This window comes from Brakhagea baltica (assembly GCF_052161605.1).
Lineage (GTDB): Bacteria > Planctomycetota > Planctomycetia > Pirellulales > Pirellulaceae > JBKCUI01.
On sequence record NZ_CP197409.1, the window covers coordinates 1,153,433 to 1,211,103 of the forward strand.

Annotated in this window: 50 protein-coding genes and 1 tRNA gene (2 of these 51 running past the window's edge); 18 read left to right on the forward strand and 33 right to left on the reverse strand. The window is 52.1% G+C overall.

Annotated elements, in window-relative coordinates; genetic code table 11:
* The 5 genes from SH449x_RS04560 to SH449x_RS04580 form a co-directional block, all read right to left on the reverse strand.
* Positions 1–1,313 carry the start of an efflux RND transporter permease subunit gene (locus SH449x_RS04560; protein WP_482380138.1) on the reverse strand. It extends 1,765 nt beyond the left edge of the window, so the window shows 1,313 of its 3,078 coding nt (coding positions 1–1,313); its start codon is at positions 1,311–1,313; its stop codon lies off the left edge, out of view.
* Positions 1,310–2,587 carry an efflux RND transporter periplasmic adaptor subunit gene (locus tag SH449x_RS04565; protein WP_482380139.1) on the reverse strand — a complete coding sequence of 426 codons (1,278 nt, stop codon included), beginning with the start codon at positions 2,585–2,587 and terminating at the stop codon, positions 1,310–1,312. The genes SH449x_RS04560 and SH449x_RS04565 overlap by 4 nt, the downstream gene beginning before the upstream one ends.
* Positions 2,584–4,221, reverse strand: a complete 1,638-nt coding sequence (locus tag SH449x_RS04570; protein WP_482380140.1) for a TolC family protein — start codon at positions 4,219–4,221, stop codon at positions 2,584–2,586. The genes SH449x_RS04565 and SH449x_RS04570 overlap by 4 nt, the downstream gene beginning before the upstream one ends.
* A gap of 117 nt (positions 4,222–4,338) precedes the next feature.
* Positions 4,339–4,662, reverse strand: coding sequence for a transposase (locus SH449x_RS04575; protein WP_482380141.1), 324 nt, complete (start codon positions 4,660–4,662; stop codon positions 4,339–4,341).
* Position 4,663: 1 nt separating this feature from the next.
* Positions 4,664–5,353 (reverse strand): MgtC/SapB family protein, encoded by a 690-nt coding sequence (locus SH449x_RS04580; protein ID WP_482380142.1) that lies wholly within the window; start codon positions 5,351–5,353, stop codon positions 4,664–4,666.
* 669 nt (positions 5,354–6,022) lie between these two features.
* Here SH449x_RS04580 and SH449x_RS04585 point away from each other — a divergent pair.
* Positions 6,023–6,922, forward strand: coding sequence for a cation diffusion facilitator family transporter (locus SH449x_RS04585; protein WP_482380143.1), 900 nt, complete (start codon positions 6,023–6,025; stop codon positions 6,920–6,922).
* A gap of 114 nt (positions 6,923–7,036) precedes the next feature.
* Here SH449x_RS04585 and SH449x_RS04590 read toward each other — a convergent pair whose 3' ends face one another.
* The 4 genes from SH449x_RS04590 to SH449x_RS04605 form a co-directional block, all read right to left on the reverse strand.
* Complete coding sequence (locus SH449x_RS04590; protein ID WP_482380144.1) at positions 7,037–7,546, reverse strand: GNAT family N-acetyltransferase; 510 nt, start codon at positions 7,544–7,546, stop codon at positions 7,037–7,039.
* Entirely contained in the window at positions 7,543–7,824 is a 282-nt protein-coding gene (locus tag SH449x_RS04595) for a type II toxin-antitoxin system TacA family antitoxin (protein WP_482380145.1), read from the reverse strand. Before SH449x_RS04595 ends, SH449x_RS04590 begins: the two co-directional genes overlap by 4 nt.
* A 290-nt stretch (positions 7,825–8,114) precedes the next feature.
* A complete protein-coding gene (locus tag SH449x_RS04600) occupies positions 8,115–10,028 on the reverse strand; it encodes a sensor histidine kinase (protein WP_482380146.1) in 1,914 nt (637 codons plus the stop codon).
* Positions 10,025–11,389: a sigma-54-dependent transcriptional regulator gene (locus SH449x_RS04605; protein ID WP_482380147.1), complete on the reverse strand. Its 1,365-nt coding sequence runs from the start codon at positions 11,387–11,389 to the stop codon at positions 10,025–10,027. The genes SH449x_RS04600 and SH449x_RS04605 overlap by 4 nt, the downstream gene beginning before the upstream one ends.
* Before the next feature lie 191 nt (positions 11,390–11,580).
* Between SH449x_RS04605 and SH449x_RS04610 the strand changes: the two genes are divergently transcribed.
* Complete coding sequence (locus tag SH449x_RS04610) at positions 11,581–12,858, forward strand: efflux RND transporter periplasmic adaptor subunit (RefSeq protein ID WP_482380148.1); 1,278 nt, start codon at positions 11,581–11,583, stop codon at positions 12,856–12,858.
* Between the two features lie 14 nt (positions 12,859–12,872).
* On the opposite strand, the gene SH449x_RS04615 is transcribed toward SH449x_RS04610, so the two are convergent.
* The gene (locus SH449x_RS04615; RefSeq protein ID WP_482380149.1) at positions 12,873–13,703 is read right to left on the reverse strand and encodes an SDR family NAD(P)-dependent oxidoreductase; all 831 of its coding nucleotides are present in this window, start codon (positions 13,701–13,703) and stop codon (positions 12,873–12,875) included.
* A gap of 49 nt (positions 13,704–13,752) precedes the next feature.
* On the opposite strand from SH449x_RS04615, the gene SH449x_RS04620 reads away from it, so the two are divergent.
* Positions 13,753–14,808, forward strand: coding sequence for a transaldolase family protein (locus SH449x_RS04620; RefSeq protein ID WP_482380150.1), 1,056 nt, complete (start codon positions 13,753–13,755; stop codon positions 14,806–14,808).
* Positions 14,809–14,867: 59 nt separating this feature from the next.
* On the opposite strand, the gene SH449x_RS04625 is transcribed toward SH449x_RS04620, so the two are convergent.
* Positions 14,868–16,277, reverse strand: a complete 1,410-nt coding sequence (locus SH449x_RS04625) for a hypothetical protein (RefSeq protein WP_482380151.1) — start codon at positions 16,275–16,277, stop codon at positions 14,868–14,870.
* A gap of 351 nt (positions 16,278–16,628) precedes the next feature.
* Here SH449x_RS04625 and SH449x_RS04630 point away from each other — a divergent pair, with 351 nt between their 5' ends.
* The 8 genes from SH449x_RS04630 to SH449x_RS04665 all read left to right on the forward strand — a co-directional run bounded on the left by SH449x_RS04630 (position 16,629) and on the right by SH449x_RS04665 (position 26,397).
* Complete coding sequence (locus SH449x_RS04630) at positions 16,629–18,218, forward strand: hypothetical protein (RefSeq protein WP_482380152.1); 1,590 nt, start codon at positions 16,629–16,631, stop codon at positions 18,216–18,218.
* A gap of 713 nt (positions 18,219–18,931) precedes the next feature.
* Entirely contained in the window at positions 18,932–20,812 is a 1,881-nt protein-coding gene (locus tag SH449x_RS04635; RefSeq protein ID WP_482380153.1) for a 2-oxoacid:acceptor oxidoreductase subunit alpha, read from the forward strand.
* Positions 20,813–20,897: 85 nt separating this feature from the next.
* The gene (locus tag SH449x_RS04640; protein ID WP_482380154.1) at positions 20,898–21,917 is read left to right on the forward strand and encodes a 2-oxoacid:ferredoxin oxidoreductase subunit beta; all 1,020 of its coding nucleotides are present in this window, start codon (positions 20,898–20,900) and stop codon (positions 21,915–21,917) included.
* Positions 21,899–23,083: a hypothetical protein gene (locus tag SH449x_RS04645; protein WP_482380155.1), complete on the forward strand. Its 1,185-nt coding sequence runs from the start codon at positions 21,899–21,901 to the stop codon at positions 23,081–23,083. The genes SH449x_RS04640 and SH449x_RS04645 overlap by 19 nt, the downstream gene beginning before the upstream one ends.
* A 148-nt stretch (positions 23,084–23,231) precedes the next feature.
* A complete protein-coding gene (gene gcvT / locus SH449x_RS04650; protein WP_482380156.1) occupies positions 23,232–24,347 on the forward strand; it encodes a glycine cleavage system aminomethyltransferase GcvT in 1,116 nt (371 codons plus the stop codon).
* A gap of 4 nt (positions 24,348–24,351) precedes the next feature.
* Positions 24,352–24,735 carry a glycine cleavage system protein GcvH gene (gene gcvH, locus SH449x_RS04655; protein WP_482380157.1) on the forward strand — a complete coding sequence of 128 codons (384 nt, stop codon included), beginning with the start codon at positions 24,352–24,354 and terminating at the stop codon, positions 24,733–24,735.
* A gap of 66 nt (positions 24,736–24,801) precedes the next feature.
* Positions 24,802–25,638, forward strand: a complete 837-nt coding sequence (locus SH449x_RS04660) for a lipoyl protein ligase domain-containing protein (RefSeq protein WP_482380158.1) — start codon at positions 24,802–24,804, stop codon at positions 25,636–25,638.
* 72 nt (positions 25,639–25,710) lie between these two features.
* Complete coding sequence (locus SH449x_RS04665) at positions 25,711–26,397, forward strand: FHA domain-containing protein (RefSeq protein WP_482380159.1); 687 nt, start codon at positions 25,711–25,713, stop codon at positions 26,395–26,397.
* A gap of 145 nt (positions 26,398–26,542) precedes the next feature.
* Here SH449x_RS04665 and SH449x_RS04670 read toward each other — a convergent pair whose 3' ends face one another.
* On the reverse strand, positions 26,543–27,571 hold the full coding sequence (locus SH449x_RS04670) for a YheT family hydrolase (protein WP_482380160.1): 1,029 nt from the start codon (positions 27,569–27,571) through the stop codon (positions 26,543–26,545).
* A 170-nt stretch (positions 27,572–27,741) separates the two neighbouring features.
* Here SH449x_RS04670 and guaA point away from each other — a divergent pair, with 170 nt between their 5' ends.
* The 3 genes from guaA to SH449x_RS04685 all read left to right on the forward strand — a co-directional run bounded on the left by guaA (position 27,742) and on the right by SH449x_RS04685 (position 32,083).
* Positions 27,742–29,304 carry a glutamine-hydrolyzing GMP synthase gene (gene guaA, locus SH449x_RS04675; protein ID WP_482380161.1) on the forward strand — a complete coding sequence of 521 codons (1,563 nt, stop codon included), beginning with the start codon at positions 27,742–27,744 and terminating at the stop codon, positions 29,302–29,304.
* 9 nt (positions 29,305–29,313) lie between these two features.
* On the forward strand, positions 29,314–30,987 hold the full coding sequence (gene ettA / locus SH449x_RS04680) for an energy-dependent translational throttle protein EttA (RefSeq protein WP_482380162.1): 1,674 nt from the start codon (positions 29,314–29,316) through the stop codon (positions 30,985–30,987).
* A gap of 205 nt (positions 30,988–31,192) precedes the next feature.
* Positions 31,193–32,083, forward strand: coding sequence for an NAD(P)-dependent methylenetetrahydromethanopterin dehydrogenase (locus tag SH449x_RS04685; protein WP_482380163.1), 891 nt, complete (start codon positions 31,193–31,195; stop codon positions 32,081–32,083).
* A gap of 43 nt (positions 32,084–32,126) precedes the next feature.
* Here SH449x_RS04685 and SH449x_RS04690 read toward each other — a convergent pair whose 3' ends face one another.
* A complete protein-coding gene (locus SH449x_RS04690) occupies positions 32,127–32,996 on the reverse strand; it encodes a hypothetical protein (protein WP_482380164.1) in 870 nt (289 codons plus the stop codon).
* Between the two features lie 2 nt (positions 32,997–32,998).
* Entirely contained in the window at positions 32,999–34,291 is a 1,293-nt protein-coding gene (locus SH449x_RS04695) for a hypothetical protein (protein ID WP_482380165.1), read from the reverse strand.
* A gap of 338 nt (positions 34,292–34,629) precedes the next feature.
* Between SH449x_RS04695 and SH449x_RS04700 the strand changes: the two genes are divergently transcribed.
* On the forward strand, positions 34,630–35,826 hold the full coding sequence (locus SH449x_RS04700; RefSeq protein ID WP_482380166.1) for a glycosyltransferase: 1,197 nt from the start codon (positions 34,630–34,632) through the stop codon (positions 35,824–35,826).
* Here SH449x_RS04700 and SH449x_RS04705 read toward each other — a convergent pair.
* The 4 genes from SH449x_RS04705 to SH449x_RS04720 all read right to left on the reverse strand — a co-directional run bounded on the left by SH449x_RS04705 (position 35,802) and on the right by SH449x_RS04720 (position 41,284).
* Positions 35,802–36,992, reverse strand: a complete 1,191-nt coding sequence (locus SH449x_RS04705; protein ID WP_482380167.1) for a hypothetical protein — start codon at positions 36,990–36,992, stop codon at positions 35,802–35,804. The two genes, SH449x_RS04700 and SH449x_RS04705, sit on opposite strands and share 25 nt — an antisense overlap.
* 112 nt (positions 36,993–37,104) lie before the next feature.
* Positions 37,105–38,874, reverse strand: coding sequence for an SMP-30/gluconolactonase/LRE family protein (locus tag SH449x_RS04710; RefSeq protein WP_482380168.1), 1,770 nt, complete (start codon positions 38,872–38,874; stop codon positions 37,105–37,107).
* A 91-nt stretch (positions 38,875–38,965) separates the two neighbouring features.
* Positions 38,966–40,327, reverse strand: a complete 1,362-nt coding sequence (locus SH449x_RS04715) for an MFS transporter (RefSeq protein ID WP_482380169.1) — start codon at positions 40,325–40,327, stop codon at positions 38,966–38,968.
* A 171-nt stretch (positions 40,328–40,498) separates the two neighbouring features.
* The gene (locus tag SH449x_RS04720; protein WP_482380170.1) at positions 40,499–41,284 is read right to left on the reverse strand and encodes an ATP-grasp domain-containing protein; all 786 of its coding nucleotides are present in this window, start codon (positions 41,282–41,284) and stop codon (positions 40,499–40,501) included.
* A gap of 283 nt (positions 41,285–41,567) precedes the next feature.
* Between SH449x_RS04720 and bamJ the strand changes: the two genes are divergently transcribed.
* Positions 41,568–42,335, forward strand: coding sequence for a BamJ family beta-barrel-assembly machinery protein (gene bamJ, locus SH449x_RS04725; protein WP_482380171.1), 768 nt, complete (start codon positions 41,568–41,570; stop codon positions 42,333–42,335).
* Positions 42,336–43,498: 1,163 nt separating this feature from the next.
* Here bamJ and SH449x_RS04730 read toward each other — a convergent pair.
* Complete coding sequence (locus tag SH449x_RS04730; protein ID WP_482380172.1) at positions 43,499–43,705, reverse strand: hypothetical protein; 207 nt, start codon at positions 43,703–43,705, stop codon at positions 43,499–43,501.
* A gap of 95 nt (positions 43,706–43,800) precedes the next feature.
* Complete coding sequence (locus tag SH449x_RS04735; RefSeq protein WP_482380173.1) at positions 43,801–46,644, reverse strand: hypothetical protein; 2,844 nt, start codon at positions 46,642–46,644, stop codon at positions 43,801–43,803.
* 74 nt (positions 46,645–46,718) lie between these two features.
* On the opposite strand from SH449x_RS04735, the gene SH449x_RS04740 reads away from it, so the two are divergent.
* The gene (locus tag SH449x_RS04740; RefSeq protein ID WP_482380174.1) at positions 46,719–47,618 is read left to right on the forward strand and encodes a hypothetical protein; all 900 of its coding nucleotides are present in this window, start codon (positions 46,719–46,721) and stop codon (positions 47,616–47,618) included.
* A 30-nt stretch (positions 47,619–47,648) separates the two neighbouring features.
* On the opposite strand, the gene SH449x_RS04745 is transcribed toward SH449x_RS04740, so the two are convergent.
* From SH449x_RS04745 to SH449x_RS04800, 12 genes are all read right to left on the reverse strand, one after another.
* Positions 47,649–48,182 (reverse strand): hypothetical protein, encoded by a 534-nt coding sequence (locus SH449x_RS04745; RefSeq protein WP_482380175.1) that lies wholly within the window; start codon positions 48,180–48,182, stop codon positions 47,649–47,651.
* Between the two features lie 139 nt (positions 48,183–48,321).
* Positions 48,322–48,756: a hypothetical protein gene (locus tag SH449x_RS04750; RefSeq protein ID WP_482380176.1), complete on the reverse strand. Its 435-nt coding sequence runs from the start codon at positions 48,754–48,756 to the stop codon at positions 48,322–48,324.
* A 91-nt stretch (positions 48,757–48,847) separates the two neighbouring features.
* Complete coding sequence (locus tag SH449x_RS04755; RefSeq protein WP_482380177.1) at positions 48,848–49,444, reverse strand: hypothetical protein; 597 nt, start codon at positions 49,442–49,444, stop codon at positions 48,848–48,850.
* A gap of 63 nt (positions 49,445–49,507) precedes the next feature.
* On the reverse strand, positions 49,508–50,128 hold the full coding sequence (locus SH449x_RS04760; protein WP_482380178.1) for a hypothetical protein: 621 nt from the start codon (positions 50,126–50,128) through the stop codon (positions 49,508–49,510).
* Positions 50,125–50,328, reverse strand: a complete 204-nt coding sequence (locus SH449x_RS04765) for a hypothetical protein (protein WP_482380179.1) — start codon at positions 50,326–50,328, stop codon at positions 50,125–50,127. The genes SH449x_RS04760 and SH449x_RS04765 overlap by 4 nt, the downstream gene beginning before the upstream one ends.
* Positions 50,329–50,582: 254 nt before the next feature.
* The gene (locus SH449x_RS04770) at positions 50,583–51,395 is read right to left on the reverse strand and encodes a hypothetical protein (RefSeq protein WP_482380180.1); all 813 of its coding nucleotides are present in this window, start codon (positions 51,393–51,395) and stop codon (positions 50,583–50,585) included.
* Positions 51,396–51,501: 106 nt separating this feature from the next.
* A complete protein-coding gene (locus SH449x_RS04775; protein ID WP_482380181.1) occupies positions 51,502–51,810 on the reverse strand; it encodes a hypothetical protein in 309 nt (102 codons plus the stop codon).
* Positions 51,811–51,986: 176 nt separating this feature from the next.
* Complete coding sequence (locus SH449x_RS04780) at positions 51,987–52,526, reverse strand: RNA polymerase sigma factor (protein WP_482380182.1); 540 nt, start codon at positions 52,524–52,526, stop codon at positions 51,987–51,989.
* Positions 52,513–52,962, reverse strand: coding sequence for a hypothetical protein (locus SH449x_RS04785; protein WP_482380183.1), 450 nt, complete (start codon positions 52,960–52,962; stop codon positions 52,513–52,515). The genes SH449x_RS04780 and SH449x_RS04785 overlap by 14 nt, the downstream gene beginning before the upstream one ends.
* 145 nt (positions 52,963–53,107) lie before the next feature.
* Entirely contained in the window at positions 53,108–54,349 is a 1,242-nt protein-coding gene (locus tag SH449x_RS04790) for a tyrosine-type recombinase/integrase (RefSeq protein ID WP_482380184.1), read from the reverse strand.
* Positions 54,346–55,569, reverse strand: a complete 1,224-nt coding sequence (locus tag SH449x_RS04795) for a tyrosine-type recombinase/integrase (protein WP_482380185.1) — start codon at positions 55,567–55,569, stop codon at positions 54,346–54,348. Before SH449x_RS04795 ends, SH449x_RS04790 begins: the two co-directional genes overlap by 4 nt.
* 121 nt (positions 55,570–55,690) lie before the next feature.
* Positions 55,691–55,764: transfer RNA gene (locus tag SH449x_RS04800), tRNA-Met, on the reverse strand.
* Between the two features lie 318 nt (positions 55,765–56,082).
* Between SH449x_RS04800 and SH449x_RS04805 the strand changes: the two genes are divergently transcribed.
* The gene (locus SH449x_RS04805; RefSeq protein ID WP_482380186.1) at positions 56,083–57,357 is read left to right on the forward strand and encodes a hypothetical protein; all 1,275 of its coding nucleotides are present in this window, start codon (positions 56,083–56,085) and stop codon (positions 57,355–57,357) included.
* A gap of 47 nt (positions 57,358–57,404) precedes the next feature.
* Here the strand turns inward: SH449x_RS04805 and SH449x_RS04810 are convergent, their stop codons facing one another.
* Positions 57,405–57,671 carry the 3' end of a threonine synthase gene (locus tag SH449x_RS04810; RefSeq protein WP_482380187.1) on the reverse strand. The gene runs 843 nt beyond the window's last position, so only the last 267 of its 1,110 coding nucleotides appear in the window; its start codon lies off the right edge, out of view — the gene reads right to left on this strand; it ends in the stop codon at positions 57,405–57,407.

Here is a 57,671-nt window from a genome sequence, read left to right on the forward strand (position 1 = left end):
GGACGCTGCATATCCAATGCCCCTTGTCGAACGATTTCGTACACCGAAGTCTCGCCTCGTTCTCGAGCACGCCCCAGTCGACGGGCGAGCGTGTCGGTCATGATCACTGCACCGTCAACCAAAATGCCAAAGTCGATGGCACCAATGGATAGCAACCCTATCGGGATGTCGACAAAGTACATCAGGACGAGCGCGAACAGCAGGGAGAACGGAATCGTCAGGGCTACTAAAAGAGCGAGCGACGGTCTACCCAAGAAGAAAATCAAAACCAAAACCACCAGCGTAATCCCCAGCGAAACGCTATGTATCACTGTGTGCAAAGTCGTTTCGATCAAAGTGGAGCGATCGTAGTACGATCGTATCTGAACACCGTCGGGTAATCCTGTCGCATTGAGTTCCGCTACGGCTTCTTGGACTCCAGCTAAAACAACCGAGGGGTTCTCCCCTTTTCGCATCAATACGATGCCTGCCACACCATCGTCGATTTGGTCCTTGCTAAAAATCCCTGCTGGATTGCTGTAGCTGACTTGTACTTGAGCAAAGTCTTTCAGGTAGATCGGGGTACCATTTACCGTCCGAACGAAGATACGCTGAATATCCTCGAGCGTTTCAATCTGCCCTCGTCCGCGAACGACCAAGGACATATCTCCTTGGCGAACAACACTGCCACCACCAGCGGAGTTGTTTCCTTCAATCGCATCCTGAATCTCTTTGAGCGTAAGGTTGTAGCGTCGCAATTGGAACGGATCGAACGTGATCGCGAACACTTTTTCCTTGCCACCAAAATTGGATACTTCGGCAACGCCGGGAACTTGCATCAATCGACGTATAACGACCCAGTCATTGATTGTCCGCAATTCGAGTGTATCGTAGCGACCGTCGGTTGCTAATTCGTATCGAAAGACTTCGCCATAAGCGGTGGCCAAGGGACCTAACTCCGCTTCGACTCCTTCTGGCAACTCCAGTGCAGCTAGACGTTCTTGAACCCGTTGTCTGGCCCAATACGATTCCGTACCGTCCTTGAATCCCATTTGAACTACGGAGAGTCCGAATATTGTCCGAGACCGAACGACGGCGACATTCGGGACTCCCAACATTGCATTCTCAATCGGAATCGTAACAAGACGTTCGACTTCTTCCGGTGCGCGTCCAGGAAAAACAGATATCACCTGAACCATCTGCTCTGAAATATCGGGATAGGCGTCGACTAGTTGACGCTGGTTGACCCACACGCCAACAGCTGCTAGGCCACCCACCAATAACAATACGACCCAACGCAAACGGAGGGATGCTTCAACTAGACTCGCTATCATCGTTGAGGCTCCCCGTTTTGAGTTGCCGCATTTTGCAGATTTCGCATGGCAACCGTCGCTGCGGGTTGCAGGAGCATAGCACCCTTGGAAATGATGACAGCACCAGGCGCGAGACCGGAGAGTATTTCGACTTGGCCATTTCGATTGTCACCGATCTCGACGAGAGTCACCTGCCAAGCCTCGCTGGAATCAGGCGACTGAACTAGCACATAATCATCCGCTCCAAGGTGAATCAAACTCTCGGCGGGTATCAACAATGCGTCTCGAGGGTCGGTTCCCAATCCAATCTCCGCGAACATACCAGGCCGCAAAAGATCGTTAGGGTCATCTACGAAGAACAATACGCGAAGGGAACGTCGTTCTGGGGACAACACACCGCTGATGCTGCGAACTTTCCCAGAAAATATCCGATCTCTCATGCCTATAAATCGCGCTTCGCAGGACTGTCCGATTCGAACGCGAGATTTGAATTCTTCGGGAACATCGGCAATCACTAAGTCGACCTCGGCGGAAACCTCCTCGGTCAGCATCCGAGGGTCAAGCCCGTTGAGCTCTAACTGGCGAATGAACACGGCCGCGTTACGCTCGGCTTTACGAAGCTCAATTTGCGCGGCGCGAATCGCCTGCCGAGCAGTTATCTCTCGTTCGAGCAGTTCTGCTCTTGCTAGTTCGTAGTCTGCCCGGGAATCAGTGCCCGCGGCAACGAGACGCTCTGCCCGTTCCACAACACGACGCTGAGCGTCAATTTGCGTTTTCGACAATTCTTCGATCAATCCGAGTTGCTGTTGAAAGAATTCGACATCAAGCTCGTTCGCTCCCCAATCGAAGAACATGCTCAGCACTTCGGGGTTGTTGAATTGCCATTGAACAGAGCGATCCTCTCCGACAGGACGCAAGCTCGCGACGATCGATCCCGTGACTCTCAGTAAGGGAGTCGTTGTCGTCTGTTTTGCTACACGCGTCGTTGCCAGCTTCGTTGCTAAAGCACTCGCTGGATCAATGCGTATCATTCCTGCTTCCAAAGGTTCAACGGCCCTGTTGATGGCAGGTGCTTCAAGTGAATTTCGCGAGGGGGATTCCGGAGTTTTAATCAAGTAAAACAGCACTAGTCCACCGACACCCAGGGCGGCAACAAATTGAGTGGTAAAGGACCAACGCTCCCAAACGGTTGCTTGGGTCGTTCCACTGTTTTGTTCGTTGCTCATTGGTGGCATCGAAGCTGTTTTTTCTGCGACTACTGGTTCGTTCTGGGATTCTATAGGGTCGCTCGTCATGGTGATACTTGTTCTCCCAGCGTGGCATAGTAGCGAATGATGGCCCGTCCTAGGTTAGCACGACTCTCAATGTATAGTCGGTAAGTTTCACGATAGTTCCGTTGTGCATCCAAGACATCGATGAGTGGGCGTCCTCCAGCATCGTAGGCTTTGTTCAAGCTATCTCGGACTTCGATCGCCAGCTTGAGTTGCTCTTCAGCAACTAGTCGAGAGTTTCTTAGAGCGGTACGTAAGTCCGAGGTTGCCTGTACGATCTCGGCTCGTAGCGCAGCTTCGCCCGCCTGTAATTCGTAGCTGCTTTGCGTTAAAACCGATGCCGCTCGGACTCGATTTCCCTGGTTGCGATTATGAACAGGTAGCGACATACCGAGGCCGAAACCGAAAGAATTAGCGTCCGGAAATCCAATCGCCTTTTCTTGGAACTGACGCGTATAGCCTATTCTTGCAGCCATCTCGGGGAACGCATTTCGGTATTCCACCCAGGTCTCGGCTCTGGCTTGTTGAATAGCGGAACGCAGCGCGTTGATGTCAGGTCTCTGCGTCAACGCAATCTCCATTGCCTCTTCGACAGGCAAAGGATCCAATGTGTCGATATCATCCAAGGTTCCTGCTATGTCGAAATCGGGATCTGCTGTAGTACTACCAAGCAACGAACGGAGGTTCGCGATCGCGGCTACCAAATCATTATCCGCATCGCTCAGCTCTTGCTCTGCTCGCAAACGATCCAGCCGAACTCGCTGGAGCTCCACTGGTGGTCGTCCTCCTGCGGAAACCGATCGCTCAGTCAATTCTTCCACGCGGGTGAGGTTCTCAACATCCCGCATCGACAGTCGCTTGATGGCCTTTGCTTCTAGTACGTCATAGTACGCCTCTGCCGCCTCCAACACACGTTGCCTCACCAGGTCAGCGTACTCGAACTGAGTGACGCGAACTTGTAATCGAGCAGCTTGCATTTCGGCGGCTCGTTTTCCAAAAAGAAACCAATCGATCGGTTGCTCTAGGCCTATATCGAGTTGCGGAGGGCCACCTTCACGTTCATCAGCAATGAACGGACGAGTCAGCGGGAGAAGCGTTTGGTCGATATTGAATTCCGGGTTTGGCTTAAGCGAAGCGGTCAAGGCATCCGCGCTGGACTGGTTGATCAGTTCTAAACCTGCGCGAATGACAGGATCGGAAATCAAGCATTGATTGATGATTTGATTTAGCGTTGCTCCTGAACTAGATTCTGAATCCGAATCGTCGTCTGCAATCTCATCGCGAGGAAGGTCATCAAATTGTTCGGCAACTCGAACAGCAACACTATAGGACGGAGTGATCAGAGATACCTCATCGCCGACCTCCAGGTATTCGTCTCTCGCGGATGCCAGTGAAACAGTCGGCTGTGAGTAAGTGGCTGGTTTAAAGACCGAGACATCCTCAAGAGCAGTTCGATCGCTCGGGCTTGAAACCCCTTCGGTGATTTTGCCATTCTTGGGGGCGGGGGCCGTGAACTGCGAATTTTTGGGGGCTTCGGAAACATGTCTCGCAACCCTCTTTGGAATCCAACCTCTGGCAGCCGAGGACTGCGTACAACCGGGGATGCCGACTGCTGCAGTTACAGCGAGGCCCATGAAAAAATAATGGAATTTACTCATAGGATTTCTCAAGATACTGTTCGTTCGTTACAACGCCATCCAGCGCTATCGGCCGTTCGACTTTCCCTTACGGTATCGATCATGCAGGTCTGTTTAAAAAGTGGAGTGGCAGGGGTTCTAATCATTATTCGTTGGTGAATTCGATGATTCGTTAAAGTGTGACGATTGTTTCGATTTCGACAGGGCACGTTCAACTTCTTCCCATAGCCCCTGATTCTTAAATAAGTCGTGATAGTAGCGAACCGTGGATGGATTGGGGAACGTCGCCGGAAGTAGCCGCCATTGGCACCCCGAAACTTGCTGAAACCGAATCGCATTGACCACTTCTCTCAGATCGATCTCCCGTCTTCTGCCACCTGGTTTTGGTTGTGGCATAAATCGCTCGATCGCTTCCCATTGGGCATCCGTCAGGTCTGTTGGTAACGGCTCTCTCTGACTCATATCACGCTGCCGATCTCTGCCAACTGACAGCTTTGACTTCGGGTTCGATGCATAACCTGGCTACAATCTCCTCTAATAGCCGATCGTTGCGTTCGAGCGAAAAAATGTCAGCAATCACTACGGTGAGATCCCCTTCTGCGTCTTCGTGCGAAAGCCCTTGCAGTATCATCCGCTCTTGTCCATTGATGTGCCGCAGAAGAATTTGCCTTACGTGAGCGTCCTGATTTGCGTCTGCTTCGACCCGTAAGCGATAGACCATCTCAATATCATTGGAAGCCTTTACGCGAGAATCGATCCAGCGTGTGAAGGGTCGTAACCCGAGGTGTACTGCAAGCACACCTACCGTCCCGACAACCGCGTGAGCTGGAAAGCCCGCACCAGCCAGCGATCCGACCGCTCCACTGCACCAAATCGTAGCGGCTGTATTGAGTCCACGAACGTTCAATCCTTCTCGTAGAATCACACCTCCCCCAAGGAAGCCTAATCCACTCACGACCTGGGCAGCGATGCGCGTAGGGCTCGCATCTTGATCAATCAATGTTGATAGTCCCACGAACAGAGCCGCACCGAGAGCAACCAAGGCGTTGGTTCTTAGTCCAGCAGTGTGTTGTCGCCACTGGCGCTCGACACCGATCAGCATCCCAAGCAGCAAGGCTGCTGTCGTATTCAAGGCAAAAAGACCGAAGCTCATATTCACTCTCTCTGTTGATCATCATTGATTGCTTAGCGTTATACTCAAATTACAACCATTTACCAAAACGCCGGATATATGAAACGTTGATTCCGTGAGTTGCCAAACAGCTCGTCAGCAGTGTGACAATCAGCCATGGGAAATAGGTCCATGGGAGTGGTACCAATAGGGACCATGAGACGCACACTTAAAAGGAGCCATGGGGCGAGAACAATGACGACAACCAAAACCATCGAATTCGACCAAGGCAACAAACGTGCCACTGCGGAATTCCGTGGCGATTTCGTCCGTAAAGTCACCAGATTTAAAAGTCCACGGGGAGTGAATAAGGGCTTGGAGGGCACTTAGGGGAGGTGGCAAACCATTCCGATAAGATTGCGCCTTTGTAGAGAAATACCATTCATCTGTCGCGACCTAATGGCTATTTCCTTCGTCGGGAAAGCGAGTGGGCAAATTACCTTGTCGACGATGGACTATCCAGGCATTTTGCCTGGACACTCGAGCGTGGTCATATTCTTCGGCGTACAGATGTCGATACGGGGAGCGTTCTGGCAGGGTTGGCTTATGGTTCTAAAGCAAGAGCGGAAGATTGGCATGCCATCAAGATCGACGTTTCGGCTTGTTCATGGTTGCCTATCGGAAATGGGGCAACGTAGATAAACTGCACGAATGGCAAAAGAGGTATTACAACAGAACACGTTGATCGGACTAGTGGCTAGCTTGGTGCTGGCCATGATCAAGCTGATCGCTGGAATCGCCGGACGATCCAGCGCATTGGTTGCCGATGCAGTGGAGTCTGTCGCGGATACCATTGGTTCGATACTCGTGTGGCATGCTTTGCGAGTTGCAGCGAGACCTCCGGATTTGCGTCACCCCTATGGATACGGTCGCGCCGAAGCGGTGGCTGCTCTGACGGTAGGTGGGATGCTAGTCGCGGCCGCTTTATTCATCCTCATTAAAGCATTTCTTGAGATAATCGTTCCTCACGAACCACCGGCTGCTTGGACCTTGATCGTTCTCGTAGCTGTGATAGCAGTGAAAGAAGTTTTGTTTCGCCTTGTGATGCGAGGCGCTAAACGACATGATTCTGATGCAGCAAGAGCAGACGCATGGCATCACCGAGCCGATGCCATTACATCGGCAGCCGCATTTGTGGGTGTTTCGATCGCGGTTTGGGGACCGCAATGGACAGGAATCGACGCTTTGGTGCTGGCCGATGAAGCCGCAGCGATTCTTGCAAGTGGCATTATTCTGATTACTGCCGTTGGATTGATTCGTCCCGCGTTGATCGAATTGCTCGATGCAACCTCAGAAGAACTTTCTGACAACATCAATCGGATTGCAACGGGAATAGAGGGTGTTCGGTTAGTCGAGAAAGTCTACGTTCGCAAAAGTGGTTCAGGCTACCATGTCGATATGCACCTCCATGTCGATCCAGAGTCATCCATCCGCGTTGCCCACGCGCTAGCTGGCAAGGTTAAATCGGTGCTAATGAAAGAGATTCCAAGTGTCGTGGGGGTTTTGATCCACATCGAGCCTGCGGATGACGATTCTGTCTCAGAGAACTGAGAATTCTCGAAGGTATCATGCTGGTTGAGGCTTGGTAACAGAATCGGGAATTACGCGAAAGGAATTGGAACGACTTAGATGGAAGTAGAGTCTGCGCAAACGCCGGTTGACCTACTAAGAGTCTATTTTCAGCTTTCGCACCTCGTGCATCGGTAAGAAAAGGTGCTTGTCGTCGTCAAGCAGTGAGCGAAATCCGAATTTCAAGTAAAATGTGCTTACATTATCATCGATCGCTTCAACCTCAATTGCGAGTATCCCCACCTTCTCAGATATCTGTGACGACCTTCGCAGAGCATCGATTAACAGAAATGCTCCCAGTCCTTTGCCTTGGTAACTTTGATCAACTGCTAGCCGACCGAGCAAAATTACCGGGATATCTAACTGCGGCATCCCCGTAGACTCTGGATGGGGCAGAGCATCAAAAAGCACCCGGTGCGTTGACAGTGCGTAGTACCCGAGCACGCGATTCTCATTTGCAAGAGTAGCTACGAACGTTCTTGATAAATCACGACGGTCATACTGACCAGCTCGCTCCTTGAGCCAACCATCAAGTACCGAGTTTCCACAGCAGAAGCTCGATCGGTCGTGGGCTTTGTTGAGCCGATGAATAAACCAGCTGGTCATTCACCAACCTGCTTCTTATAACGCTTGGCGGCCCTTAAAAGAGCTTCGTTCGGCCTGCTCGACTCGTCTTTTAGCATGGCTGCAAAGATCTCTCGATCCCTCTCGCTGAGCCGGGTCATCTGCTGCTCATTCAAAACCTGCCGAGCTGCCTGAATAAGAGTCGAGGTTGCAAAATCACTTACCGATTGCCCCAACTGAGCGGCTGCATCTTCAATAGTCTTCTTTAGATCACTGCTCAGACGAAAATTGATTCGAGCATCGAGGTTACTGGTCGACATAATTGTGAATCCTACATAGTTGGGGGAGTATGGCGATTGGCAAATAAAATCCTGAGGCAACTCGCCAAAATTGCCTATTAAGGTGGTACCTTATAATCTGCCGCTCGCCCCCCTCCTACACACACAATCGCAGACACAATTGTACGTCAATTCGCCACTTTCGTCAAATTTAAAATACATCCGACTCCTACGTTCAACTGATGATAATTTAGAAAGGGCAGGCCGGAGGCTGATTCCTAAGGATCAAGTAAGCACACCGAATAGCGGGATCCCCAACTCTGGCCTGAAAGTCATGGGACTGCGAGTCTGATCGCAAACCTGGCCCCTCGGCCGCTCTCTGGCTGGTCGCAATAGATTTCGCCCCCGTGTGCGAGCATGATTTCGCGACAAAGATAGAGACCGATTCCTGTGCCTCGAATCTTCCTGTCCTGCGATTCCTGTTGATTCTCGACGCGGAAAAACTTCTCGAAGATACGCTTTTCGTACTCAGCTGGAACCCCTGGTCCTTGATCGGAGATAATAACCTCGATGCCGCGTCGAGGTTCGGTGCTAGTATTTGCAATAAGCGAGGAATAGCTCTTTTGTATTGGGGCAGCTTTGATCTCGATGGTAACGACGCCACTTTCTGGTGAATACTTGATCGCATTCTCTAAGACATTAGCCAAGACTCGTGACAAGCGAACTTGATCACCCCATATATTCAAAGGATTGGGCAGCCCCGGTTCCTCCTCCCTTTGAAGGCGGATACTCGCGTCGTCCAAACGTGTTCGCAGACTGCTGACCGCACTGTCAATCAGTACGCGTAGATCAATCAGTGCAAGATTTAGTCGCAATTGCCCGGCCTCGACGCGTGTCACATCCAATAACTCTTCGATCGTCAGACCTAATTCCTGGCACCCGGCGACGGAGGCATCGAGAAGCTGCTGAAGCCTCGGCGACAGCTGAGGAATTTCCTCTGCAAGCATCAGCAGACTCATGCGGAGCGAAGTCAGTGGTGAATTCAGCTCGTGCGAAGCGACTCCAATCAATTCGCTCCGGACTTCGTCTAGTTTCGCAAATTCGGTAACATCATCCAGAACGGCCACTGCTCCATACTTATCATGCTGGAAGTTCGGTATGGCCACGGCGGTGAGAGTAAAACGACGCAAGCGACCGTCCCATTCAAAGTTCAACGTCTGACTAAAGTCAAAACCTCGTTCCGGAACAATGGTCCCGGTCAACGCTGCTCTCACGATACTCTTTTGATCATCCGAAAAAGGTAGCTCGCTTAGAGACTTGGACGATTCAACGCGTTTAGCCCTCAAGATCTTCTTTGCGGGAGGGTTCATTGCGACAATCGATTCATCGGGAGCAAAAACAAACACAGCGTCTGGCAATGCGTTGAGCGTTGCTTCTAAAGTTGTTTTCGCAGCTAACAAATCTCCAAGACTAGATCTGCGATACTCTGCGAGAGCTTCGGCCATTCGATTGAAGCCAGATGCTAGTTGCCCTAATTCGTTTTTACCAAAGTGGTCAACACGCAAGTCGTAATTACCTCTACGAACCTCATCTACAGACCGCGTCAGCGCCCGAACAGGTCCAAGCACTGAGCGAGCTAACCAAACAGCAACCCCTATTCCTAACAGCACGGTCAACACGGATACGATTGCAACTAGTCTAATGCCATGTCCTGATTCATCACGAGCTTGAACCCCAGCTTGCTGCATCGATCTAAAGTTGGCCTCGCGCAATAGTTCGCACGCAGAAACGGCTCTTCTCAGAAGAGGATTGATTCGGCGATGGTATGTCTCCAATCCATCTAGGGAGCTTTGTCGCGACAGAAGCTCGTCTCCTGCTGCTCGGTAGGCCTTTATCTCCTCGTAAAGTTCGGAAGCTAAACGTTGCTCTTCTTGGTCACTTCCCTGTAGGCGAGTGAGTAACCTTGCGTAGCTAGCGTCCCCCCGATTTCTTTCGGTTTCCAAGTTTTCACGTGCGCGTTGATCCGCGCCGCTGAGAAATAGCAATAACGCATCATCCTCGCGTTCCAGAGAACTGTGGAGCTCAGCGCTCAAGTCCACGATTTCCTGGCTCTCACGAAGGGTGGCATTGACGACTAGATTCATTCTGCGAAAAGCAAGACCGCTCCAAAGACTGCTGCCAATGGTGGCTGCCACCAGCAAGGAGCCCGCAAGTAAAAAACGTGTTTGAAGGTTTTGAGCGATCATGTCAGCCCGTACTTTTTCCGTTTTCTTTGCAGTGTCGTTACGTCAATCCCCAAAATGCGAGCGGCCGACTCAAAGGACTCTGCGTCTGCGACTATTCTGGCGATGTGCTCACGCTCGATTTGTTCGAGAGAGATTTTTGCTCCAAGAGTGATGCCATGGGCACCCCCTCCATTGGGTCCCGATGACAAACTATTGGTTACACCTAAGTCGGCTGGCTCAATCACAGTACCTGGACATAAAATAACAGCGCGTTCTACGGCGTTACTTAATTCTCTAAGATTACCACGCCACGCATGCGATTCGATGGCAGACTTACTAGCGGCGGAGAACTCCAAGTTGCTCCTGCCCTGTCGTCGCTTAAAAAAATGCAGAAAATGATACGCTAGGGGCAAAGCATCCTCTAGTCTCTCACGCAGGGGGGGAACAGTCAGGGTGATTACGTTCAGCCTGAAAAACAGATCTTCTCGAAAGCGTCCGCTGTGTACGTCGTCTTCCAAACTGCGGTTTGTGGCCGCGATCAACCTCACATCGGATTTCCGTTCCGTGGCTTCGCCAACGCGTTCATAGGTCCGATCGTTTAGAAAGCGAAGCAATCGAGCTTGTGCATCAGGTGTCAAATCCCCCACTTCGTCCAGAAAGAGCGTCCCTCCCTCCGCTTCCTGTACCTTTCCGACAGAATCTGCAACCGCACCGGTGAAGGAACCTTTCTTGTGTCCGAAAAGGACGCTGGACATTAGTTCGCTGGACAACAGAGGGCAATGGACCGTAACAAAAGATCCCTCGGGTCGGCGACTCTGACGACGAATCCAGCGAGCCAAAACATTCTTGCCCGTGCCACTCTCGCCTCGCAACAAGATGACCGCATCGGATGCTGCTGCACGCAGGGCCGTTTGGAGAAATGTGGAATAGGTGGGACAGCAAGTTTCAAAGCTACTTTCCTCTTCGGATTCCTCGAGCCGGTCTTGAAGTTCATTGACTCGTCTGCGGAGAAGATTCGAGGTCACCACCCGTCGCGCTGCACCGCGCACTTGTTCGGGCGTGAAGGGTTTGGGCAGATAATCCACAGCCCCCAGTTTCATCGCCTCGACTGCCGACTCATAGGTGGCATAAGCAGTCACCACAATGATACCTACGTTTGGCTGTCTTCTGAGAATCTCAGGAATCATAGACAGCCCTGAGTCAGCCCCAAGCCATAGATCTAGGACGACGAGATCGAAACCGGACCGTTCGAGCAGTTCCAAAGCCCCCTGTTTGGTTCCCACGCAGTGAACGCGGGCCGTCTCTGCCTCCAAGCACAGACGGATCGACTGTCGTATCGCGGGATCATCATCGATGATCAAAGCTGTCCATTTTGCGTCCATTGTTGTTATTTTCAACTAGTTTTGGCATGTCTGAAAGGCAACGACTTCTTTGAAAATTTCCTCTTCGGGGCATCTAGGCAAGGTTTCGGAATTGCGTCCCCGAGCGGTCTGATAACAATAGAGCGATCGTCGCGATTGTGTTCCACCGCAGTTCTGACTCGAATCCCCTCCCGCTTGCTTTCTAAAGTTCCATGATCGACCTTGCGACCGGGCTTGAATCCCGAAGACCAGTTTCCCTCGCTGCTAGCCTCGCCGCTGTTGCACTTCTTTTCTTCTTGGGTTGTGACAAGTCTGCAGACAACCCGGTAGCAAGCCAACCCGTTGAGGCCGTGGTCTACGGCGAATTGCTCCGGGTGGATTTGGTGCCCTGGGCGACCACCACCAGGAGTCAGGGAAGTTTGGTCGCTGACGAGACAACGACTCTGAGTGCGAAAATTGCTGGAAGGGTCGAGAGTATCTATGTTGATATTGGCGATTCTGTAGAACCAAGCCAGGTTCTTGTTCAGCTCGATCCTACGGACTTTAGGCTGCTCGCGGAGCAATCCGATGCGCAGCTTCAGCAGGCCAGGGCAGCGGTCGGACTGGGAATGTCGGACCCTGTTGAACAACTAGATCCTGAGAATTCCCCCCCAGTTCAGGAAGCTAAGGCACTTTTGGACGAATCGATTCAATCGCTAACTCGATTGGTCATTCTCGCAACGGGTGACGCTATTACCAAGTCGGATCTCGAGCTTGCGGAGTCGGCTGAGCGAGTTGCTCGTGCACGCTATCAATCATCCCTAAACGCAGTTCGTGAAAAGATTGCGATGATTTCGGTGCAAGCTGCTCAGCGAGATCTCGCTTACGAACAACTCCGTGAAACCAAAATCACCAGCCCTTTTGAAGGAGTCGTGCAAGCCAGGATGGTGGCACCAGGAACGTTTGTCCAAGCCGGGCAATCGCTTTTAGCAATCGTCCGAAACAAGCAACTTCGCTTTCGCACAAGCGTTCCCGAGAGGTATGCTCACATGTTAAAATTGGGACAGCGACTTACTATCAATTTTGATCTCAGCAGACAAGTTCGGGAAGGAGTGGTTTCTCGCATCAACCCTAACCTAGATCCTACCAATCGGTCGCTTGGATACGAGGTCGATCTCGATAACTCTGACGGTTCCTTGCGGAGCGGTTTATTCGGGGAGGCAGTCATCGAGCTCGATCCCACAACAACAACGATTGCTGTTCCTCAGAGGTCAATCCTGCGTTTTGCAGGGGTAGACAAAGTTTGGAAGGTCAACGAGCAAGGGGAGGTATCCGAAAGAGTCGTTCTCTTAGGGGCCAAACGGGGCGATTTGGTTGAAATTAGAAATGGTTTGAGTGAGGGAGAAACGATACTGCTAGATGCGTCGCTCGGGACAAAAGGGAGGTGGGCCGGTGAAGTCGAGCGAATTGCAGACGAACGACTCGGAGAGAGCCAGCAGACCGAACCGTAAACGGGAGCCCGAGATCAGAGATTTTCTTGAACATAGGTTGGATGTGCGATGGAATCCGTCCCGCCTCCCGCATAAATGCTTCTCCCGCCATCCACGGGCAAGCAGACTCCGGTAATAAACTTTTGTTGGGTGAGGAAAAACGCTGCTTCCGCCACGTCTTCCGCTGTACCGAGCCGTTTGAGCAGGCAGTCTTGAGCAATTTTAAAAGCATGCTCATCGGAGATGGATTGATCCAGCATTACCGGCCCAGGCAAGACGGCGTTGACTCGAATGTTCGGGTTCCGACTCGCCAGTTCTACTGCAAGCGAGCGTACAATCGTTTCTATCGCACCTTTACCTACAAAATAGGGTGCAAAGTTTAGGTAGGGCCTGACTACAGCCCAGTCTCCAATCAGGATGATCGAGCCCCCCTGCGGTTGCTTGACCATGGCCAAACCTGCTTTTTGGCTACAGAGAAAGGTCCCGAGCGAATTGATTTCGAATTGCGTTCGCACATCATTGGGGGTGATCTCCTCCAGCGGCTTCCAATCCCAGACAGCGGCCGAGTTAACCAATACATCGAGCCGTCCAAAACGTCCGAGAATCCTCTGGACCGCTGTCGCGGCGAAATTAGTTTCGGCCAAGTCACCTTGGATGAGCAGCGTCTCCACACCCAGATCCGTTAACTCCTCCGCGAAAGCTTTGGCTTTATCGAGGGAACGGTTTGCATGAACCACGATGTTATAACCGGCCGCCGCAAACCGTCGTGCAATTTGCTGCCCAACACGCGCAGCACCGCTGCCAGTTACCCAAGCGACGGGAACTCCTGTAGAATGAAGTGGGCTATCGTATTCTGGCTTTTGCATTCAATCTATCAACCCGGTGCCGCAGGCGCTCCTTTTAGAGGTTTATTACGTGTCAAATCAATCTATCACATCCCTGATCCAATCGGGAACGAAGCTCTATCTCGATTCCATCGATCCTGCTCTCGTCGAGCAAAACCTCGAATGGGGGGCGGTTGGGGCGACCAGCAATCCCATCATCGTCTCTGCACTGGTGCGTTCAGGACGGTTTGACGATTCTATTGATAACTTTATAGCCATGGGGCAAGACGACGAGACCATATGCTGGAACGTGACGGATTCGCTGGTTCGAGAAGCCCAAGACAAATTTCTCAGCGTATGGGAGCGGACATCGGGCAATGCCGGTTGGGTGAGCTTTGAGCTTGACCCTTTACTGGAGGATCCCGCGTTAGGCCTGACTCACGATGAGCGAGTCGAACGATACGTAGAGCTCGGCGAGCACTGGTCGCGCGGACACAAGAACCGAATGATCAAAGTGCCAGCGACACCGGCCGGTTTAGATGCATTGGAGTCGCTCGCTGCTCATGGCGTTGCATTGAACGTCACATTGATCTTCACCAAACGGCAATATGACTTGGCGCGCGATGCCGTGTGGCGTGGGGCGGCTAAACGCTCTAATCTGGATGGATTTAAGAGTGTTTACAGCATCTTCGTTTCCCGGATTGATCAATACACGGCCGAGAAGCATCCAAATCTTTCCAGCGAAGCCCAGGGGGAATATGGCATTCTCAATGCCAAGAGGTTGTGGCAAAACAACCGCAGTTTTTGGAAATCTCATCCAACTCCACTGGAGCAAGAAATCATTTTCGCCAGCACCGGGACAAAGAATCCTGCGGACGTTCCGTGGAAATACGTTGCGTCACTGGCGGGATCAGATATTCAAACCAATCCTCCTGAAACCAACGCCGCTGTCGCAGCTTCGGGGCAACAGTTTGTTTCACAGATAGAGTCGATGATCCCCGAGAGTGTCCAGGCGGAACTGGATGCAACCATCGATGTGGCGGATTTAGAGCGTGTTCTGATGGAGCAAGGAGTCGCAAAATTCGTTGCTCCGCAGAAACAATTGTTGGAAACAATCAAGCAAAAGCGGCGTTTGAGTGTCGGGTAGTTCGGCCAAACCCGCGCACTAATAAGAGCAATAGCCCCTCGAAAGTTAACCTCGAGTGATTAGCGGTCGGAATTGCGGGGGCCACGACCTCGATGTCGATCTCGGTCTCGACCATGCGAATTCCGTTGGTGATTGTCCATGTTCGATTGGAGGATTCCATCTAATGCTTCAATCCATGATGGAACTTTGATGAATTTCTTTTCCGATTCGTCAGCTTCCATTCGCGCGGAGTCATCCGAGTTTGGTCTTGTACGCCCAGAGGACTTTCTACCTCTCCGCGGATTTCGGCCTCGACGAGGTCCCTCCTCGCTTCGTTCGGCATCTATGCTGTCGCTCACCTCGACAAACAACTCGTCATCTTCGAACGAGTCAACATCTTCCGCGTCTTTGAGGCCTGCACCGAATCCCACCTCTTCTAAGCGTGGCGCTCTCGTGGGTCTCGGGTTTCGTCGTGCAGGTCTATCTCCTGCATCGTTTGAATCAGAAGTTCGATCGTGTCTGTCTTGCCTTCTCGCTTGGCCTCGAGGTTCTACGACGGACTCATCGGAAATCGAATCCCGGACCGGTTTGCTGCGTTCTGGGCGATCACTTCCGGTCGGGGTGCGCTCGCTTCGGTCACGACGAGGTTGGTCACGTCGTCCCCTGCTTTCTCGCGTGGGCGATGATGCAACCTCTACGGATTCAACATCGATACCGGTTTCCGAGTCGTCTGATCGACCTCGGCGAGGAGCGCGGCGTGGGGCTCGCCTTTCAACCGGTCCGTCTGCGTCATCTGCGTCATCTGCGTCAGGCAGGGAGACTTGAGCGGCTGGCTTTGGCAGGCGTTCCGTGCGATTCCCGCGAGCAGGTTTTGCGGGGGCATCGGAATCGATATCGGCGATCGGCTCCCTCCTGCCGCTACTCTTTTCCCGACTGCGGTCCCGACTATCCTCGGTTTTACGCTCGTTTCGATTTCGTTTCCTGTCACCAAACGATACGATGGGTTCGTCGGTGGTTGACGAAAAATCATCAGCTTTCGTCGTGGAGGCAGCACGTTCTACTGACTCCTTGACGGGTTCGGGACGTCCTTTGCCTTCGTCCCAAAAGCTGGGTTTGCGGCTCTTTTTCGAGCCTCGCGAATGCGCATCTTGTTTGGGTTCGAATTCAATCTCGTCGCCGGCGATTCTCTGCGTAGGAGTGGATCCAGTGGGTTCCGAATCGCTGTTCGAATCAACAGTCGATGAGGTCTGAATGCCGAAAAACGACGTAACTGCGTCCCAGCCAGAGCGCAGTTTCGATGGCTCCTTTGCGACCGATTTCGCCACTTCCATTGCGGGGGTAGCGGATTCTTCCTGGCTGGCAAACTCTTTGGTCTCCGCCAGTTTGGGCTCAGAAGTTTTTCTGGGAGCCGTGTCCGCCCCTTTCTTGGACTGGGGCGAAAGAGAGGGAGTACCTAGTAAATTTGCCAAACTGTTCCAATGATCCGACATATATGCAGTTCGATTAGGCTGTTTTTCTGAACAACGCAGTGAAAGTAGAATGTTTAATATCGCGGCAGCCCGACTATCTGCCCTTCGCTGAACGGTTGTACGCTGTTCATCGGCAAAAGGCGTTGTCTGATAGTGTGCTTCCCTACAAAATCTCCCCAAGTTTAACAGCAAGCCGCAGCTTTGAGGATAACATCTTCCCATCTGCCGACTGAATTCCTCAGGAAAACCGAAGCTTCTTTCGGTTTTGAGGCCAAGAAAGTTGACAGCGGGGGGGGCGAGGCCGTAATCTGGATAAGAGTGTCGGAATAACCTGGCTTGGTCGGGTCCTCTTTTCTTTTGATGGGTGATGCCGTGCATTGGAAATCTTTCACAAACCGTTTGCTACTTGGACTTGTCATTGCATCGGGCACTGTAGTCGCGAATCCGATTTGCCGTGAAGCTTCTGCGCAGAATTATGTGGAGTTGGCTCCTGCGATTTCGCAACAAGAAGCGGGACGGTTGGCAAAAGAGAGATCTAGAGCATTTCGAGGCGAGGCTGACTTAAAGCCCATTCTGGAATCCTATTCGAAGTACCTGATTCCACGCCTGACACAGGGAAGCATCCCCAATCAGGGGGCAATCAACATGATCCGCACCGCTGTTTTGCAGGATATTGATGCCGCTTCCAAGAACCAGAACGTTGGTAAAGAATTCAATGCAGAACTCAGGAAGATGCTTCAGCCCATCGTTGAGAATAAACCATTGGTAGGACTGAGATCTGAGGATGTCAATCTCAAGCAGGGGGAGGAGTACTACCCTGCGAGCCGCATCAACGCGATGATCATGCTTCTCGCGATGAATGAATCCCCGGCAGTAGGCTTAAAGCCGCCCGTTCCTGAAAAGGGCATGCAGCAGTTGATAAACAACCTCCTGAAAGAGCCAAAACTAGACGCCATAACCTATCTTGCTCTTCAAGGTGTCCAGAAGCAGGTGCGGGTTGATGTTGCGGTAGCCAAGGGAGCGGAGGCCTCTGCGCCGGCACGGCATGTCACGGAAGCGGGAAGAGCCGCGTTTGTTCAGTCCATAACGAATCTACTGGATGCCCCGCAGCCCGTTTTTCGTACTGCCCCTGCCCAGGAAAAGCTACGGGAACAATGCTTGGTAACGTTGACGATGATCGCGTCAACTTCGGTTGCCGAGGCTCCGTCGGGAGTGAAGGCGGCCGAGCAAATCCTCAAGCAGGTCACGGAAATACTGAACGACGAGACAACCTCGGAATGGATCAAGGAGACTGCGTGCAGGTCCCTCGGCGTAGTCAGTTTTGAGCAGCAATCCGAGGAGCAGGTCGAAAAGCTTTACAAAGCATTTGCCAAGTATGGGATCAAATCCATCAAGGATTGGAGAGTTCGAGTTGCTAGTTCTACTGGCTTGAGCAGTGGCGGCATGGGAGCCGGTGGGGGGTACCCTGGAGGCGGAATGGGTGGCATGGGAGGAGGACCTGGAAGCGGCTATGGTGGTGGACCGGGAGGTGGAGAGAGCGGTGGTGGTTATCCCGGCGGTATGGGAGGTGGGGCGGGAGCCTCGCAACCTCGACAATCGCAGCCAGTGGAGGTCAAGAACGCTCGCCGTTTGGCTCACCAACGATTCGAAGCCTTGCACCTAGCAGCAAACGGAAAATCCCGCAAATGGCCCGCCAATCATCCGATGCTAAAAGTTCAAGATAAGGAACTGGGATTAGCGGCTATGCTGAAGGGTAACCAAACGCAGGCACCACTACTGGCCGAATTGATTGAAAAAATCGAATTATGCCAGGAAAAACTTGGGGACGAGAAGCTGATGTCGCTTGCCGAGCTGACCGGCAGTATTCGCAAACCGATAGCGGAACTGCGGGTGGCGTTTGAACTTTTTTCCGGTGAGCGAGAAAAAGAAGACCTTGGGGCAGGCATCGAGCTAGACGAGTAGGGCTCTGAGCTGCCCAAACCAAATATTGGATGTTTAGCTAGGTCGAGCAGTTTTTCAATTAACCTAAGTGTTCCGTTTGCAGGAATCCGTTCCGGTGGGGCACGCCCAGAGGCATTGCGATGGGCGTGGCATTGCTGTTTCTCCTCCAACCCCAAGCCCCACCCGGTTCTACCAAAACTCCAGCCAATCCGAACACTCGAGCAGTAATGCTAGGAAGGCACGCGTTAAATCACGCCCTTCGAAGATTCAGGGCCCTCCCACCCAAAAATCAGGGATGCGTCTCTCCGTTCTCCCCCCATTGGTTCACCAATGTTTCGTCATGGCAACGGGAGCCGACAATCAAAACGGCTAATACCGCAGGCTTATAAGCCTGTATTAGGGCTGCTGCGACCTTGATTCGACTGGATAATTAGAGAAGTTGCGTCGGATACGCACTTTTTGAGATACTCAAGGTTGATGTGTTTTGTAAAAATACCCCAAAGCGATTTAATCGAATAATTCGATATTACCGCTACAGTTTCTCAAGCGGGGATCCGAAACATTTCCCACCGTTGGGGCTGTTGCACACCGCCTATCCGAACGGTAGGTGTGCAAGGCGTAACTGTTTGCTCTCCAATAGCTAGCGGCACAAATTGCCGACGAAGGACATGGAGAGGGAAACCGAAACTTAATTTCTTCGCATGATTTTCGTGCACTAAAATAACTGATCTTTGATGACCACCGAAGCTAAAAGCAAGCCTGTAAAGTCCGTCAGCGGAATCACTGTTCGTCTAGCTGGAGATTCCGGCGACGGAATGCAACTCCTGGGTACTCAGCTCACCAACACCTCAGCGCTGCTGGGCAATGACGTGGCGACCTTTCCTGACTTCCCCGCCGAGATCCGTGCACCGCGAGGAACTAGAGCTGGTGTTTCTGGATTCCAAGTTCAATTCGCATCTCATGAAGTCCACACTCCCGGGGACACGCTAGACGCGCTGGTAACAATGAATCCAGCAGCATTGGTGACCAATTTGAGCGATCTCGTCAAAGGGGGCTTGCTGATCGTCAACGAGGATAGCTTTGAGGAGAAAGACCTAAAGCTAGCTAAGCTCAAGACAAATCCGCTCGAGGAACCGGCGATGGAAAACTATCGCTTGATCAAAGTCCCGATGACCCGTCTCACGAAAGAAGCGGTTCAAGAGTTCGGGATGAGCGTCAAGGAAGCGGATCGTTGCAAAAACTTCTTTGCGATGGGGTTGGTGTACTGGCTTTACGGTCGCAACATGGATGCGACGCTTCGGTTTATCCATGGCAAGTTCGGTGCGGGCAGTCCGACGGTTGCGGCGGCGAACGAAAAAGCGCTGCGGGCTGGCTGGGCTTTTGGCGAAACGATTGAGGGGATTGGGCACTCTTACAACATTGAACCCGCCAAGCTCAAGCCAGGCACTTACCGCAACATAATGGGCAACCAAGCCTTGGCATGGGGATTGATGACGGCGGCTCAGCGATCCGGCAAGGAGCTTTTCTACGCCACGTACCCTATCACCCCGGCGAGCGATGTTCTTCATGAGCTAGCCAAGTACAAGAACTACGGCGTGTGCACCTTCCAAGCCGAAGACGAGATCGCAGCCATGTGTTCTGCCATTGGTTCTGCTTACGGCGGCCAGATGGCGGTCACAACCTCTAGCGGACCGGGTATTGCTCTCAAGGCAGAGGGAATGGGGCTGGCATTAATGCTTGAGCTGCCGATGCTTGTGATTGATGTGCAACGAGGCGGACCGAGTACTGGGCTGCCGACGAAAACCGAGCAAGCTGACTTGTTACAAGTCATGTTTGGCCGCAACGGTGAATCGCCTCTTCCAGTCTTAGCAGCCCAAAGCCCGGCTGACTGTTTTGAGATCGTCCAAGAAGCTTGGATGCTAGCGACAAAGCTTATGCTACCAGTCATAGTTCTCTCCGACGGTTACATCGCCAACGGAGCGGAACCGTGGGCGATCCCCAATGTTGCAGACATGGTACCAATCGAGGTGCAGCACCCTCAATCATCAAACAACCCAGACGGTGCGTTCCGACCGTATCAACGGGATGAGCTTCTCGCGAGACCATGGGCTATTCCCGGTACTCCTGGGTTGATGCATCGCGTGGGAGGTCTCGAAAAAGAGGACGGGACGGGCAACATTAGCTACGACCCGGACAACCACCAAAAGATGGTGAACATTCGAGCTCAAAAGGTAGCCAACGCGGCAAAACTTCTACCACCACAAAAGGTCATCGGACCTCAGAGCGGCGAATTGTTGGTGCTCTCCTGGGGCGGAACCTACGGGGCATGTCTCACAGCGACTCAGCAAGCTCAGGCCGAGGGTCGAAGTGTAGCATTAGCCCATATTCGGTACATGAATCCGTTCCCGAGCAACTTGGGCGAGATCATTTCTCGCTACGAAAAAGTGCTGATCCCAGAGCTTAACATGGGACAGCTACGAATGTTGATAAGGAATCGTTATTTGGTGGATGCCATCGGTTTTAACAAGGTTAAGGGCAAGCCGTTCGCCGTGACTGAGCTCACGGAAAAGATTGCCGAGCTAACCAAATCTGCGTCTCACGCCAAGGCTAGCTAGCTAGAAGGCGAGCTTTCGGCCCGCCTGCCCATGCGGTATCAACCAACATCCAACAAGAACATCTAACCAATTTTATCCATAGATCATGAGTACTGCATTACCCGTCCTTAAGTCGGCTGATTTCGAAAGTGACCAAGACGTACGTTGGTGCCCAGGATGCGGAGACTATTCGATCCTGGCACAGATGAAGAAAGTGTTGCCTGAAATCGGTATTCCTCCCGAGCAAACCGTTTTTGTCTCTGGCATCGGGTGCAGCAGTCGTTTCCCTTACTACGTCAACACATACGGGGTTCACTCGATCCACGGACGAGCACCCGCGATTGCAACCGGGCTCAAACTCTCTCGTCCTGACCTGAGCATTTGGGTAATCACAGGGGACGGAGACGCGCTAAGCATCGGTGGGAACCACTTTGTTCACTTGCTTCGACGAAATGTGAATCTGAATATCGTTCTGTTCAACAATCGGATCTACGGCCTAACCAAGGGACAATATTCACCGACCAGCGTCGAGGGGCAAGTAACCAAGAGCACTCCTATGGGAGCGGTTGACCATCCGCTCAATCCGATCAGCATTGCTGTGGGTGCAGACGCCACCTTTATCGCTCGCTCGGTCGACAGTAATGTAAAGCACTTGGCTGCCACCTTGAAGCGTGCTGCGGCCCACAAGGGGACATCGTTCGTTGAGGTCTATCAAAACTGCAACGTGTTCAACGATGGGGCTTTTTCTTATGCGCAGGACAAATCGACTCGGGCTGACACTACGATCGAACTGGAGCACGGCAAGCCGATGATTTTCGGGCAAAACCGAGACAAAGGCATTCGGCTCAACGGTCTCGATTTAGAAGTCGTGGACTTGAACGACGGCAAGGTTAAGGAAGATGATTTGCTGTTCCACGACGAGCAAGCCAATTCGGTGCTCGTGTACATGCTAGCTCGCATGAGGCATCCTGAGTTTCCTGAGCCGATCGGAGTATTCAGGGCCGTTGCAGAGCATACTTTCGAGGAAGCTGTTCGCGGTCAAATTGATCTGGCTGTTGCGAAGAAAGGCAAGGGGGACTTGCAGCGTTTGTTCAACAGCGGCGACACATGGCAAGTTTCTGCTTAAGCACACTCTTCAGAGTTGCATTACGTGGAGCATTTGTGGCCTTGGTGTTCTGCACCTCGGCAGTGAGTGCTGACGATCTTGAAAGCAAAAAGACCCGCTGGCTAGATTTGCTAGAAGAGCAGCTCGCTGAGGTCGATGAAGCAAAGAGGCAGATTGCCATAGGAACGGCTATCTTTGCGTTTGTCGATGGCGGGCGTGGTGAAGTTGCTGAACAGATCGCGATGCAGCAGGAAGATCTCGATTTCCGGTATCAGCTGCTAACCGGAATTGCTCAATCGCTTGCGAAAAATGGCTCTTTGGATAGGGCGACGGCAATCCTTGACAGCATCATCGACTCGCAGTGGAACGAACGGGCGAGCCACTTTGTTGCGACCGAGGAAGCAAAACTCGGCCAGATCGAGCAAGCGGAACTGCTGCTACAACGAGTCAGTCACGAAACCTATAGAATTAGGATCGTGTCAGCGATATGCGAGCATCTTATTAGCACAAAGCGTTTCGATGAAGCGCAGCAACGCGCGGAGGAACTAGCAGATTCGTTTTCTAAGGATGAGCTTGTTCGAGCGATTGAGAACGCGAGGCGAGGCCAAGTTAACCTCTTGGAGCAGATCTCAGAGTTATGGCAGCCTTATATTGGTATGTTGTTGATGCTCTCCGAGGAGGAAAAATTCAAAACCGCCTTGGCGGCGATTGTGGCCGCTCAGGCTCAGGATCGTGAGAGGGTAGTCGAGTTAGTTGACGAATGCGTTTCCGATCTTAATCGTACGCGTAACACTTCACTTAAAATTCAAACGTCACTTCTCCTCGCAGTTGCACTCGTGGAGATCGGAGATAATACAACGGCTTCCAAAACGGTGGATACAGTGATCGAGGTGCTAGATCGTGACAGACGTGGGCTAGCCAGTATGTCTTGGAGCCCGATTATATTGGCAATTCTCGTGCGGTTGGAGAGGCAGGAAACTGTGGACGCAGTGGTAGAGGGGCACCGTCGCAATCAAGAGGCAGGTGATGAGCGATTCGATTTAAACTATTTACTACTGTGGCTTGGGCAATCCTTGATTGAGAACGAAAGGATCGAGGAGTTCGAGACGCGACTGGGTGGCTTGAAAACTGCTGAAGAACGATGTTTCTTTCTGATTGGTGCGATTTGCGGCGCGAAGTCCGCTTAGGGGCTTTCGGCTAAAGAATAGGCTCGCTTCGCACACGATTTCCCGAAGAGTGGCGTTTTGTCCATTTTCAAATGCTAGAAAAAATTCGCGAAAGGGCTACACTTCTAGCCTGCGTAAGTCGATCACGGTTCTTTTTCAAGGCAATTTCATGAATGCTCCCCTGGCAGTAACTCCACTTCATTCTTGGCACCAACAGAACGGTGGGAAATTGGTGGAGTTTGCCGGGTATGATATGCCAGTTCAATATGAGGGCATCGTTGCCGAGCACAATGCCACCAGGAAAGCCGCTGGTCTTTTCGACATTTCGCACATGGGGCGATTGCGGTTTGACGGGCCGCGAGCAGATCAGCTTCTCGACCATCTTCTGACACGTCGGGTAGTCGATATGGAAGTTGGCCAAGTTCGGTACTCTCTCATGTGCAACGAAGAGGGAGGAATATTAGACGATGTTTTGGTTAGCTGCTTGGAGAGCCCCAGTGGCAAAGTTTACTTTTTGTTGGTGGTAAACGCGGGCAACCACACCAAGATCGTCAATTGGATCAAGCCTCACTTGGCGGATTTTCCGGACATCGAATTTTCTGATTCTACGAGCTCAACCGCTATGATTGCTGTGCAGGGGCCGAAGGCGGTTGAAATCACAAAGGGGTTGTTTCCTGGCGCGATCGATTCGCTCGGATATTACCGCGCCAAGGTAACCAACCAGATGGGAAAGCCGTGTATTGTTTCCCGAACGGGATACACGGGCGAAGATGGATTTGAGTTAATCGTACGGGCAGAGGATTCACAGAGAGTCTGGGAGAACTTGCTTTTGGCGGGCAGGGATCAGGGAATAAAGCCTGCCGGACTTGGAGCTCGCGACACATTACGCCTCGAAGCAGGCATGCCGTTATATGGACATGAGTTGGAAGAGAACATCGATCCTTACAAGGCTGGTTTAAAGTTTGCCTGTAATCTTAAGGATCGTAGCTTCATTGGATCGGAGCAGATGGCTATTCTTTCCAAGGGGGCATCAGAACAGGTGCGAGTTGGATTAGTGCTGACCGGCCGGCGTGCGGCTCGACAGGGTGCCGAGGTTCTGGACCAAGACGGGCGATCCATTGGTAGCGTGACGAGCGGTAGCTTTTCTCCAACGCTAGACTCTCCTATTGCCATGGCCTACGTTAAAGCGGAGAACGCGACAGTGGGCACATCGGTCGATATCGACATACGAGGCAGCAAAGTGGCTGCTACGATTTCTCAATTGCCTTTTTACAAACGAGCTTAGCAAAATGACGATTACTCCAGAGCAACTACTTTACTGCGATTCGCACGAGTGGGCTCATGTTTCTGATGGTGTTGCCACGGTTGGGATCTCCGCATTCGCCGTTGCTGAGCTAACCGACTTGGTATTCATGGCGTTACCAAAGGTTGGCCAAAGCGTTAAAGCTGGTGAAGAGTTCGGCGAGGTAGAAAGTGTGAAAGCGGTGAGCCCCATGTATAGCCCGGTCTCGGGGGATGTCGTTGAAGTCAATAACGACCTTGTGAACAAGCTCGAAATTCTAAGCCACGATCCCTACAACGAAGGCTGGATCATGAAGGTGAAGATCGCCGATGAAGGAGAGCTGAGTCGGCTTTTGAGCTATGAGAAGTACAAAGCTCAAGTCGGATCGTAGGCTCATTGTGCCTCACCCAGTGGAGCGGTTCATGCGGGTAATGATGGGCGAAATTGCGGTTTCATTATGAATGCCATAATCAGAGTCGACGGACCAGCCTCCGGTCAGCATAACATGGATGTCGATGAGGCATTGTTGCGCGACGCCCAGAATGCAGGGGCACTGCTACTCCGGGTGTATAGGTGGCAAAAACCGACGCTGTCGCTCGGACATTTCCAGAATGAGTCTGAGATCCCGGATGATGCTCCTTGGGGGCATATCGAACGAGTAAGGCGTAAAACAGGCGGCGGTGCTATCGTACACGACGTCGAACTAACCTACAGTCTCGTGATTCCGCACAATCGAAAACCTGATTCGGGGGCACAGTCTGAGACACCGGTTGGTGCCCCATCGGTAGATTTTGGCAAAAAGGGGCCAAGCGATCTCATCTACCGTTCAGTGCACAATGAGCTGGTGGTTGGATTGCAGCGATTAGGCTTGCCAGCGAAACTGGCGGAGCAGTGCACCTGCAAAACAGGTGAAGATGGAAAGGGGGCGAGTTTTCTCTGTTTTGAAAGACGCTCCCCTGTCGATATCGTAATCGATGGGTACAAGGTCGTGGGAAGCGCCCAGCGGCGTACTCAGCACGGTCTGCTGCAACATGGTAGTGTCCTTTTGAGAACGTCCGAATTTGCTCGGCATTTATGTGGGATTCAGGATTTACTGGATGCAAGAGGCCCAGGCTTTCAAGGGAAAACTAACGACCTTGAGACGGGGGGACGACTCCCCTTGCAGGTGGAGGGCCCCCCGTTAGACTGGGGTTCGTGGACTGAGTGGTTGCTACAGATTTTGCAACGGTCTGTGAATAATGCTTTTCTTGGCTATTGGCGGTTCGAGAAAAGCGTTTACACTGTAGATAGGTAGTTTTCAAACGTCCAAGTTGTAATTCTGAAAACGCTGTGCGTTTCTTTTCTGAGACTCAAAAGCAGGACGGCCATGCAAGTTATTCTGAAGGTTCTTTCTGGCACGCATGAAGGCAAAGAAATCAAAATTAAGGATGAGAAATTCCTGATTGGCCGAAGTGAGTCTTGCCAGCTTAGACCGAAAAGCGACTCGATCAGCCGTAAGCACTGTGCGATCGTCCAGAAAGACGGAATGGTTTTGGCGATTGACCTAAAGAGCCGAAACGGAACCTTCGTAAATGAGAAGCAGCTTTCGACCGAGAAAGCCAAGATTTTAAAATCTGGAGACAAGCTTCGCTGCGGGCAGCTAGAGTTTGAGGTCTTGATCGAGGTAGGCATTGCTAGTGCTAAGAAGCCTGAGGTTTCCAATGTAAAGGAAGCTGCTGGTCGAATGACGGAACAAACAAGCTTGGATGTCAAAGAGTCGTTTGACATCTCTTCTTGGTTACTTGAAGCGGATCAAGTTGATCGACCAAAATCGAATCCCGCAGTTCCGGGCGACGCGGAAACGCACCAGTTTACGATGGAAGATACAACACATGTGGACGGGAAGAGCCTTGTCGACACAGACGAGCCTGCCGACAGTGGGGAAGACCAAGCCAAGAAACGCTTCGAGAAAAAGGCACCTATCAAGCTTCCTAAAAACACAGGTGGTCCTGCGACGAAGAACACCAAAGATGCAGCAAGCGAGACACTGAAGAAATACTTCGGTGGCAGATAGAGATCTGTCGACTTTGTTAAGTTTCTTGGGCTACCCGGGTGACTCGTCGACCGACAAGCTTCACCCGCTTTAGCTACAGCGAACCGCCCCAATTGCTACAGCGAACCGCCCTGTAGTTATAGCGAATCAGGGTGAAGGATTTGCGTCAACTCTCCGAAATAAGCTCCCGTGAAATCCATTCATCAGCCCATCTTGTAAATCGCGTTCGCACTTTGGCCGGTTTCGGGGGAGTCCTTTGAGGACGTGACAAGTAACCGACATGTCCACCATTGGAGGTCGAGACGATGCTTGTGGTTTGGGAAACTTGGGCATCGCGGAAGATGTGAATGGGAACAATTGGATCATCCTTATCCACTAAGATTCTCGTTTGCGTCTGAATCTTGACCAAATCGTCCTTGGATGAGCCGGCTGCATAGTAGTCTTCCGCAGAAGTAAACCCTGCAAGCCCTGAGGTAACCGTATCGTCGAACTCGCGAATGGTTTTGAAGGAGGCGAGTTCCAGTCGTTTTGCCCACTGAGGCCATAGCTTCGCTCGACTGCGGCTTTGCTTTTTAAGCGATCGCAGGAAATACTTAGCATAGATGGAGCGAAAGCCGGTTTCCATGTTCCGGCAACACTCGCTCAAGTCGATTGGTGGTGCCACCGCGATTCCCTTTTCAATCTGGAAGCCATCATCGCGAGCTAGTTCTTCGGAGTGTGTCGCCAGCAGTTTGAGCAGAATGTTTCCCCCAAGAGACACACCTGCCCCCCGCCAGGACTGAATATTGCACTGCTGGGAAAGCCACTCCAGCGCGTGCCACACCAACTCCGAGCAGGCTCCGTGAGGCGGTAGTGGCGTGTGCAAGTAGGAATCCCCTGCCCCAGGCAAATCAAAACGAAATACCCTCACGCCTTGACTCAAGAGATTATCCGCAATTCGGCTCATATAGGTGCCGCGATGGCAAGAGCCAAGCCCATGCAGCAAGAATACGCCTTGGCCCTCTGGCAATTTTCCATGTGGACGGTTCTCGTGCACCAGCATCTCGCCGAACTCCCCGATAGGAATTCTATGAGTCACTTCTGGAGCAATCGAAACCTTTGGCTTGTAAAAACCTGTCAACAAGGTCTGGATGTGCCCGCTGCGTAGGTACCACGGCGGTATAAACTCATCGTTCTCGACCCAATTAGAATTCACGTTGCGAATGCTGTGGCAGGAGTAGGAATATGCGGTGGCGAGTGCACCTCGAATTGCTATAATCTCGCGTTTTCTCAGGGATAAAGATAGGCGATCTCGCTGTCCGATTTAGAAAGATATCCATTTCTTTTTCTCGCACCGAGGATCGCATCTCAAAAGATCAGGATTTCATGAACAATACAGCACCAGATCTCATTAGCGAGCGAGTCCTAGTCCTCGATTTTGGGTCCCAGTACGCTCAACTGATCGCACGGCGTGTTCGCGAACAGAACGTCTACTGCGAAATCGTTCGTCATGATATCTCAGCGGAAACAGTGAAGTCTCGGGCTCCTGCCGCAATCATTTTCTCCGGTGGGCCTTCGAGCGTTTATGATGCTAACGCCCCAAAATGCGATCCTGCAATCTTTGAGCTTGGGATACCCATTCTTGGAATTTGCTATGGTATGCAACTGCTTTCCCAGAGCTGGGGGGGCAAAGTGGAGAGTTGTTCCCAGCGTGAATTTGGACGCTCTCGACTGCAAGTTAAATCGATGGAACGATTGTTCGCCGGCTTCCCACACGAGATCGATGTATGGATGAGTCACGGCGATCAAGTCAACGATCTATCGGAATCGTTCGACATTCTTGCTTCGACTCCCACATGTCCCTTTGCTGCCGTTCGACACAAGACCAAACCCATCTATGGATTGCAATTCCACCCGGAGGTCTCTCACACCTCCTTGGGCAGCGCACTGATTCATAACTTTCTCTACAACATTGCGCACTGCGAAGGCAAATGGCACTTGAGCGACTTCGCCCACCGTGCGATTGAACATATTCGAGGGATTGTTGGCGAAGACCGCGTCATTTGTGGCTTGTCAGGAGGGGTCGACTCTTCTGTGACAGCAGCGTTGCTATACAAAGCGATCGGCCCGCAGTTGACTTGCATTCTGATTGACAATGGATTGCTCCGAAAGGACGAGCAGACAGCTGTCATTTCCGAGTTTACGAACCATTTTAAGGCAGACTTGCGAGTTGTAGACGCGAGCGATCGATTTTTGGGCGAACTCGATGGGATCAAAGAACCGCAGGAGAAACGCCGTCGCATCGGTTATTCGTTTATCGATTGCTTCAAGCTCGAGGCAGAGAAGATCAATGGAGCGAAATTCTTGGCCCAAGGAACGCTCTATCCCGACGTCATTGAAAGTGGAGCGGCCCCGGATGGTCCAGCTGCTACGATCAAACTGCACCACAACGTGGGTGGTCTACCAGAGCAGCTCGGTTTCGAACTCATCGAACCGCTTCGAGATTTGTTCAAAGACGAGGTTCGTAAGCTGGGAATGGAGCTGGGCCTGCCGGAGCACTTGGTTTGGCGACACCCCTTTCCAGGCCCAGGGCTTGCTGTGCGATGTTTGGGGGAAATCACACGTGAAAAGCTCGCGATTTTACGAGAAGCGGACGAGATCGTCGTGAGCGAAATCAAAAATGCAGGGCTGTACCGCCAAACCTCACAGGCATTCGCGGTGCTGCTCGAATCGCAGAGTGTAGGAGTTATGGGTGATGCGCGGACGTATGAGCGTGCTGTTGCGGTCCGGTGTGTCAACACGGACGACTTCATGACCGCTGACTGGAGCCATCTCCCCTACGATTTGCTCGCACGCATCTCAACGAGAATTATAAACGAAGTACGGGGCGTAAATCGTGTCTGCTACGATATCAGCAGCAAACCACCAGCCACAATTGAATGGGAATAGGAAGCCAAAATGAATCGACAATACATTTTTCAGATAGAGGATTTGACCAAGCGGCACGGCCAAAAGGAAGTGCTGAAGAACATCTGGTTATCGTTTTATCCGGGGGCCAAGATTGGCGTGCTGGGATCGAACGGTGCTGGAAAAAGTACACTGCTACGTATCATGGCGGGTGACGATAAGAACTTTGACGGAGTGGCAAAACTTACCAACGGGTTTGTCGCCGGCTACCTGTCCCAAGAACCTCAACTGAATCCCGAAAAAGATGTCCAGGGAAATGTTGAGGAGGCCGTTGCACCACGCCGTAAAGTGCTCGATCGCTTCAACGAGATCAGTTGCATGCTGGGTGACGTCACCGATGACAAGCAGATGGAAAAGCTTTGCGACGAGATGGCTAAGCTGCAGGACATCATCGATACTCAAAATTTGTGGGAGCTCGATCGACAAGTCGAACATTCCATGGCGGTCATGAATCTCCCTCCGGGAGACGCCGATGTCAGCAAGCTTTCTGGTGGTGAGCGACGACGGGTTGCTCTTTGCAAGCTGTTGATTCAGCAACCGGACCTCTTGTTGCTCGACGAACCCACTAACCACTTGGATGCAGAAGCGGTCCATTGGTTGGAACAACATCTCGCCAAGTATCCAGGTACCGTTGTGGCTGTAACGCACGATCGTTACTTCTTAGACAATGTAGCTCAGTGGATTCTAGAACTGGATCGCGGTTCTGGATTTCCTTTCGAAGGGAATTACACCTCATGGCTTGAGCAGAAGCAAAAACGACTTGCGATTGAGCAAAAGTCGGCGGTTGCCCGTCAGAAAACGTTGGAGAAGGAACTCGAGTGGATTCGGATGTCGCCTCGCGCGCGGCAGGCGAAGAACAAAGCCCGTATCAACGCTTACGAAAGCTTGGCCGCTCAGCAGTTTGAGGAACGACCAGAGGAGCTGGAAATTCAAATTCCGCCTGGAAAACATTTAGGTGAGGTCGTGGTCCACGCGGAGGGAATGAGCAAAGCCTTCAACGACAAAGTGCTCATCGACAACTTGACGTTCCGGTTACCAGCCGGGGGAATCGTTGGTGTCATCGGCCCGAACGGTGCAGGCAAGACGACTCTCTTTCGCATGATCACCGGGCAGGACAAGCCTGACTCAGGGACGTTGCGCGTAGGTGAGACCGTCGAGCTGGGATACGTTGATCAATCGAGGGATTCGCTGGACGATAACAGTACGATCTACCAAGAAATTTCTGGTGGGCTCGATTGGTTGGAAATGGGAGGCAAGCGGATCAATTCGCGAGCCTACGTCTCCAAGTTCAACTTTAAGGGAACGGATCAAGAGAAAAAGGTCGGTGTCCTTTCCGGTGGGGAGCGAAATCGAGTCCATTTAGCCAAGCTTCTGCGGCGTGGCTGCAATGTGCTGTTGTTGGACGAACCAACCAACGACCTCGACGTTGATACCCTTCGTGCTCTCGAAGAAGCGATTTCAAGCTTTGCGGGCTGCGTTGTGGTAATCTCTCACGATCGTTGGTTTTTGGACCGAATTGCCACTCACATTTTGGCTTTTGAGGGTGACGGCTACGTCCACTGGTGCGAAGGAAACTTCGACACCTACGAACAACAACGCAAAGAACGACTTGGAATCAGCGACGTAGAACCTCGAAGATTCAAGTACAAGAAGCTTGCGACCTAACAATCCGTTTCCGGTGGCATTCACCCCAAAGGTTTAACACCGTTTCGTTAGGTCTGGCTTGCGAGTGCGTTCCGAAAACGAAGGAAAGCTGGTAGGATACTTAGCCCTTTTCTGTCGACTTCGCAATACGATTGGGCTTACAGGAAGCGATACATTGTCTTCTCTGTAGGCCCGGCAATCCCAACGAAATTGAAAGTATTCTGCAATGGCTAAGCAAAAAATTTTGATCCAGCTCGACACCGATCCTCAAGCCAGTTCGTTTGATGCGGTCGTTGCGATTGATGCGGGTGCCGAGCATCTCCTGCAGTACTCGAATGTTAAGCCCGACGACGTGAAAAGCTTGGTGCATGGTGCGATGTACACGCGTGGCCCGAACGATCTAAAGAATACAGCCATCTTTGTAGGAGGCAGCAGCGTTGCTCATGGTGAAGCCATTGCTGCGGCTGCTCGTGATACCTTGTTTGAACCTTTTCGCGTTTCCATCATGCTCGACAGCAACGGAGCGAACTCCACCGCAGCGGCAGCGGTGTTGTGTGCCGGGTCGCACATGGAAATCGCTGGCTCCACATCGGTCGTATTGGGAGCGACAGGGCCAGTTGGGCAGCGAGTGTGCCGAATATTGGCGAACGCAGGGGGCAAAGTTTATGTTGGATCTCGGACTTTAGAACGAGCGAAAGAGACCATTCTTCAAATCGGTAAATCCAATGCCAACGTCGACCGACTCTTTATGCTAGAGTCTGAGAACGATGATGCTTTGGAAGCGGCCTTGTCGCAATCGCAAGCGGTTTTCGCTTGCGGTGCCGCAGGAGTACGATTGCTACCAACGATCCAGTTGATTCGCGCTCGATCATTGAAAGTTGCCATCGATCTCAACGCGGTTCCACCCGCCGGCATCGAAGGCATTGGCATTATGGATAAAGGGGTAGATAGAGCCGGTCGATTTGACTATGGCGCACTTGGAGTTGGAGGCTTGAAAATGAAGATCCATAAAGCTTCCGTGGCATCACTCTTTGAGTCGAATACGAGGTTCCTAGACTGCGACGAAATGTTGACGATTGGTAAAGATATCATGGCACGCCGAACGTTTGCATCATGATCCTAGGAAATTACGACATGTGAGCGGATTGCTTGTGTTTGTGTTAAAGAGGATTCTTGTTCCTCGCATCGGTTGTTGCGAACGTATTGTCGGCGCCGGTCTGAGCCACTCGCAACAATAGAAGAACGGGCTCATGTTTGCGATCTTGTGTCAAGCTGTGCAGGAACTCAGCTCCAATCCCCTTGCGATCTGGAGTCGGCCCGATCACCAATATTTCGCCACGCTGGAGCTTGCTTTGAATATCAAAATCGGGAAAGCTCATGAATTCACGTTCCGAGATATTTCTCAATGCAGCTTCTCGTACGACCACCTTGCTTTTCAACTCTCCATGCTCAATCTCGGGTGAAAGTCGCAATTTGGCTCCACCGCGTTCGTCGGGAGACGCCGCTAGCTTGAAAAAGAATCTGGGCCGACTCAGATGCCGCCCTTTCAAACCATCGGCAGTATAAAAAAGGGTTACACGTTCTTCGCCCAACTCACGCAAAGAGATCTCCTTAATGCTGTTCACGCGGCACCTCAGATGATACGACATCGACTTGACATCAGCAGTTAAGCCAGCTTGCTCCATCGTATCTTGCGACTGACGCTCCCCGGTTTCTCGAATCCAAGTCTCCAGCACAGGAGGTACAATCGTAAGCTTGCCTGCCCTTATTCCGTTGCTGTCGAGCAACAGCCGTTGCTCCGGTGATAGAATTTGTTCATCAGCCAGACTCCATAGCTCAGTTAGCCTGGGCGATTGTTCGGGATCGAGCCTGAGAATAATCGCTTCGATGGCGACTGCATCACTCGGGATGGGCGTTGCTTGAATACCTCCACTTATGGGTGGAGGCTGATCGCCGGAAGGCTTCCATGTTGCACAGCCGGCGACCACTATCCATCCAAGCGTGAGAAGAGCTCGCTTGAACGAAACCATTCTTACTTCCTGAGTGAATTCGACGGCGGCGCCGCAGCAGATCCAGGAACTTGACCTCCCGGATTCGGATTACCGGGAACTTCACTGTTGAACTGGCCTAGAGTTTGTTGCCCCGCCGGATTCCTCATCTGCTCTGCAATGACATCTTCCGTAGCAACGGGAGTGTATTCTTTCGTCTCTTCCGTCCAGCCAGCGGGAACCTGCAGTGGGATAAACTGCTGACGGAACAACGTTTCACTGAACTTCTGAAGCAAATTGGCATCCCGAACGCGATTAGAAAATTCGAAGTACTCGCGGCTGTCCGTCAGCAGATCGCCTGGCTCATCTACGTGATCTGTCCCATACTTGATCAAAGCCAAGGGTAAAAACTCCTTGCGATCAAGGTAAATATGGACCTTCGAGTAGTTCTGCGCATCTTGGAGAAATTTAGGATGAGCTTCGATGAGGAACATGTCATTGTTGGGTTGACCGTTAGCCAAAGGAGGTGGTTGCAATGCACGAATCCAAAATCGCTCCTTTACCTTGTTTTTCTCGATCCCAAAAAGGAACGGCAACGGGGTTTCCATGATGTTGGTGCCGCGCAAGTCGGCGGGGATGACGTAGTGCGTTACCTTTTTGTTGACCCGGTCGTACTGATGGATGGTTTCTCCATCACAGATCCAATAGTCTTGGTCTAAATGCTCTGAACTAAGCATTTCAGGCTGACCGTTCTTGTCCAGTTTTCCCGTCAACGCAATCGCCATATCGACTTTGTACATCCCCTTGTCGGGCATCATGTACCGAACCACCCCTTGCGAGGCTTTGTATTTGATTTGGCGGACATCGAGGCCGGTTTGTTGAGCTAGCTCTTGAACGAATGGGGCGTTGGAGTTGTATTCGAACAACTTAAAGTCACAGGAAAGACGCTGGAGATTTTTGGTGCTCTTCTCCCAGTAGTCAAGCAACTGGTCGATGTACTCTTGTTCTTGCGGCGAAATCGGATTCTTTTGGTAAGGATCCTTGACCACAACTATCTTCGCATTCTTTTGGTAATCGACAGGCCCACCAGCCTGCTGTGCTCTTGATTGCAGCAAGCCAGGGTTGAGGTTGGGATCCAATTGCTGCCGCGTCTGAAGCGGGTTGCCGGATTGCACGGGTTGCATCTGCTGCCCGGCTGGTCGATTTGGTTGGCCAAGTTGGCCAGGTTGGTTCGTACTGCCAGAGGTGTTGTAACCTGATTGGGCGAAAAGCAAACAGGAGGCAAGAGCACACTTAAGTCCTGCCGCGAAGCCAATTGATCGAATCCAAATCTTCATTTTGTCGAGTCCGTGACTTGTTCTGAGTTGCCAAACCGTACGCTATGGAATTGCGCCGCCCGACCTCAGAGTGTTGGGTTGTGTGTACCGCGTTGCTCGACGAGAAAACTCCTTCGTTCCCATCGAACCCACCGAATGCCAGGGAGAGTAGCAACTTTGAAAGCATCCACCTAGATCGAATTTTCGGTTTGTACCGTTTGCGAAGAGCTTAACTATCAAAAAAAGACTTTCATCAAAGCTAGCAATTCAGGTTATGAGCTAAGCTTTCTCGGACTATTCTCTTTTCCACTCGTCGCGATAAACATCTCATGGGTTTTCTTGTCCCCACCTATACTCGTATGCCAAGTCTCTCCTCCCAAGCTACCGTGGTGAACGGTAACGACCTGTGTTACGACGTTGAGCCCAGAGACATCATGCCGTCGGCACAAAAGCCAATCGGTGTTCTTCACATCATCAATGGCGAGCACTTTTCGGGTGCCGAACGTGTTCAACAGTTGCTCGGAAAACGCTTACCCGACGAATGCATCGATCCCTATTTTGTCTGTTTGAAGCCAGGCAAGTTTCAGGACCATTGCGGATTGGATTCGGATCGCGTATTGATCGAACCGATGCGATCACGTCTCGATTGGCGGGCTGTATCCCGCATCACCTCGCTTTCTCGCGGTCTCAACGTGGACCTATTGCACGCCCATACTCCACGCGGCGCCATGGTAGCCAATGTTGTGGCCCGCAAACTAGGAATCCCTTGGGTCTTTCATGTGCATTCACCCACGGCACGCGATTCCACTCGGGCAATGATCAATCGTATCAATGACTTAGTTGAACGTGCCTCACTGCTGAGCTGCGACCATATTGTCACCGTCTCAAAATCGCTACGTCGCGAGATGCTCAAAAGAGGATATTCCCGCCATCGAATTACCTGCGTCCCCAACGGCGTGCCTAGCCAAGAGCCCATTGATCCGTTCTCACGAATCAACGATAACCATTGGCGGTTAGGTATGGTGGCATTGGTCCGGCCTCGCAAAGGAATCGAGGTCCTGTTAGAAGCACTCGCACAAATAAATCCCTCCAACCAAAACGTTTCATTGGATGTGATTGGACCATTCGAAACAGCCGATTACGAGGCTTCCGTCAACAAATTAGTTGATTCTCTAGGGCTAAGAAATCAGGTTAGATTCCTGGGGTTCACGAAAGATGTACCGAAAGCCATGCGAAGCTTGGATGCGATGGTCCTGCCGAGCCTTTTTGGTGAAGGTATGCCGATGGTTGTCCTAGAAGCCTTAGCGGTTGGTGTTCCGGTCATTGCTACCAAGGTAGAGGGAACCCCCGAAATTATTCGGCACGGCATCGAAGGCCTACTCGCTGAACCGGCAGATGCAGCCTCTCTCGCGACTCAGATCGAGTCCTTTGTGCAAAGCCGGAGTGAATGGACAAATATGAGCACCCGTGCTTACGAGCGCCATCAAGATAAATTCTCCGATGAACAGATGGCCCGCAGAATTGCAAAAGTCTATCGCAAGCTGGTAAGCTTCTGAAGCAAGGCTGCCGTGAATCCTATCTCATCGATTCGTTCCTTTGCGTGATTCATCATGGTCTCAAAGCATCCCGAATGCTCTGCCAAATCGATGAGCGAAGGTGCGATTCCAAACGGTCGCATTCCTCGGGGCATCTTCTTGATTAAGAACTTCATTGCCTCCTCTGTACGACCAACTCGAGCTAAAAGATCCGCGTAGGTTTCGATAGCAATTGTCCCTAGCTCCTCCGGATCGATCGATTCCGCTTTCTGCAAAAAGACCTTGAGTGCGACATCGACATGATCCCCTAGCAAAGCTCGGAAAAAGGCGATCGACATCGGATACAGATCTGCAAACGGCTCATCGCTGGCATATTGATACTGCGGATGAAGACGCTTGCCATAGTTAGCCAAATCCAAAGCCAGCCTGAGGGCTTCCTGGTTATCGAGAATCTTGGCGAACCGAACTGTGGAGGCCAGGTGGGTCGTATCCAAATGGTAAGCCCCATCCCGCAACAAATTCGGTCGACTCTGTAGCAATTCCTCCAGCGTTGTCGCTTGCCGCTCCGGATGGTCGGCTGCCCAGGATTCTCGTCGCTCGAGATCCGATTTAAGACTGTTCAGTAATTCCTTGTGAACGTGATGGACGAGAGCCTCGACCGCCGCTTGCTGGTCCGCGCGACCATGCATGGAGACGACGCTGTCGAGCATGGTGATCGTGTTGCAAGTGCCACGCATCGAAAGGGAAAGTTCAGTGCCCCAGCGGACGTCCACTCCCTCGTGTACCAGCAGCCCAAGAAACGTATCGAGGTTGTCTTGGGTAATAGCTACGTGTCGCATAGCCTCACTGGTGGCTTTGCGATCCCCGACTGCACGTAGGTACATCCACCCCTCTTGCAGCTTGCCCTGTTTCATGAGAGCCACGCCGACTTCTCGACATGCATCTATAAGCTTCTTGTCGAGCTGATCCTGTAATTCATCGGAAATCGGATCTGGAGTACCAGTGGCTAGATTCGTGGTGTTAACGGCGGGTAGGCCTAACTCGATCCGATGTAGCATTTTGAGGGCCTCAAAAAGCTCCGGGTAACGTCCGGCTGCTCTCATTCGATCCGCGACGAGCAGCGCAGCCGCCAAAGGGCCCGATTCGACGGATGTTTGCTGAAGCTGCTCAAAAAATGACTGACTCACAAATTCTCCACGCGTTAGATTGACCGATACCAGACATTCACCTTATTTCGAATGCCTAGTCTAACCGGAACCCGGCCAATCGTCATTGGTAGTTTCGTGGCTGCGACCTAGTTTATAGGCCTGGTCTCGGCGGCTTGGTCGGTGACTCCCACGAGACTACTCCTTTGCCAGCCACTTTGCGGCGGTAAACTTTGTCTCCACAAGTTACCCAGAGCCAATCGCGATCGGCTCCACCGAAACATACGTTGCTCAAGAAAGCATTTTGAGGCTTATTCAGAATTTGGTTAACTCGGCCTAGCTGATCAAGAATCTGCACTCCCAAGGCGGTGGCTACATACAATCGGCCTTGATCATCCATCGTCATCCCATCGGCGGAACTCTTGGTGGCTCCGTGAGGGATGTGCAGGTAACCATATTCCTGTTTGTGCAACAGCGAACCATCGGGTTGAATCTGGTACGAATAGGTGTGAATCGCGTTGGAATCAGCGACGAGTAAAAAGCTCTGGTCAGCGGAGAGAATCAAACCGTTCGCAAACCCGAGCCCCTGGTCGACTTCTTTCTTAACACCGTCGAAACTTACATGAAAAATCTTTTTGTTGCCAGGATCCGTGTAGTAGATGCCCCCCGAATAAACGACCAGATCGTTGCAGGGTGAATTGTCAACGATGAGCTCCTCGTTGCCATCTGTATCGTAGCGAACGATTCGTTGCGATTTGCTTTGACAAGCGTAGAGTTTGCGGTCTGGGCCGAGCATCAATCCGCTCGCCCCCTGCGAATCTTCGACAAACACCGACACGTTGACCTCGTAGCCATTATCTCGCGCGACGTAGATCTTTGAGTTTGGCACGTCAACGTAGTAGACCTCACCATTGATGCCTACTGCTGGCCCCTCGGTGAACTGGTATCCCTCGGCAACAAGCTCCCAATCATGGTCGGGAATGAGGAGATTGACTCGGGCCTTGGAGGGATTGCTGGCTTGAATCGGTTGAGGATAGTCCTTCCATATCCAACGCAACGCGTCAGGCATGATCGCAGCAGCATGTTTGCCATTATGCCCTCCTTCGCCCCAAACGTGATGCACGTCGTAGCCGGCGTACTCTAGCGCCGAAAGCATTTGCAAATTTGCGACCCACCAACTGCCTGCATAGATATCGAGGTCGGTCGAACCATCTTGAAGGAAGATCCGCAACGGCTTGGGCTCCGTTTTACGAACCAGAGTGGAAACCTCGTCGGCACCTCTCAGGCCAACATAAGTACCGATCGTACTAACGACTCGGCGAAATTCGTCGGGGCGTTCCCAGGCTGCGTTAAAGGCGCAAATCGCTCCAGATGATGCTCCGCCGATCGAGCGATCGTTGGGATCCGTGCTCAGATTGTAAGATCGACTCACCTCAGGCAACAATTCCTCCAAAAGAAATCTCGCATAACGGTCCCCCAGGCTATCGTACTCAAAGCTCCGATTGAATCGCGGTTGCGAGTTCTCGTTTGGCGCGGGAACAATTCCATGATCGACAAAGATCCCGATCGTGACCGGCATTTCTCCTGATGCTATGAGATTGTCCATAACCGTAGGCAGTTTCCATTCGCGAGCGCGATTGATTCCGTCTTGAACGATAAAAGTGCACGCTGGCCTGGATGGCTCATACTGCTGCGGAACGTAAAGGTAGTAGTCGCGAACGGTGCCAGGATAGATGGTGCTTTTCCAAGTGAAAGGGCCTTCGATTTTGCCTTCTGGGACACCGGGCTTCTTGACTGAGTCTGGATGGACTTCGTAGGTTTCTTCGCTCTGCTGCGGAGCGCACCAGCCCAAGGCCAAGCCCGTAAAGAAATTTCCTAGCAAGAGAGTCGCCGATAGCAATGCACGGATGATGGACTGGTTCATATTCACAGCGGTTTGAGGAAGGTAGGGGCCGAGATGAGAACTGAGGGTTGACAATTTAGCCTGGATTATACACACAGGCCATATAACGACCTCAGTCGGATGTTGGTTGCGGAGGGGTTACCGTCGATACCGTTGAATTGCTCGGCATGCGAAAGCGGATTGCAATCGGTATCAGCAATACCGTAAGCATGATAAAGACCGCCGAGACAGGCCAGCCTAAAGTTTGAGTGATCTTCAAAAAAATTTGATAGAGCGGCCCAGCCAAGAGCAGCCCTATGAAATTCACGAGGTTCATCGTGCCGATCATTCTGCCCTTGGCCTCCGCTGGTGGTCGGCTTTGCATGAAGACTTGTATCGGGAGAATAAAGATCGCGGCAAACATTCCACACGAAATCAGCCCCAGCAATGCCCCCCAGTAGCCTAGCAGGTGTTCCCCTCCTTGCTTCCATAGACCTGTAACCACGAGCGATAAAATCATGCCGATAGTTCCGCAGAGGACTTGGAACGTGGCCGATTTTCTTTTGAAAACGATATTGGCTAGAACAGAGCCGATGATAATCCCAATCGCGAGGGCACCGGTAAGAATGCTCGTCTTGGTGTCGCTGTTAAGTTGCAATTGGGCTTTGCCGAGTGCGTTAACCGTCGGCATAACAACACCCGACACGAGCCAAAATGCACTGGAAACGATCAGTGCTGCTAAAAGCGGACGATCTCTCCAGAGTAACGCGCGAATGGAAGGGCTTACTCCGATATCCTCCCAGCTGACTTTAGCTTCTGGTTGTGCCGGTTTCGTGTATCGAATCAACAACGAAGTGATCGTTCCTGCGATAGCGATGCCGATGCAAATTAGAGAACCAATCCAAAGGCTACTGAAATCCTCGTTTCCAGCTTCATCTCTGGTTGTCAGCAAGTCCTTGACCGTGCCCGCAAAAACCACCCCCAGGATGATAGCCAAAAAGGTGGACATCAAGATCAGTCCGTTGGCCCGAGGCAGGTCTTCCCTGCGGAATAGTTCTGGCAAGGCACCGTATTTTCCAGGACCGAAGAAGGCGCTTTGGGTACCCATCAAGAACAAAACGGTCCAGGTACCAAAAGCTCCCACCCTGGCGTATTGCAAGAATGCAAACATGGCCAGCAGCATGATTGCAATCTCCGCGAACTTGCAAAGAACGATGATTTTCGACTTGCTCCAACGATCCGACAGATAACCTGCGAATCCACTCAGGAGCACGAATGGCAAACTGAACAGCGCTGTGGCGTAACCTTGGGTGTCCTCGCTGACTTGGCCTGCGACAGCCGTAATCGACATCAGCAAAACCATTTGCTTGTAAAGGTTGTCGTTAAAGGCTCCGAGGAACTGTGTAATAGCGATTCCCCAAAAGGACTTGTCGGCTAAAAGCTTGGGGCGTGAAGCATTTTCATTCGGGGCAGAAGTAGACAAGGGTTCGGTCACAGGAATTTCTCTAAAGGATGAGTTGTCGGTTCGGGCTCGTGTACGGTTTGCGGCAGAGCACATTTAAGTCAACAGCGTGCAAAGAACGAATAACGGTTCATTGCCGAAGAGTGAGATTGTAATGCTTGCAGGTACATCGGTGAGCGGCCTGGAATAGCCGCCCTAAAAATTTCATCGAGTGAAACAGTCACCGATTCCGTTGTCGGACAAGCCAATCCATTCTCGCCATTTCGCTTCGATCATAGCCACATAGGCTTGGCCATGCATACCGAGATTTCCGGCGGCGATTCCATCATTCACCTCGATCAATTGGGTTTGTCCCGAGGGGGTGATCCCCCAATCCATCCCGAACACGATGGGGCGATTCGTGAATGCATTAATTGCGGCCAACATCGTCTCGCGATCCGGATACCGGAGCACATCCCCTCTGGTTCGAGCAAGATGGATGACTTTGTCTCGAAATACCAGGGCCCGCCACTCAGACGCGAACTCCACCTTTTGTTGTGCTAATACCGGCGTTTCATCGGCCAGGGAGGCAGAAGGTATCAGATCCCGTAGCCCATAGACAATCGTTCCCTTGAAGATCCGTTTTGAGTCGAGGGGGCGAATGTGAAAGGGGTTAAAGCTGATTTCCGAGTCGACTTGCTCGCGAACTTGCCCGAGCGTTGTCTCCCATGTGAATCGGCCAATCCACGGCATGAGACAGTCTGGAAGTTCAAAGAGGGGTGGTTCCCGTTTGTCCAATCGCCTCAGCGCCATCCGCATCACCTCGGGAATAGCAAAAAGCAACGTGTCCTCAGCCGTATTTTGGAGTTCTCGATCCAAATTTCCCGAGCTGAGATCTGCGAGCGAGAAAAGTTCAACCTCGTACCCTCGCTCCCAGAACCAGTGGCCAGCATTTTGTAGCATCAAATAGGAGCTGGCATCCCGATGGAGCTGTTGGAGGAATACCTTCATTTCGCAGGTTCTGCACGTAGATGGCGAGTTCCAGTCTCGAACGCTTGGAGGAGCCCATTTGCTCGCAGAGAAATCCTGCTTGCTATAGAATTAGGGAGAATTTGATTGAGGAAAATTGGGCGAAATCGGAATCTTTGCGCGATTTTTCCGTTTGGATCCAGATTTTGGACAAAAATGGGCTGGGTACGATTTTCGGTGTGGGTTAGTCTCATAGGCCCGATTGTAACCAATCCCCCCATCCCGCCCCAGTTCGTTTCGAATGTTGACCAAGGAAATCTCTCGTATGTATTGGAAAATCAGAGCGACCTTAGCCCTAGTAATCGGTGGTGTTAGCGTACTAGGTTCACAAGCTCAAGAAAACGTCGGTGGTGCCGTGCAAAAACCTGCTCCTATAATCGTTGGCAACCCACCTAAGGCGAATGCCTCAACCGCTGACATCAGCTACTTCATTGGTTTCGATTTTGGCAGCCGGTTGGCCGGCCAAAAATTCACCGACAAAGAGCTCGACATGAAAGAGCTCGCAGCAGGAATTGTCGATGCTCTCTCTAAGAAGGATATTCGACTTACAGACGATCAAATCAACGCTTGCGTTGCATCACTTGATGCCCTGATGCAGAAAAAAGCCGCAGAGATGCAGCAAGAGTTCTTGGAGCTGGCCAAGGCCAACTTGCAGAAAGCCAATCAGTACCTTGAAGAGAACAAGAAGAAAGATGGCGTGCAAACCACCAAGACAGGTTTGCAGTACAAAGTGCTCAAATCGGGCAGCGGCAAGCAGCCAACGGTAGCCGACGAAGTCATCATTCACTACGAGGGCAAGACCATCGAAGGTGAAATTTTTGACTCATCCATACAACGCAATGAACCCGCTCGATTTCCGGTGCAACGAGTTGTTCCAGGTTTTTCGGAAGCTCTGCAACGAATGAAGGTTGGCGACAAATGGTTGGTAACGATTCCACCAGCGTTGGGATATCGTGAGCAAGGTTCTCCGCCAGCGATCGGCCCCAACGAGACCTTGATCTTCGAGATTGAGTTGCTCGACGTAGTTAAATAAAGCGCACGCAATATTCAACTTTTCTGTTTCATGCATTGTGCATCGGAACAATGCGTCTTGAAATGCCGCAGGCTTGCCCTGCGGCGATTCTCGTTTCAAGCTACGCAAAATAGCCCTCCCTACCATGCCCTTTCCTTCAGCGACATACCCGCTGCGAAGAAAAGGAATAAGGGTGGCAACGGATTGGATTTCCTGTAGCTTAGCGGAGAAGAGCCGATTCGGGGCTAGCTCGTTGTCGCTGTAAACATTTACTGGACTCGTTGAATCTGTTGGATTCGTTCTCTTAATCCGCTTTCTATTGTTCTGCTCCTTTATCTTGGGCAAATGTTAAGACCGTAGTGGAAGTCCACAACTCGGTCGATGGTTCGGAGGTTCAGATTTAGACGACGACCACGAATAGAACGAATGCAGGAATCGGTTTTTTATTCGTATGATTCGCGGTTCCTTTTTTCGTAAAAATCAACCCCGAATACTCGCGTGTAGACAGTTGCCACCTCAGGGCCCCCAGTGATAGCACCCACTATCGATCATTACGTGCGTCTGGATGGGTGTATACCCTCAGATGGAGACTCATCTGCATTAGAAACGCTTGTACTAGAAGCGATCGAGATCATTCCCGACTTCTGGGCTTAATTTGCCCAGAACGGAAGCACAAACTGGCATCAAATTTAACGCAATTTTAACTGGTAACTTGATAAGTAGCGATGAGTGGACTCGAACCACCGACACACGGCTTATGAAAACGCCCGCCGAATCAAGCTTTTTTCAGTGTTTTTCCAGGTCAAAACCACTTTTCGACCCGGTTTTCCCGGTCTCACGTTTATACACGTTTTCCCAAGGGTTTCAAGCTTTTTCCCGTTTTGTTCCCGATTATCTGGGAACTTTCCCGGATACTTTTTTTGCCTGCTAAACGGGTATCCCGTCAAAGCTCTGAATCGGCCCTACTGACACTACCGGAAGACTCAACGGGTCACAGTAACGAAGCCACTGCGCGGGCATAAAAAAACCCCCAACTACTGCTGGGGGCTAATGCGTCGTAGTACCGATCGTCACGCATGTCACGGATACTAGGCCACCGCGCTGGCTCGATCCAAGTAATCTACTCTGCTGATCCGGGCTCGGTCAACTGGCTGCTGTTGAGGGTGTATCAATTGGTACATCCTCTATCCGCCCGACTCGGGTAACTGACTCCAACCAGTGGACTCGGTAACCTCCGGCTTAGGGATCTCTCGCTGAATGTTCCGCGCCATCGACTCGGAAATACCAAGACGTTTGGCTACGATAACCGGCGTGAGTCCTTTTTTAAATAGCTGCTGGGCTCTCTCGATGGTCTGCTGACTGACCTTACGCCCCATTCGCCCGTTGTGCATTGCCACCTCCTACCCTCGGAATAAAACACCAAGGGTAGGAATAGGTTAGCAAGCCTCAACTATGGGCTGGATTGGCATAAATGCGCATCCTCAAATCAACCACGCTTAGCCGCTGCCCAATCCTTGCTTCGCTGGGTACTGATCTCCATCTTCACGTCTTGGAGTTCAATTCGGAGTTTACGCTCCACGGATTCTGACATTTCGGTGATTGCCCGTTCCACTTCCGGTAGGATCGCATCCACAACTCTGTCAGTATCGGCTTCCACTTTCATGGAAACATCGAACGACGCTTGAAGCTGAGCTTCCAACTGTTGTCTCGTAGACTCAAGCTGCTTTCTGGTCATGTCCATTGAACTGCCGAAAGTGGTATCGAATCCCAACCGCTTGGCATCCGATGCAACTGACTCATCGACAAATCGCGAAGTCTCATCGGTTCCAACGCGGCTGAGTAGGTCACGCTCCATCTTGCTCAACGCTGCCCCGCCGCCTGCCTGTGCCTTACCCAATGCCCGAGTTGCCATATCCCGTTCGATTGCGTCCATGTCCACGAAGGAACGCATTGCCGATTTCCGCCTACCCTCAAGTGCATCCAGTTTGGCCCCCTGCTGGTCGATGCCCGTCATTATGGTTTGCTGGATTTCCCGCTCGATCGCTAAACGGTCTGTACCGTATGCGCGAGCAAGCTGGGCTTGCTTCTCAAGACTACGAACCACTTCGTTCTGATAATGCTGGGCTTCCTTCATGGCTGACGCTAGGTCTTCCTCGCTGGTCCCCGCGAAGGCAAGAGCCCTGTCTAACTCCTGCTTGGCCTTGCTGTACTCCTGAACCGCCAAGGAATAGGTTGCCGCTTCGCCTCCCAACATCTCGAGATTCTCATTGGGTCTGGAACGCATTCGCATTGAGCTTTTCGATAACTGACCAAGCATTGCGGAACCGAGAATCCCCTCATCGGTCTCGGTCCGTAGCCTCATTCGGTCTCGTAAGGCCTCGCGCTCAAAATCCCGATCTCCGGCACCGTCCTGAAAGCTGAACCGCTCGGTGGTCAATGCCGATTGCCGGCGAATCGAATCTGAACTATCAGCATATCGCATTCGGGCTAACTGCCGCTGCGTTTCCGCTTCTGCTCTCGCTGTTGCGCGGTCTGCCTCATTGTTGATGCGGTTCCGGTCTAAAGATAACTGGCCCCGATCCACTCCAGCCTGTGAAGCTGCAAGTCCCGCAATGTCACCGGCCAAATGCAATGGGGGAACGGCTGCCCTGAGAACGTCACCGCCCGGAATCATGCTGAACACTCGGTCATTCACATCGGAAAGCCCACGTGCAAAGCGACTCATCGGGGAATCCAACCGTTCGAATTGGCCGGTCAACCTTGCAAGGTAGGCACCTAAACGCATCGTCATTGCCTGCATCGAACTGTCGCTGGTAGTGGATGATCCGGTTTGATGGTCGTAAACGGCTTTGCCTGCTACCGCCGCAACTGCGAGTGGTGTAACCCTACCGGCCATTGAAGCAACACCGCGTAAGCCGGTCATGCCGGCCAAGTTACCAAGCATCGATCCAGCTCCCCCGGCTGCACTAGCCCCGGCTGCCGCCCCCGCTGCTACTCGACTTGCTGCCAATCTACCATTAGCAGCCGCTGCTGTGTTGGCCGCCGCCGCTTCCTGGACTAACGAAGCATGGTAAGCCTTCAATCTTGCTAGCTGCGCAGTCTCCAACGCTGCTTGTGTCGTCTGGGCTCGGGATAGTAACTGCTGTGCTTCTCTGGCCTTTTTCAGTCCGTCCGAAAGATCGGTATATGCCTTAATCCCGCCCTTAACTACATCGAACGTCCCTTGAATCACGGCAAGGGAACGAAGCATCTTTTCCGCGTTTTCTTCCGACACTAGGCCGATAGTAGCAAGCCCCCGCGCTACCTGGGCTGCATTGATCCCGGCCTCAACGAACTTCTTACCGGCGTCGGCTGTCGCCTTATCCGCCGCATCGCGGTATCGCTGGAGATGCCCCTCTCCAATCCGCAAGTTAGCCGCTATCTGGTCCATAGTGGACCCGTTTTTCGCGATATATCCGTCTAGGTCTTTCGCCATAGCTGCGTAGGCTTCGGAATGGGCTACCATTGAACCGGCGTAAGCCTCGCGTGCTATCGTGGCTTGTGCTGTCGCATTACTCGCAAGCGACGAAACGGACTTGTCCAACTGCTCGACGATCTCATCAACGGATGAAGTCGAATCAACGGCCAATTCAGCAAAGACATTCTGCATTGCTCGAGTCATTCCGGAAACGTCGAAATCGTTGATCCTGGCCTGAACGGAATCGATTGCGTCTTCTGCCGCCTGTGCTTGCTGAACGACTGCATCTGGTACGGCGCTGGAAACACCATCCCCCATAGGTCGAACAGCATCGGGAACGGATGAACGTCCACGCATCGCTGCGGCTGAACTCTCGGATAGCTTCTCCATGCTGGTCGAAAACGATGTCACGATCCCCGTAAGCTGGGATTCCCATTGTTGGGTGATGACTTGCCCCGTATTGGCCGAAAGAGACTCGATCTCAGTGAAGAAACCTTTAACCGACTTGCTCAAACCTGACGTGTCAAGATTGCTCAATCGGTCCTGAACTTTGCTGATCGATGCGTCAAAGGCTGCGACCTGGGCAATCACGGAATCGGGTACGCCGCCTCGGATTCCGGATCCCATTGGCTGTACGGAGTCCGGTACTGCTGAACGCATCGAACCTGATGAACTGTTAAGCCGGTCCAGGTTACTCGATAGGGAATCGACTAGGCCCGAGACCCTGCTGGCTGTCCTGCCGATGGAATCAACGCCCGCTGTCATCCTGGCTTGTGCCGCTTCTACGCTGGATGCAAGGCTCTGTAAGGCTGACTTGGATTCCGGGTGATCCATTACCCCGATGCGGAACATTACGTCGGTATCTTCGCTCATCGTTTTTTGCCCTGTAACTATTGGTAATCGAACATTGATGTTCACATGTTCGCAACAACGAAGGGAAGTAACAAATGCAAGACTTATTCGACGATCCGGCAACTATCGGACAACCGAAAAAACGGACCAAGAAAAGCAAGGCTACCGCTACTGAACGGGCTGTCTATGATCCCGATAAGGACCGCGAACTATCCCGCGTCGAACTGAATAAGATATGGGCTGAACATGCTGCTGGGTACACGGTCAAACAAATCGCCCTGGCCCATAAATTGCCGCTCAAAAGGACCGAGTACGCTATCTCCATCGATCGACATTGGTATATCAAGATGCTCGAACGGTTGGATTTAATCGGGCAATACGGGAAAGAACAGTTCGATTTTGTCGGCCAAGAGATGAATAATCTCGACCGGGATGATCTGCCCGATGTCGTGGCCGGCATACCCGCATCTGATGCTCAAAGAATATGGGCACTGCAATACCTCCAACCGCGTCCAAGTGATCTCCTCAACGCTAATTGGATCGATCCGGAAGTCGAACGGCAACAACGCGCGTATGAGGAACGACGAAAGGCATACTCGTATTGGAAACGGAAGCTGAATTGCTCTGACGATGTTGCCGAATTGGTCCGTAGGACCGCTGCCGGGGAACCATTCCCCGAGTTTGGCCACCGACCTGATGATGAAGAATCGCCCGGCGATGAATCAATCTTCGACGCCCTATTTGGATCGAACGAAGAGCCTGTAATCGGCTCGGAAATTGACGATTACCTGCCGCAAGATCTGATCGATCAATGCAATAAATCGATCGCTCAATGGCTCGAAACTAGGTCAATCGCCTTTGCCGATGCGGTGCGCAGAAAGTTATGGAAGTACCATCAAGTGATCGCAACGCGAAAGGCTTACCCCCGAGTCCCAAAGGAACCGCAAGTACAACCTGCTAAGATGCGTCGGTACCTGGAAGACGCCGATGACTAGCTGGAACGAACAACTTAAGGCCAAATGGCACTAGGTGGACTGCGGGGTAAATGTCATCTGTCTGACTGGCTTTCGCCTATGTCGCTCTGCGGCCTTATCTAGCAGCTGAAAGAACTGGTCCCTCTCCTCTGGGGTCATTGCGTCGAGCAAAGTCTTAGTTTCGTCGTCTAAAGGTCTCTCGAAGAAATCGCTGAACGGATTGCCGGAACGATGCGTCCGGTCTGTGATCTTAATGACGAACTCTAGTTCCTCCTCTGTCTTGCAAGCATCCAGCAATGCCCGGTACTCAGGTGATGCGTAGTCGCTGCCGTGAACCTGGGAAACGGACTCGGTAACAACCTCCCTGTGCTCGACTGAATGCAATTTGGGAAGCACAAAGCTGAACAGCCAAGTCCTGGCTTGATGATCCCCGGCCTTAGCATCCTCAACGGCTTTTTTGAAGATCTTTTTCGCTGCCGATTCGTCGAGTACCTCGCGCAGGATCTGAGAGTAAGACTTCTTTACCTTACCTTTTTTGGCCTGATTGCCTGGTAGAAACTTTCCTTTGTTGTCTCGATCGCTCATCCCGTTTTCCTCCGTTTTTCGCCCGTAATATCGGCCAAAGTTGACACTACCGAACGGGCTGTACAGAATCAAACTACCTCGGCTCGGGGCTGGGAGTTGGGCGGCTGGGTTTTTCGTTCCCTGGCCGCCTTTTTTTTCGCTACGCGTCCAACGTCGCGAACAAACTGCGCGATAGATGCTGCTTAATCCTGGTGGCGAACGCACTGCATCGATTATGGGACGTGACAACCTCCACGCGGATCGTACTGGCTCGCTGGTGCGTCATTTCTCCGGTAGCTGCTAGCGTCTCAAGTAGTCGTCTAACGTCATCGGACAATGGATGCTCTCGACGGATGATCTCAATGGCTAGATCGATCGCTCTCGCGTGGGCGGACTGCATCAGTGAGTAGCTGATACCTGCTAGGCCATCGCCGCGTAGCATCGCCATGGCGGATTCCTCGGCTTCCTTGTAGGACTGCCAAAGGGCTGCAAGCTGGTCTGCCTCCTCATTGGTCTTTTGGACCGCATCGGCAAGTTCTGGATCTGCCGGCATGGGCAATCGGTACACCTGAAAATTGATTTCTAATCTAGCCATAGTCGTCTTACCCTTGGTCTGAAAATGGGCGCTAAAACGCCCGAAAGTTTAGTTTTGAAACTGCCGGTTTAGGCGCTAAAGCGCCCGAACGTCACTCGTAAATCTTGGCTCTCACCATGTCCCGTAGCTCTATAATCCGCTCGGATGCCTTCATCAATTTTTCGTCGAACTCTGCGCGAACGTCCTCACGAATCTGGGCTAACTCGGACTCGGAAATCGTGTCGATCTGCCGTTTGCCCATAGCGGACTTCGATAACTCGGCTAGTCGGTCTGCCCGCTCACGTAATCGCCGGATAACGGCATAGGCACCTACGCCTAACGATCTGCCACGTCCGCATAATGCCAGTAGAGACTTAACCTCATCGGATGCCGCCTCAAGCGTGTTTTCGGCCTGTGCACTAGACGTAAGGATAGCGATAGCGTCCCGGATCTCCTTTTCCAAGTCCTTTGGAATCGCCAAGTAGACGGTCTCCGAATCGCCCGAAACAACCTCTGGACTGGCTGCCTGATTGAGATAGAGACTCTCTGCCATCTGCTGCGCGGATGATACAAGATCGAATACCCGCTCTAGGGTCGCCTGTGTCTCTCCGTCTGCCTTTTTCATCGCCAGGGCTATGTCCTCGGCTGCCAAGGTGATCGCACCCCACGCGAATCGTAGTGCATCGTCCCGGTTTGTCTTTTTCGTCATCTGAATAGCTCCTAAAATTGGTCCTGAACATGGGCTTGAATCAAAGTGCCAATTGGCCCTAGGTTACTCTGTCACCCGCTCTGCAATCCTGACTGCCAAATCATGGAAGTGCCGGCATAGGAACGCGGCTTGATCGTCTAAGCTTCCGATTGCTTGGAAGTGCTTGGTCAACTTCTTGATGCGCATGATTTCCCGCTTGGAAAGTACCTCCGATTCCAGGCCGGGTAAGATGACTTGCTCATGCTCTGGCCTAGGTTTTGGTGGAACGATGCGGGAAGCTGATTCCTCAATTGCCGGGGCTCCCGTCCCGAGTTTCGGGTGGCTTTCAGCATTCCGAACCACATCTGCCAAATACTCATCGGGAACCCGCTCTAGGGCTCCCAAGGCTTCAATTGACTTGATACGGACCTCTTGCTCTGGAGCATGCTCTCGAAGCCTGCTGGCCCCCCGTTGGGCTTTCTCCAGTTTGTCGAAGTTTTGGCGTGACATACCAAGCTCGACCTCGCAGAACCTTTCAAACGACGAATAGTTCTCCCGATACAACCTGCGGCTCCGGATCTCGGACATTGCGTCCAGGACCTCGGCAAACGCGTCCCGCTTGGTCTGGACGATGGAAAGCAACCGCCGGTAGTCTTGCCGGTCAGTATCGGAAAGCTCGATCGCGTCGAATATCGTTACGGTCATTTGGTTCTGCTCCTCATGGGGGTAGTGTTCACATCCTTCTTGGTCTCCACAAATCGGCTGTCACTCCCCCGGTAAACGCCCGGAAGCCGTAATAGCCCCTCTAAACGCTTCGCTCCCGCCTGAGTCCGATATGTCGGCCTGTCCCAATCGAATCGCATCTGGCGCAAGTCTGACGCCTTGCCGGGTCGTTTTGTCTTCATGGTCACCTCCGTTTTGGTTTGTGCTGTCGTTTCGGATATCCGCGCGCGACATATAAGACGCTCGCTCTCGTGTCTCTCTCCATCCCATTGATGCTTTCTCTCATTGGGTCTCTTGGATCTCTTGCTTCTCTTGGATTTGGTTTTCTTCTTCTCTTAATTGAAAGGAATTCAACGGGGTAAACGCGAAAGCGTTTCTTATGTAAGTTCTCTTTTCTTCTGTACTGTTTTTAGATCCTCTTTATATGGTTGCAGAATCAGGATAGCGCATTACAGAATCCGGATAGGGGGTATTCCAAAATCGGGATAGGGCATTCCAAAATCAGGATAGGGGGTTTTCCCTCCTTCCTCTCCCTCGCTTCGTCTTGTTCGACTAGGTCTTTTCGCAACTCTTCGACCTCATCATGCTTGCCAACCGGCAACATCATGCTCTTCGGGTCTCCGTGTGCTGTGATCTTTCCCGCCTTGATGAGAGACGATTTCGCAGCGAATAACTGACTTGCCGCAAGTCCGGTCAACGACTCCCACTTTCGACGTGGAACCTCTAGGTATCGCCCGAGCTGAAAGTTCACGACTGCGTCACCTAGACTCATCTCGCAAGACAGCATCTTGGCTGTTTGGCTTAGAACGATCCCCAACAAGACTTGTTCACGAAACTTGTCTTTGGGAGTGATTGTCCCGATCGGCAGCATTATCCAATCGGTATTAGGTTTTGGTTTGAGTCGATACTCGTTTGACTGCTTGTCCGAATCGACCCGAGTAATCAGCTTGTGTTCACAAAGAGTCTTCCAATGATTGGATACCGTTGTCACCGCGACTTTGGTGATTTCGGAAATACGCTCGGCACCCGCGAAGTACTTTTCGCCCCCTCGGATAATGAACCGCATGGCCGCTAACGTAACTGCCGCTTGCTTAACTTTCTTGATCTCATCGAGATACAAAGCCAAGTACGGAAATTCCTTGGATCTATATGGGTCAATTGCACCGGCAAGCCATTCCATAGGCGTACCTTCGAAACGCCTATCCTCCCATTTTGATTGACCCGATTGCTGACGTTCTGTATGATGCATTCGTTGTTCTCTGGACGGAATGACGTGCTATTTGGATGTTCGCTTGCGTTTCGCGACCATCAGAAAAGGCCACCTTTGACCGGGGTGGCCTTTTCCATTTACTGACTTAGATACCCTCGGCTGCTAGAAACGACTCAGCCGAATTCTTAGCCCGTTCCAACTGCTTGGTGGTTGGCCCTCGTTCCATTGCCGGCGATGGCTCGATATGGTCCTCCATGAAGTCCGCAAGCCACTCCCGAGTGGTGCACGTTTTCCCGCCGAGAAAGACTGTCTTTAGCGTCCGCAATTGGCCGCTGGTCGTTTTGCCGTGCTTTTTCCACCGGCTGACGGTCTGCTTGCACACCGGAAGCCCGTACATTTCGGCATGTAGTTCCTGGACTGGCCGATACTCTGATTTTCCTACGCTCTTTATCATGCTCGTTTCCTCTCTCTTGCTTTAATAGACGACGATACCGACTCGTTCGCACACCTTCGCAATATGGCGAAAACGGAAACGGAATTCAAATTGGGCGCAAACATGAAAAAACCCTGGAGTTTTGACATTCCAGGGTTCTAGGTTTGGGCGCTTTAGCGCCTATTTCGATCTCGACCTTAGGCGCTAAAGCGCCTGACCGCTTCCTCCTTTACGGCAAAGTGCACCGCCTCACGATGCCTTTCGATTGCGGTCTGAACCTGCCGCTTGCCGATCCCGAGTCGCTTCGCAATCTCTGCTTGCGAGCATCCATCGATTGCCAACCGGACCTCCTCGACGGTTCCGACTCGATCGGCAACACCGAGTAAGATCTCCGCTGCTTCAAGAGCTTCGGAAGTCCGGTAGTCAACCTCGATCTCTGGAATCTGGTCCTGCATCGTTGGCCGGGATGCCGCTTGCCGGTTCCGATCCAGACACGTCCTCAAAGCAACCCTTGTCACCCATCGAACGAACTCACCGCCGGTTTCAGCCTTACACTTTGCGAGATGCCGGTAAACCTTGAACGCCACGTCCTGCCCGAGTTCTTCCGCGTCATCCCAGTTTCTTAACTCCTTGTGGCCGATCGCCCACGCTAGCCGGGTAGCATGTCCCATTAAGCAGTTGATCGCCGTTACATCGCCCCCTTGGGCTGCTACCAGAGTCTCACTAGCGATAAACATGGTTAACCTCCTTTTCGACCGTGTATAGCAACGGCTCCTCTAGATCGTTCTCGTTGAACGCGATGAAGCCCTGATCTATCGCCATGTCGTAGATAGTCCGATTGTCGGCAAAGAAATCGATGCTTGTCGCACCTGCCCGAATCGCTTGATGGAGTGCATACCCCAGTGCAATCGACTCCAGCCGATGCCGCCTGACTTCCGGCAAGCACCACACCGCGATAGCATCGGTATCCCAGATAATCAGCGCCACCGCGTCATCCCGGAAGCTGCCGACCTCCACATTCGCACCGTCTCCCACATGATTCCGGATCGCATTTATAGCCGCTAGAAGATTGGCCGGTGGCATTTCATCATATTCGGCGCTTAGCGCCATTATGGCCGCGCAGCCAAGTAGCCCGATCTTGTCGCCCCGTTCTATTTTTTTCCACGTTAGCATGGTATTTCCTTGAGTTTTTACGTTAGTTGTTTGAACAAATAGGCGCTAAAGCGCCCATTTAGCGCCCGAGTTTCAGGCGCTTTAGCGCCCGTTCGGAGACTGACTTTCAGGCGCTTTAGCGCCCAAATGATCCGCATTGATGCGGTTACTTGCCCATAGATCGCAGTACCGCTTTTCGGAGAGTCTCGGCATCGACTTCATTGACCAATGCCCTCAGTAGGTCATCGTTATCAGTGATCGATGCCGCTGGAGTCTGCGTTGCCGATGCCGGCTCGACCGTCTTGGGCTCCTCTTTGGGTTCCGGCTTCTTGCCTGATCCAATGGCGGGTAGAGTATCTGATGCCTCTTTCGCTTCGCCCGAGTCGAGACACGTATAGATCCCGATAGTCAATTCCGGCTTGCTGTGCCGCATTAGCCGTTGGGCTAACGACACGTGCACGCCGGCCCGGGCTAGCATGGTCCCAAAACTGTACCTCAGCGCGTGAATATCGATCTGCCTACCCTCGCTATCCACCCGGGGGATTCCGGCAACTTCGATATCGCGGTAAAACCGCTTGACCCCCTTGGCGGGAATTAGGAATAGCTGGTCATCCGGACCTAGCTTGTTTTCTTCGATCCATTGCTTTAAGTCTCTTGCCAGTTCACCGGGCACCGGCAACACGTCGCTATTCCCGTTCTTGGTGTATCGACTGTCGAGAGTCATCTTCTCATCTTCTAACGCGAGCCTGCCAACCTTGAGGTTACCGAGTTCGCCCCACCTGACCCCCGTAAGTGCCAACGTCCGATAGACCAAAGCCCACTTTTCCCCGTCACGCCTGAGCCTGTCCGTAGTACGCTTAGCATTGCGGTACTTAGTTGCTGTCTCTGCGAGCTGGCCCACGTTCTCGAGAGTGATCGGATTGGCTTGCCAGTAATCGGTATGCCGGCTTCCTATCATTCGACTCTTACAATACTCCGCCAACGGCCTGACCTTTGCCACATAGATGAGCTTTTCGAGTTCATCGGCTGTCATCGCGCGACGTAGCTTTCGCCTGTCACTTTTGAACTTCTTGGGTCTCGGTGCATTCTCAACGGGGTTCTTTTTGATGAACTTCATCGCCTGAGCCCACCGGAAAAACCCTGAGCAATAGACCCATTGCAGCTTGCGTCCGTTGGCCGATACCTTTGGCCGATCCTTGCCTACTTCATTCGCTCCAAAGTCAACGAACCACTGGATTACATCCTTTTCTTTCACCTCGTTGAATCGAGTGACCTCAAGTTCCCGTATCAGCCTTTTGATGCGGTAACGCATGTCGTTCACCGTGCTTGGCTTGAGTCCTTCGGCCACCTTGAACGCGATATAATCCTCGACCGCCAAATCCAATTCCGTCATTGTTCCGATACTCATTTTGCTAGTCTCCTCAATGCTTCGATCGCTGATTCCTTATCTCTTTGTGCATAGATCTGGGTAGTATCTAGCTCTGAATGGCCTAGCAAAACGCTGGCCGCCTCGATGCCCAATTCCTTCCGGATCTTGGTAGCGAAAGTGTGCCTGAGCTGGTTCGGGCTCCACGTATGGTCCTTCCGCCACTGGGCGATATCCGCCTTTTTCCGCATCCCTTTGGGAACCGGCCATACCCTTTCGCATGCCCTAGATATCGCTCTCCCGTAGCTGCCCGTCGTGTAGCTTTCGCCTGGGATACGCTTCGGCCTAGACCGCTTGTTCGTCCCTGGCTTGTTGCCACACGATAGAGGAGTTACCCGCTTGAGAGTCCTATCCTGTAGCACCTCCTTGTTCGCGTCCTTAGGGGAAAAGCAATACGCATCGGCTGGCCTGAGTAGATACCGCGATAAGATCGCCTGAGCCTTTGCCGGGACATAGATAGTCCGCTGCTTACCGCGCCATGCGTTCTTATGATGATGGAGATGGATCTCCCACACGTCCGGATTCGATCGATCGACCATTCCCGGCTGGATCGCGCAGACTTCCCCCGGCCGGCATCCGGTCTCCAACTGGAAACGGACCATATCCGCAACGACTCGCGATAGCTCGGGGAGTGTTTTCTCTACCGTCTCCATCGGGACCGGCTTAATCTCCTCAGTCTCTCTTAGACTGGTCCGATCCTTTTTTAGCCCCGGCACCATGCCGACCGCATCCGCCACCGCTGCGGGGAGCTTTCCCTCCGTCACGGCCCATTTCAGCATTCGAACAATGCGTTCACAGAGTCGATTGACGTAGGTTCTCGACCTGTCACCCTCGCTTGCAATTACGTCCCGAACGGCTTTGTACTGCAATGGCCCGAACTGAACCGCCGGTGTCGGCCCATACAGTCGCTTCAATACAGACAATGCCGGCTTGACCCGGTGATATTCGCTTCTTGGTCCCGTCCCGTAGTAGCCCTTCGCGAATTTCACATAGTCCGCGATTAGTTCGACTACTGTATACTGCGGAACCGGGACACCAAAGGATTTAGAGTTATCCTGAGCCCCCCATTCTGCGATTAGGCGGGCATACTCCCGCTTGGAACTGGGAGAACCATACTCCCCTAGAAGATAGTCCTTACCATTGATAGTCACGCGAGCTTGGCCGCTCGAATGCTTCCGGTAGGACGGTACTCTTGCTCTCATTCTCCTAAACCTCCCTTAGAGTGAATCCGGGAACTTTCCCGATTCGGAGGTTTAGATTTTTTGAATCCCGTTTTCAAATCAACCGCGTGTTTACCGCAATTTTTCAAGGGATTCTTGAGAATAGCGATGAGTGGACTCGAACCACCGACACACGGCTTATGAAGCCGTTGCTCTAACCGACTGAGCTACATCGCCATAATTTTTGGGGCCACCCAAACCCTAACATCGCCTTTTTTGCCGAGCGAGGTTGAGGTGAGCTACCCATCCTGTCCGGGATTTTACACGCTACCGCTCCCCTGAAAAGCCGAACTGCAAAAATCTTGACTTCCAACCAATCCTTTTTGGCTATTCGGCACATTTACTCGGGATGCCAGTTTGTTCCCCCTAAGTAAAGAGGCTCAAAAATTCCCGACTGGCTCTTGCAACGACGTGCGAGAATTTGGTAACCACCCGTGTATAGACCGCTTCCTAAGCCACCTAGCTTACCTCATTTAGCTCCGGATTCAGATATTTATGGGAACATCCTTTGGCTCCGATTTTTGTTCCTTTCAAAAACGCCAATGGCGTCAACTCGCAACCGCATTCGGGTTTCTCGTTACACTCATTGCTATGGCACTTCTCAGGCAGGTCATCGCTTGCCCCCTTTGCGAATCCATCGGCAGTACCTTTTCCGATGATTTACAGGCCCCTGCCCTTGGCGTTATCGTTCGCGTTACGGATTGCGAGACTCGTGACGACGGTGCAGGATTTGATCTGATGGTAGATCATGTCGCAACAATCGGTCGCAAAGAATCGTTGCCAAAATTCCAAGGGGTTTTCTCGTTTACCGAGATTGCACCGGGAGAAAAACTGCTGCTGATCGGAACTCCCGATGTGGCCGCACTTTCAACCGATAATGCAGACAAAGATGATGCTGACAAAATCATATGGCTTTGGAACACCCCCACGGAACTTTCCGATCCCCTGGCGACCTACATTGAAAACCTACCCCTAGGTGATCAATCGGATTCCGACCGGCTCGAATACTTTTACCGACACCTTTTTTCATCTGACAACCAAGTTTCGGATGATGCCTACAGCGAATGTGCTCGCATCTCACTAGATGTTATTCGGGATCGAAATTTTCGCAGGAATTTCGACAAAGCCCACTTAATTGCCACTCTCAAGCGAAACGATTTTCAATCGCGATACAAGAGCTTTCTTTGGATGGTCCTCGCCGAGCTAGGGTTGCCGAGCGACGCTGGATTGTTCGATGAACTGGCTCTACCGATCATCATCGAAGAGCTAAAGCAGACGGACAAAGAAACGATCTCTTCTATCACGCTGGCCAACTATCCATGGCTGGCCGCTTCGATGGCTTGTTACGTTCGATTGGGCGGTGAAACCGCGTTCCAAGTCTTGGAGGAAAAGCTTTTTCGCAACCAGGAATGCCCTGTCAGTCTCAAGTCCGCAGCCATCAGTGCTATTCGCGTTTTCGGCAACGACCTGGATCCGACCCAAATGACGCGAGCAGCAAAGGCTTTGTCGCTCGTTCTCGATGACCCCTTGGCAGCCGATTTGGTCATCCCCGATCTAGCACGTTGGGAATATTGGGACTCCCTCGAATCACTATCGACCTTGTTTCATTCCCCCCAATCTGCCGAGGGACTCGCTCGGTACCTTATCATCAACTACATGAGACACTGCCCTCTCCCGCAAGCCGCGATTGAAATCGAGAGAATGAAACAATCCGACCCTAAGTCCTATCGTCGGGCTGTGGCCATGGTGCCGAGAGTCGAACGGCGATGAATGGAACGGCGGTGAATGGAACCTTGAAGAAATGCAGGTTCCGTGGTCTAGCTCGCTTTGAGTCCTGCTCCGCAAAGCGGCACAACGACGGTCTCACTGTCGGAGAACAACTCGGGATAGTCGGTAAAAGCCGCGATGTTGATAGCCGACGTTGGTTCTACATCAAAACCGAGTCTAGCCAAGTAAGCTCTTGACGGCTCGATCGATTCCTCTCGGACTGAAATAATACAACCGTTGGTGTTTCTGACGGCCTCGAGTATCTGATTGCCGCGAGCCGGTGCTGCAATAGCAATCCCCTCTGCTGCGGTTCCCAG

Excerpts from the sequence above, each read along its gene's own strand:
- SH449x_RS04770 (WP_482380180.1), bottom strand. The coding sequence starts at position 51,395 with ATGCATCATACAGAACGTCAGCAATCGGGTCAATCAAAATGGGAGGAT.
- SH449x_RS04790 (WP_482380184.1), bottom strand. The coding sequence starts at position 54,349 with ATGAGTATCGGAACAATGACGGAATTGGATTTGGCGGTCGAGGATTAT.
- SH449x_RS04570 (WP_482380140.1), bottom strand. The coding sequence starts at position 4,221 with ATGAGTAAATTCCATTATTTTTTCATGGGCCTCGCTGTAACTGCAGCA.
- SH449x_RS04720 (WP_482380170.1), bottom strand. The coding sequence starts at position 41,284 with ATGAAGGTATTCCTCCAACAGCTCCATCGGGATGCCAGCTCCTATTTG.
- SH449x_RS04585 (WP_482380143.1), top strand. The coding sequence starts at position 6,023 with ATGGCAAAAGAGGTATTACAACAGAACACGTTGATCGGACTAGTGGCT.
- SH449x_RS04595 (WP_482380145.1), bottom strand. The coding sequence starts at position 7,824 with ATGTCGACCAGTAACCTCGATGCTCGAATCAATTTTCGTCTGAGCAGT.
- SH449x_RS04600 (WP_482380146.1), bottom strand. The coding sequence starts at position 10,028 with ATGATCGCTCAAAACCTTCAAACACGTTTTTTACTTGCGGGCTCCTTG.
- SH449x_RS04575 (WP_482380141.1), bottom strand. The coding sequence starts at position 4,662 with ATGAGTCAGAGAGAGCCGTTACCAACAGACCTGACGGATGCCCAATGG.
- guaA (WP_482380161.1), top strand. The coding sequence starts at position 27,742 with ATGAACAATACAGCACCAGATCTCATTAGCGAGCGAGTCCTAGTCCTC.
- SH449x_RS04785 (WP_482380183.1), bottom strand. The coding sequence starts at position 52,962 with ATGCTAACGTGGAAAAAAATAGAACGGGGCGACAAGATCGGGCTACTT.
- SH449x_RS04700 (WP_482380166.1), top strand. The coding sequence starts at position 34,630 with ATGCCAAGTCTCTCCTCCCAAGCTACCGTGGTGAACGGTAACGACCTG.
- SH449x_RS04580 (WP_482380142.1), bottom strand. The coding sequence starts at position 5,353 with ATGAGCTTCGGTCTTTTTGCCTTGAATACGACAGCAGCCTTGCTGCTT.
- SH449x_RS04760 (WP_482380178.1), bottom strand. The coding sequence starts at position 50,128 with ATGACCGTAACGATATTCGACGCGATCGAGCTTTCCGATACTGACCGG.
- SH449x_RS04740 (WP_482380174.1), top strand. The coding sequence starts at position 46,719 with ATGCAAGACTTATTCGACGATCCGGCAACTATCGGACAACCGAAAAAA.
- SH449x_RS04730 (WP_482380172.1), bottom strand. The coding sequence starts at position 43,705 with ATGCACAACGGGCGAATGGGGCGTAAGGTCAGTCAGCAGACCATCGAG.
- SH449x_RS04695 (WP_482380165.1), bottom strand. The coding sequence starts at position 34,291 with ATGAAGATTTGGATTCGATCAATTGGCTTCGCGGCAGGACTTAAGTGT.
- SH449x_RS04605 (WP_482380147.1), bottom strand. The coding sequence starts at position 11,389 with ATGGACGCAAAATGGACAGCTTTGATCATCGATGATGATCCCGCGATA.
- SH449x_RS04625 (WP_482380151.1), bottom strand. The coding sequence starts at position 16,277 with ATGTCGGATCATTGGAACAGTTTGGCAAATTTACTAGGTACTCCCTCT.
- SH449x_RS04690 (WP_482380164.1), bottom strand. The coding sequence starts at position 32,996 with ATGGTTTCGTTCAAGCGAGCTCTTCTCACGCTTGGATGGATAGTGGTC.
- SH449x_RS04685 (WP_482380163.1), top strand. The coding sequence starts at position 31,193 with ATGGCTAAGCAAAAAATTTTGATCCAGCTCGACACCGATCCTCAAGCC.
- SH449x_RS04565 (WP_482380139.1), bottom strand. The coding sequence starts at position 2,587 with ATGACGAGCGACCCTATAGAATCCCAGAACGAACCAGTAGTCGCAGAA.
- bamJ (WP_482380171.1), top strand. The coding sequence starts at position 41,568 with ATGTATTGGAAAATCAGAGCGACCTTAGCCCTAGTAATCGGTGGTGTT.
- SH449x_RS04660 (WP_482380158.1), top strand. The coding sequence starts at position 24,802 with ATGAATGCCATAATCAGAGTCGACGGACCAGCCTCCGGTCAGCATAAC.
- SH449x_RS04795 (WP_482380185.1), bottom strand. The coding sequence starts at position 55,569 with ATGAGAGCAAGAGTACCGTCCTACCGGAAGCATTCGAGCGGCCAAGCT.
- SH449x_RS04780 (WP_482380182.1), bottom strand. The coding sequence starts at position 52,526 with ATGTTTATCGCTAGTGAGACTCTGGTAGCAGCCCAAGGGGGCGATGTA.
- SH449x_RS04745 (WP_482380175.1), bottom strand. The coding sequence starts at position 48,182 with ATGAGCGATCGAGACAACAAAGGAAAGTTTCTACCAGGCAATCAGGCC.
- SH449x_RS04805 (WP_482380186.1), top strand. The coding sequence starts at position 56,083 with ATGGGAACATCCTTTGGCTCCGATTTTTGTTCCTTTCAAAAACGCCAA.
- SH449x_RS04710 (WP_482380168.1), bottom strand. The coding sequence starts at position 38,874 with ATGAACCAGTCCATCATCCGTGCATTGCTATCGGCGACTCTCTTGCTA.
- SH449x_RS04645 (WP_482380155.1), top strand. The coding sequence starts at position 21,899 with ATGGCAAGTTTCTGCTTAAGCACACTCTTCAGAGTTGCATTACGTGGA.
- SH449x_RS04750 (WP_482380176.1), bottom strand. The coding sequence starts at position 48,756 with ATGGCTAGATTAGAAATCAATTTTCAGGTGTACCGATTGCCCATGCCG.
- SH449x_RS04755 (WP_482380177.1), bottom strand. The coding sequence starts at position 49,444 with ATGACGAAAAAGACAAACCGGGACGATGCACTACGATTCGCGTGGGGT.
- SH449x_RS04635 (WP_482380153.1), top strand. The coding sequence starts at position 18,932 with ATGACCACCGAAGCTAAAAGCAAGCCTGTAAAGTCCGTCAGCGGAATC.
- SH449x_RS04615 (WP_482380149.1), bottom strand. The coding sequence starts at position 13,703 with ATGCAAAAGCCAGAATACGATAGCCCACTTCATTCTACAGGAGTTCCC.
- SH449x_RS04640 (WP_482380154.1), top strand. The coding sequence starts at position 20,898 with ATGAGTACTGCATTACCCGTCCTTAAGTCGGCTGATTTCGAAAGTGAC.
- ettA (WP_482380162.1), top strand. The coding sequence starts at position 29,314 with ATGAATCGACAATACATTTTTCAGATAGAGGATTTGACCAAGCGGCAC.
- SH449x_RS04765 (WP_482380179.1), bottom strand. The coding sequence starts at position 50,328 with ATGAAGACAAAACGACCCGGCAAGGCGTCAGACTTGCGCCAGATGCGA.
- SH449x_RS04590 (WP_482380144.1), bottom strand. The coding sequence starts at position 7,546 with ATGACCAGCTGGTTTATTCATCGGCTCAACAAAGCCCACGACCGATCG.
- SH449x_RS04665 (WP_482380159.1), top strand. The coding sequence starts at position 25,711 with ATGCAAGTTATTCTGAAGGTTCTTTCTGGCACGCATGAAGGCAAAGAA.
- gcvH (WP_482380157.1), top strand. The coding sequence starts at position 24,352 with ATGACGATTACTCCAGAGCAACTACTTTACTGCGATTCGCACGAGTGG.
- SH449x_RS04610 (WP_482380148.1), top strand. The coding sequence starts at position 11,581 with ATGATCGACCTTGCGACCGGGCTTGAATCCCGAAGACCAGTTTCCCTC.
- SH449x_RS04735 (WP_482380173.1), bottom strand. The coding sequence starts at position 46,644 with ATGAGCGAAGATACCGACGTAATGTTCCGCATCGGGGTAATGGATCAC.
- SH449x_RS04775 (WP_482380181.1), bottom strand. The coding sequence starts at position 51,810 with ATGATAAAGAGCGTAGGAAAATCAGAGTATCGGCCAGTCCAGGAACTA.
- gcvT (WP_482380156.1), top strand. The coding sequence starts at position 23,232 with ATGAATGCTCCCCTGGCAGTAACTCCACTTCATTCTTGGCACCAACAG.